The organism is Sorangium sp. So ce124 (assembly GCF_051525235.1).
Taxonomy (GTDB): Bacteria; Myxococcota_A; Polyangia; order Polyangiales; family Polyangiaceae; genus Sorangium; species Sorangium atrum.
Genome location: NZ_CP150312.1, coordinates 10,057,094 through 10,114,764, shown reverse-complemented (window position 1 = coordinate 10,114,764; position 57,671 = coordinate 10,057,094). Strand labels below are relative to the sequence as shown.

32 protein-coding genes (1 of these 32 cut by a window edge) are annotated in these 57,671 nt (G+C 70.0%); 5 read left to right on the top strand and 27 right to left on the bottom strand.

The genetic code is table 11. The features are described from left to right. On the top strand, nt 1-1,106 hold the final stretch of the coding sequence (locus tag WMF19_RS38040) for a heavy metal translocating P-type ATPase (RefSeq protein ID WP_437894850.1). 1,372 nt of this gene lie to the left of the window's left edge; 1,106 of the gene's 2,478 nt are visible here — the last part of the coding sequence; its start codon lies beyond the left edge, outside the window; its stop codon occupies nt 1,104-1,106. Between the two features lie 380 nt (nt 1,107-1,486). Here WMF19_RS38040 and WMF19_RS38035 read toward each other — a convergent pair whose 3' ends face one another. Next, nucleotides 1,487-2,332, bottom strand: a complete 846-nt coding sequence (locus tag WMF19_RS38035) for a hypothetical protein (protein ID WP_437894849.1) — start codon at nt 2,330-2,332, stop codon at nt 1,487-1,489. A gap of 648 nt (nt 2,333-2,980) precedes the next feature. Here WMF19_RS38035 and WMF19_RS38030 point away from each other — a divergent pair. The 4 genes from WMF19_RS38030 (at nt 2,981) to WMF19_RS38015 (ending at nt 7,384) form a co-directional block, all read left to right on the top strand. Next, on the top strand, nt 2,981-4,219 hold the full coding sequence (locus WMF19_RS38030; protein WP_437894848.1) for a YncE family protein: 1,239 nt from the start codon (nt 2,981-2,983) through the stop codon (nt 4,217-4,219). Between the two features lie 212 nt (nt 4,220-4,431). Continuing rightward, nucleotides 4,432-4,710 carry a hypothetical protein gene (locus tag WMF19_RS38025; RefSeq protein WP_437894847.1) on the top strand — a complete coding sequence of 93 codons (279 nt, stop codon included), beginning with the start codon at nt 4,432-4,434 and terminating at the stop codon, nt 4,708-4,710. Further along, nucleotides 4,710-5,003: a hypothetical protein gene (locus WMF19_RS38020; RefSeq protein ID WP_437795261.1), complete on the top strand. Its 294-nt coding sequence runs from the start codon at nt 4,710-4,712 to the stop codon at nt 5,001-5,003. The genes WMF19_RS38025 and WMF19_RS38020 overlap by 1 nt, the downstream gene beginning before the upstream one ends. An 80-nt stretch (nt 5,004-5,083) precedes the next feature. Then, on the top strand, nt 5,084-7,384 hold the full coding sequence (locus WMF19_RS38015) for a heavy metal translocating P-type ATPase (protein WP_437894846.1): 2,301 nt from the start codon (nt 5,084-5,086) through the stop codon (nt 7,382-7,384). A 765-nt stretch (nt 7,385-8,149) separates the two neighbouring features. Here the strand turns inward: WMF19_RS38015 and WMF19_RS38010 are convergent. The 26 genes from WMF19_RS38010 to WMF19_RS37885 all read right to left on the bottom strand — a co-directional run bounded on the left by WMF19_RS38010 (nt 8,150) and on the right by WMF19_RS37885 (nt 57,507). Next, nucleotides 8,150-8,977 carry a hypothetical protein gene (locus tag WMF19_RS38010; protein ID WP_437894845.1) on the bottom strand — a complete coding sequence of 276 codons (828 nt, stop codon included), beginning with the start codon at nt 8,975-8,977 and terminating at the stop codon, nt 8,150-8,152. A 195-nt stretch (nt 8,978-9,172) separates the two neighbouring features. Beyond that, nucleotides 9,173-9,334: a hypothetical protein gene (locus tag WMF19_RS38005; protein WP_437894844.1), complete on the bottom strand. Its 162-nt coding sequence runs from the start codon at nt 9,332-9,334 to the stop codon at nt 9,173-9,175. After that, nucleotides 9,327-12,569: an efflux RND transporter permease subunit gene (locus tag WMF19_RS38000; RefSeq protein WP_437894843.1), complete on the bottom strand. Its 3,243-nt coding sequence runs from the start codon at nt 12,567-12,569 to the stop codon at nt 9,327-9,329. Before WMF19_RS38000 ends, WMF19_RS38005 begins: the two co-directional genes overlap by 8 nt. Nucleotides 12,570-12,579: 10 nt before the next feature. Beyond that, nucleotides 12,580-13,881 carry an efflux RND transporter periplasmic adaptor subunit gene (locus WMF19_RS37995; protein WP_437894842.1) on the bottom strand — a complete coding sequence of 434 codons (1,302 nt, stop codon included), beginning with the start codon at nt 13,879-13,881 and terminating at the stop codon, nt 12,580-12,582. Continuing rightward, nucleotides 13,878-15,113 carry a TolC family protein gene (locus WMF19_RS37990; RefSeq protein ID WP_437894841.1) on the bottom strand — a complete coding sequence of 412 codons (1,236 nt, stop codon included), beginning with the start codon at nt 15,111-15,113 and terminating at the stop codon, nt 13,878-13,880. Before WMF19_RS37990 ends, WMF19_RS37995 begins: the two co-directional genes overlap by 4 nt. Nucleotides 15,114-15,274: 161 nt before the next feature. Then, on the bottom strand, nt 15,275-15,604 hold the full coding sequence (locus tag WMF19_RS37985) for a hypothetical protein (RefSeq protein WP_272102588.1): 330 nt from the start codon (nt 15,602-15,604) through the stop codon (nt 15,275-15,277). 188 nt (nt 15,605-15,792) lie between these two features. Further along, nucleotides 15,793-16,569 carry a thioesterase II family protein gene (locus tag WMF19_RS37980; RefSeq protein ID WP_437894840.1) on the bottom strand — a complete coding sequence of 259 codons (777 nt, stop codon included), beginning with the start codon at nt 16,567-16,569 and terminating at the stop codon, nt 15,793-15,795. A 99-nt stretch (nt 16,570-16,668) separates the two neighbouring features. Beyond that, nucleotides 16,669-18,285 carry a (2,3-dihydroxybenzoyl)adenylate synthase gene (locus WMF19_RS37975; RefSeq protein ID WP_437894839.1) on the bottom strand — a complete coding sequence of 539 codons (1,617 nt, stop codon included), beginning with the start codon at nt 18,283-18,285 and terminating at the stop codon, nt 16,669-16,671. Nucleotides 18,286-18,321: 36 nt separating this feature from the next. Continuing rightward, the gene (locus tag WMF19_RS37970; RefSeq protein WP_437894838.1) at nt 18,322-19,053 is read right to left on the bottom strand and encodes a VOC family protein; all 732 of its coding nucleotides are present in this window, start codon (nt 19,051-19,053) and stop codon (nt 18,322-18,324) included. A gap of 30 nt (nt 19,054-19,083) precedes the next feature. Beyond that, a complete protein-coding gene (locus WMF19_RS37965; RefSeq protein ID WP_437894837.1) occupies nt 19,084-20,229 on the bottom strand; it encodes a Gfo/Idh/MocA family oxidoreductase in 1,146 nt (381 codons plus the stop codon). Next, nucleotides 20,226-21,416 (bottom strand): cytochrome P450, encoded by a 1,191-nt coding sequence (locus tag WMF19_RS37960; protein ID WP_437894835.1) that lies wholly within the window; start codon nt 21,414-21,416, stop codon nt 20,226-20,228. The genes WMF19_RS37965 and WMF19_RS37960 overlap by 4 nt, the downstream gene beginning before the upstream one ends. Then, on the bottom strand, nt 21,413-23,725 hold the full coding sequence (locus WMF19_RS37955) for a methyltransferase (RefSeq protein ID WP_437894834.1): 2,313 nt from the start codon (nt 23,723-23,725) through the stop codon (nt 21,413-21,415). The genes WMF19_RS37960 and WMF19_RS37955 overlap by 4 nt, the downstream gene beginning before the upstream one ends. 20 nt (nt 23,726-23,745) lie before the next feature. Continuing rightward, a complete protein-coding gene (locus tag WMF19_RS37950; protein WP_437894833.1) occupies nt 23,746-25,908 on the bottom strand; it encodes a methyltransferase in 2,163 nt (720 codons plus the stop codon). Then, nucleotides 25,905-27,014, bottom strand: a complete 1,110-nt coding sequence (locus WMF19_RS37945; protein ID WP_437894832.1) for a saccharopine dehydrogenase NADP-binding domain-containing protein — start codon at nt 27,012-27,014, stop codon at nt 25,905-25,907. Before WMF19_RS37945 ends, WMF19_RS37950 begins: the two co-directional genes overlap by 4 nt. Then, entirely contained in the window at nt 27,011-28,750 is a 1,740-nt protein-coding gene (locus WMF19_RS37940; RefSeq protein WP_437894831.1) for an ABC transporter ATP-binding protein, read from the bottom strand. The genes WMF19_RS37945 and WMF19_RS37940 overlap by 4 nt, the downstream gene beginning before the upstream one ends. Then, nucleotides 28,747-30,519 carry an ABC transporter ATP-binding protein gene (locus tag WMF19_RS37935; protein WP_437894830.1) on the bottom strand — a complete coding sequence of 591 codons (1,773 nt, stop codon included), beginning with the start codon at nt 30,517-30,519 and terminating at the stop codon, nt 28,747-28,749. The genes WMF19_RS37940 and WMF19_RS37935 overlap by 4 nt, the downstream gene beginning before the upstream one ends. After that, nucleotides 30,516-36,041 (bottom strand): amino acid adenylation domain-containing protein, encoded by a 5,526-nt coding sequence (locus WMF19_RS37930; protein WP_437894829.1) that lies wholly within the window; start codon nt 36,039-36,041, stop codon nt 30,516-30,518. The genes WMF19_RS37935 and WMF19_RS37930 overlap by 4 nt, the downstream gene beginning before the upstream one ends. Nucleotides 36,042-36,192: 151 nt before the next feature. Next, nucleotides 36,193-42,798 (bottom strand): amino acid adenylation domain-containing protein, encoded by a 6,606-nt coding sequence (locus WMF19_RS37925; protein ID WP_437894828.1) that lies wholly within the window; start codon nt 42,796-42,798, stop codon nt 36,193-36,195. Nucleotides 42,799-42,871: 73 nt separating this feature from the next. Further along, nucleotides 42,872-44,260 carry a salicylate synthase gene (locus tag WMF19_RS37920; protein WP_437894826.1) on the bottom strand — a complete coding sequence of 463 codons (1,389 nt, stop codon included), beginning with the start codon at nt 44,258-44,260 and terminating at the stop codon, nt 42,872-42,874. A gap of 4,321 nt (nt 44,261-48,581) precedes the next feature. Then, on the bottom strand, nt 48,582-49,469 hold the full coding sequence (locus WMF19_RS37915) for an ABC transporter ATP-binding protein (protein WP_437894825.1): 888 nt from the start codon (nt 49,467-49,469) through the stop codon (nt 48,582-48,584). A 20-nt stretch (nt 49,470-49,489) separates the two neighbouring features. After that, the gene (locus WMF19_RS37910) at nt 49,490-50,809 is read right to left on the bottom strand and encodes a hypothetical protein (protein WP_437894824.1); all 1,320 of its coding nucleotides are present in this window, start codon (nt 50,807-50,809) and stop codon (nt 49,490-49,492) included. A gap of 30 nt (nt 50,810-50,839) precedes the next feature. Beyond that, nucleotides 50,840-51,778, bottom strand: a complete 939-nt coding sequence (locus WMF19_RS37905) for an energy transducer TonB (protein ID WP_437894823.1) — start codon at nt 51,776-51,778, stop codon at nt 50,840-50,842. Further along, nucleotides 51,775-52,227 (bottom strand): ExbD/TolR family protein, encoded by a 453-nt coding sequence (locus WMF19_RS37900; RefSeq protein WP_437325315.1) that lies wholly within the window; start codon nt 52,225-52,227, stop codon nt 51,775-51,777. The genes WMF19_RS37905 and WMF19_RS37900 overlap by 4 nt, the downstream gene beginning before the upstream one ends. Nucleotides 52,228-52,229: 2 nt before the next feature. Next, a complete protein-coding gene (locus WMF19_RS37895; protein WP_272102570.1) occupies nt 52,230-52,985 on the bottom strand; it encodes a MotA/TolQ/ExbB proton channel family protein in 756 nt (251 codons plus the stop codon). Between the two features lie 88 nt (nt 52,986-53,073). After that, complete coding sequence (gene mxcH, locus WMF19_RS37890; RefSeq protein WP_437894822.1) at nt 53,074-55,878, bottom strand: TonB-dependent siderophore myxochelin receptor MxcH; 2,805 nt, start codon at nt 55,876-55,878, stop codon at nt 53,074-53,076. Between the two features lie 237 nt (nt 55,879-56,115). Further along, nucleotides 56,116-57,507 (bottom strand): MATE family efflux transporter, encoded by a 1,392-nt coding sequence (locus tag WMF19_RS37885; protein ID WP_437894821.1) that lies wholly within the window; start codon nt 57,505-57,507, stop codon nt 56,116-56,118. Nucleotides 57,508-57,671: the final 164 nt, after the last annotated feature.

The following is a 57,671-nucleotide window of genomic DNA, read 5'->3' as shown; positions in this document are numbered from 1 at the left end:
CGCTCGTCAACGCGGTGGCTGTGCTCATCATCGCCTGCCCGTGCGCGCTCGGCCTCGCCACACCGATATCGATCATGGTCGGGACGGGGCGCGGCGCGACGGCCGGTATCCTGATCAAGAACGCCGAGGCGCTCGAGACCTTCGAGAAGGTCGACACCCTCGTCGTCGACAAGACCGGCACCCTCACCGAGGGCAAGCCGAAGCTCGCCTCGGTCGCGACGCTTGGCGACCTCCCGACGAACGAGATCCTCAGGCTCGCGGCGAGCGTCGAGCGCGGGAGCGAGCACCCGCTCGCGAGCGCGATCGTCGCGGGGGCCCTCGAGCAGGAGCTCGAGCTCCTGCCGGCAGAAGGGTTCCGGTCGATCACGGGCAAGGGCGTGGTGGGCACGGTGGCCGGGCGCTCGGTCGCGCTCGGCAACCTCACGCTCTTCGAGGAGCTCGGTATCCCGCCGGATGATCTCCCGCGCCGAGCCGAGGAGCGCCGACAAGAAGGCCAGACGGCGATGCTCGTGGCGGTGGACGGCAAGGCGGCGGGCATCGTCGGCGTGGCCGACCCGGTGCGTGCGTCGACGGGCGAGGCCGTCCGCCTCCTCCGCGAGGAGGGCATCCACCTGATCATGCTCACCGGCGACAGCCGCACGACCGCGGAGGCGGTCGCCAGGAAGCTCGGCATCGAGCACGTCGAGGCCGAGGTGCTGCCCGATCAGAAGGCCGCCGTTGTGAAGCGCCTCCAGGCCGAAGGCCGCATCGTGGCGATGACGGGCGACGGCATCAACGACGCGCCCGCGCTCGCCCAGGCGCACGTCGGCGTCGCCATGGGCACCGGGACCGACGTCGCCATCGAGAGCGCCGGGATCACGCTCGTGCGCGGTGACCTCCGCGGCCTCCTGCGCGCCCGGAGGCTCAGCCGGGCGACGATGCGCAACATCCGGCAGAACCTGTTCTTTGCGTTCGTCTATAACGCGCTCGGCGTGCCGGTCGCGGCGGGCGTCCTCTATCCCGTCCTCGGGCTGCTCCTTAGCCCCATGATCGCCAGCGCCGCGATGAGCCTGAGCTCGGTGTCGGTCATCGGCAATGCCCTCCGGCTGCGCCGGGTCGAGCTCTGATCGAACCGCCGACGTCAGCGCTCCGGCACCTCACAGAACCCGGCGTCGGCCGAGCCCTCTCGATCTGTCATCTGGCGCCGGGACCCTCGATCCACCCGCCCGTGGGGTTCGCTGCGTTCATCAAGCGCGCCCAGGAATTCGGCATCCCCCTCCGGGAAGCCAACGAGCTGCTGAGTCTGTGCGGCGCCGGGCCTCTCAGCGCCCTGTAATGCCCACCCACCGGCGACATCTTCACGTACGAGATGCCGGCCGCGATTCGCCCCCCCGAGAGAGGCAGCGACTGCACGGTGGGAGAGTACGCGTGCAATAATTACATCCTTCGCACCGCGGACGGCGCGACGTGGAGACCGGCCGCGAGCGGTCACCCGCCGCGAAGGAGCTCATCGAGGCTCGCCATACAGCTTCGCCGCCCCTGCCTCGTCGAGCCAGGTCAGCACGTAGTCTCCCTCGTTGGTGCCCTCGCACCGGCTCTCCGCGTTGTAGTGCATCACCGACCCCGGATCATAAGGCGTGAGCGCCCGCCAACCGGGGCGTTCTCTGCAGGCGCCGTTGCCCTCCGGCCGGGCGTGCTCGTGCCGGAAGCCGAGGACGTGCCCGAGCTCGTGCCGGAGGACCCCGGTCAGGGTCTTCGAGGCGGCCCGCGTGATGTTCTCTAGATCGATGAAGACCTGGTGATACCCCCGCGCGACCATGCTCGGAAGGAAAGCTCGCCCGTTGTACGTGGTGCCGCTGGCGGGGACGACTTCGAACAGCGCGGGATGCTCCTCGTATTCGCAGGCCTCGTCCTGGTCGGGCTCGTAGACGAAGCGCACGGCGGCGGCGCTCGCCCAGGCGGACCCAGCCGCCCCCGCCGCGGCGACCACCGCGTCGTAATCGTCGCCGAAGCGCGGAGAGACGCAATACGTCAGGTTCATCTTCTGCTCGTCGCTCCAGCGGTCATCGCTCCCGTCGTCGCGCGTGTTGACGATGAGCGCCCCCGGCTGCTGGTACTGGGCGGAGAGCTCCTTCAGGGTCACGTCGTCGTGAACGCCGATGTCGCCGTCGACGAGATAAGCGCCGTCGTTCGGATCGCGCGGGAGGCTGGCCTTCCATTCATCGAAGCTCTCGTAAGTATCACCGACGGGCTCGCCCGCATCGGACGACGGGTCAGCGACGCAGCCCGCCGCCCCGAGGACGGAGGCGTACAAAAGGAGGAGAGAACGGTGAATAGATGGAGGGATGAACATGGTGAGCTCCTTGCTCGGGCCGATCCGGGCCAACTACCCATTACTGCGCAAGCGCCATGCCAGGGCTCCAAGGCCGCCGGTAGCACGAAAATCCCATTGCCAGGTTCGATGGCCCCGGCGGAGGAACGAAGCGACCGCCTCGTTGTGCCTTCCACGGTCACAGACGATCCTGATGCGGTATCAGTTCTCGTCCATCGAAGCGCGGCTCGGTGCTCCTGACTTCTGACCGGCGCGGTCACGGCGCGGTGACCGTAGGGGTCACCGGGGTGGCCGCAGCGCGTACCCCGGCGAACGCCGAGGCTGGTCATCCCGGATCTCCGGGCGAACCTCGGAGGTCGGCAATGTGGGAATGACCGATTGTCTGATGGAGACGCACGAGATCTTCACGGTTCACGGCAGCGGGCTCGCGGAGATCGACCGCGCGCGGTCAACCGCTGGTTCGCCCCTCCTCATCACCGACGAGCTTGCTCGGTAAGAACCGCGGGCCACGGGCGCAGCAGGCACCACCGGAAGGTCCATCGGGTACAGCTGTCAATTTGGAATTTTCTGCCTCCGGCCGACGCCTAATCGATTCATCGCCTCGCCCAGCGCGGGCGGATGCTAGGATGCGGCGTCCCCCGGCAGGCGACGCTCGTCTCGAGGTCATCCATGGTCATTGCGCGATTCCTGGGTTGCGCGCTCGCGGCGGCGATGCTGGCGAGCTGCAGCGATCCCGATACCCTCATCGAATACCGCTACAGTGCTTACGAGGGCGACCCCTATCCGAACCGACTTCCGGAGATCGTGATTCCGGAAGGCGGCATGGGCGTGGTGACCGATAGCCTCTCCGATACGATCTCCCTCATCGCGCTCGAGACCGGTGAGCGGTTCGGCGCCCGCCCCGTGGGCCGCGATCCCGTGACGATCGATGGGCCCCACCGCGCGGCCGTGGACGCCGCGGGCGGCGCGCTCTACATCACGCTGTCGTACCCTGCCACCGCGGGCGCGATCGGCTCGCATTCGGTCCACGGCGGGAGCTCGGTGGCCGGCTATGTCCAGAAGCTCGCGCTCGACGACCTGCGCCTCCTCGGGCAGGTGCGCGTCGAGCCCAACCCGGCCGACATCGTGATCTCGGAGGACGGCAGGCGCGTGGTCGTATCTCATTTCGATCTCAAGCGCGCGCTCGACAACCCGAAGGACCCCGAGGCGGCGCGCTCATCGCTCGCGGTCGTGGATCCCGACGCGGTCTTGCTTCGGGGCTCGGCCACGCCGAGGCTCATCCCGGTCTGCAAAGCCGCGCACGGGATCGCCCTCTCGCGGCCGGACGGCGCCCGGGCCTACGTCGCCTGTTATGGCGATGACGCGCTCGCGATCGTCGACCTGACGGACCCGGACGCCGAGGTAAAGCTCGTCCCCGTCGGCCCGCCCCTGGCGCCCGACGCCCACTCCGCGGGCTACGGGCCCTACACCGCCGTCATGTCGCCTGACGGGAAGACCATCGCCGTGAGCAATACGGCGAGCCGGGACGTGCGCTTCTTCGATGTCGAGTCGGAGACGTTCGACGAGTCCAAGACGATCCTCACGATCGGCGCGCCCTACTTCGCCGCGTGGACCCCTGACGGGAGCGCCGTCTACGTGCCGACGCAGGTGCCCGACATGATCGCGCGGATCGGCATGAACCCGGACGACAACGGCGCCATCTCCCAGAACATCAGGGATGAATGCATGAGGCCGCACCTCGCGGAGCTCGACGAGGAGCACGGGCTCTTCGTCGTCTGCGAGGGCGACCAGACCGTGACGCCGGGCAAGGTGCTCCGGCTCGATCCCGAGACGCTGGAGATGCGCAGCGAGGCCGAGGTGGGCCTCTATCCCGACGCGTTCGCGCGCGTCGCAGCGGGGGCGCCATGAGGGCGCGAGCGGGTCACGGCCGCGCTCGCCTGCGCGGCGCTGCGCTCGGGAAAGTCATCGAGCACCGGATCGCGGATCGCAGGATCCTGCGGCTCATCCAGACGTAGCTTCGCCTGGCTGCTCACCCTTCGTCCGACGTGCGGCCGAGCCCGACAGGCGCGCTCTGTCGGAGACGCCAGCTGGGCGCCGCGCGCTGCGCGAAATGGGAGTGTTTGGATGGACATCCGCGCTTCCAGGTGCGCTCCGAAGCTCAGCTCATATGCTCTGTCACCCGCTCATGTGTGATTCCCGCGGCCGCGTCGCTCTCCTCCCATCGACGCGTCGAAGCGCTGGAAACGCGGCTCAATCAGGATGGTCTCAAGGACGACGAAGATGGGGAATATATCTTCGGTGAACGGCTTGCAGAGCGAGCGGCGACGACTATTGCTCAGCTCAAGCCGAACGGCGGTGTTCTGGTGAACCGCTGCCTGCCGAGTGAAAGGCACCCCTGATGTCGCTGCAATTGGCTCAATCGAAGCTGATCGTCGCCCTCTCAGCCCTCGCCGCCGGTGCCCTCTTCGCCCCTCTCGTGGGGCGCGCTGTGCGCCCCCTGGCGCTCCTCGCCGTCAAGGGCGGCATTGTCGCGCAACGGGAGCTCGTGGGCATCGTGGAGGGGCTCCGCGAGGAGCTGCAGGACATCGTCGCCGAGGCAAAGGCTCAGCTTGGCGATCTGTCCGAGCCGGCCTCGGGCGACGACGGGCATGCTCATGACCATGCCCACGCACATCAGCGGGCAGGCGCGTGAGCCTTGCTGGAGCGAGCTCACATCCTCCCAGCACGAAACGGGACGCTCGCTTGCGTCTGCGCTCTGTCGTCGGGGGGAGGATGAGGTGGGAGGCGCGAGGCCTCAAGAACAATCCCCGCTATGCCGCCGCCGTCGAGTCCGCGCTGCAGGAAGAAGCGGGCATCGAGGAGGTCCAGGCCAATCCCGTCACGGGGCGCCTGCTGCTGCGCTGCGATCCCGGGCTCACCCCGGCCGCTGTCCAGGCGAAGCTTCGCGCCGCCCTCTTGTCTCCCCCGCTGGAGCACGACGTGTACCGGCAGTGGTGTGAGCAGCGGGCGGCCACACGCGAGGCGCGCCAGGGATGCGGGCATGACCAGCACGAGGACCACGAGCACGGGGATCCGGACGTCCAGGTGCGTAACCTCGTCCTTGGCGGCTCGGTCCTTCTCGGCCTAGGCATCAAGAGGCTTGCGTTCGGCGCCGGCGCGCTGGCGTCGAATCCGATCATCGGCGGCATCAACGTCGCCGCCACGTTGATCTCGGGATACTCCTTTTTGAAGGGGTGGTGGCGCTCGATCTCCGGCCAGACGGGCATGAACACCGACACGCTCGTCGGGTCGGCCACGATCGCCAGCCTCCTCCTGCGCGAGAACGTCACGGCGCTGACCGTGCTGTGGCTCCTCAACCTGGGCGAGTACCTTCAGGCGTTGACCCTGCGTCGCACGGAGCGCGCAATCCGCGATCTCCTCGATGTGCCGGACGAGGAGATCTGGCAGGTCATGGGGGAGCAGGAGGTGCGCCGCCCCGTAGCAGAGCTCCAGCCAGGAGACCTGATCGCGGTCTACGCGGGCAAGCGCATCCCCATCGACGGCGTCATCGTGGAGGGCCAGGGCACGATCAACGAGGCTCCCATCACCGGCGAGAGCGTGCCCGTGATGAAGGTGAGCGGAGATACCGTCTACGCTGGCACCGTGCTCCTCTCCGGCGGCCTGCGCGCGCGTGTGGAGCGGGTCGGCAGCGATACGGCCGTCGGGCGCCTCATCCAGCGCGTGGAGCAGGCGCGCGAGCTGCAAGCCCCTATCCACACCGTGGGGGAGCGGTTCTCCAGGCGGTTCGTTCCTGCCTCGTTCGCCTTGTCGATCGCGGTCCTCGCCTTGACGGGCGACGCGACCAGGGCGCTGACCATGCTGCTGATCGCATGCCCGTGCGCGGCGGGTCTCGCGACGCCCACCGCGGTGAGCGCGGCGATCGGGAACGGTGCGCGCCGCGGTGTGCTCATCAAGGGCGGCACCCACCTCGAGGCCGCGGCGAAGCTGGATGTGATCGTCTTCGATAAAACGGGGACACTGACGCAGGGAGTTCCCTCCGTGCAGCGGGTGATCTCGCTCGTGGACGACTACACCGCCGAGCAGGTCCTCTCGCTCGCGGCGACCGGCGAGCTGCACTCCCAGCACCCGCTGGCGCTGGCGGTGGTGGGCCACGCGGCGGAGCGTGAGATCACGGTCCAGCCCCACGACGCATGCGAGATCCTTGTCGGGCGGGGGATGCGCGCGGACTGGCAGAACAACATCGTGCTGGTGGGCAACCGCCGGCTCATGCAGCAGTTCGACATCGCTGTGTCTGCCGAGGCCGAGGCCCTTTACGCGGAGCACGCGGCCGAGGGCGAGACCGAGATGTACGTGGCCCACCAGGGTCGCCTCGTCGGGCTCATCGGCGTGCGCGACAAGCTCCGTCCGGACGTGGCGTCGTCGCTGGCGCAGCTCCGCCGGGAAGGCGTGCAGCGGATCGCCATGTTGACTGGTGATATCGAGGAGTCAGCCCGCGCGGTCGCCGGGGCGGTGGGGCTCACGGAGTGGCGTGCCCAGCTGCTGCCCGAGCAGAAGTACGAGTGGATCCGCGACCTGAAGGCGGCGGGGTTCCACGTCGCGATGGTCGGCGATGGCATCAATGACGCGCCGGCGCTCGCGCTGGCCGACGTCGGTATCGCCATGGGCACGGCCGGCTCCGATGTCGCCATCGAAGCGGCGGACATCGCGCTGGCGGCCGACAACATCGCCGGCGTCGTCACGACGCTGCGGCTCAGCCGCCAGGCGCTCGACGTCATCCGCCAGAACTACGGCATCGCGCTGGGCGTCAACGCAGGGGGCCTGGTGGTCGGGGCGATGGGGGCGCTCAACCCGTTCATCGCGGCGGTGCTCCACAACCTGAGCACGCTCCTCGTCGTGTTCAACTCGGCGCGCCTCATCGGTTACGATCCGACGCTCCCCGCTGGCGCGAGCGCGGCCACCGCGCGACCGAGGCGCGCGTCGCGGAGGAGCGCGAGGCCCGCGCCCGGTCCGCCGGACGCCGAGCGCGGCGCCCCGTGCGTGCCTCGCAGCGCGCCGGCCACCGCAGGGTCCTGAGCGCCGGTCGCGTGGCTGCGGCCCGCGTGCTGGGGGCGTGCTGCTCAGGCCCGCACCGCGGCGACGGACATCGGGCCGGATCGGCCACTACCCGGCGGCTCTGCCGGCTCGATATCCTCTATCTCGCCGCGCATCTCCCGATCCGTACGGTTTTGGTCTTCCTGTGTGGGCCTTTTGCGGCAACACATGCACACAGGCCTACGGCACACGCTTCGCTCTCGATGCAGGGCTGGATCGCGCTGGGAACCAAGACCACTCCAGGGCGACAGAGGAGAAGTCGATGAGCAAGTGGATCATGGGAGCTGCAACGATGATGGCTGCCCTGGCAACGGGGTGCGCCGTCGAAGCCGGGGATGCGGACGATGGTGACGCGGACCAGGCCGGTCTCGAGGCGTCGGGACCGACGTCGGAGCAGTACGGTGGGGAGAGGGACGGAAGCGGGTTGACCGCGACGAGCGCGGCGCGCAGCTGGTACGGGCGTCCAGGCGGAGGCTGCAGGCCGAGCTACCCCGGTCGCCGGCCCTGGGGAAACGGCTACAACGCCCCTTGGGGCTGGGGCGGTGGTCACTGGGGTGGCGGTGGCCGCCCGCCCTTCGGTGGTTACTATGGCGGCCGCGCGCCGTATGGGTGTCAAGGCGGGAATCCGTGGCGATGGTGACAGCGTGATCTCCACGCGGGCATTGCCGGATCGACGCTCCTGAGACATGCCTGTCCCGGGCCCATGTGAAGCCAAGCGCGCCCCTGAAGTTCACGCGCCGCCGGCGCTCAGAGGCGAGGCTGCGCGGCGCGCCGGGGGCCGTAGCTGCGCAGCAGCACGAGCGCCGCCAGCAGGACCAGCCCGGCGACACTGAATCCGGACGGCAAGCGTCGCACCCAGGCCTCCTCGTCGATGCCTAGCACCCCGAGCGCCAGGCCGAGCAGTCCTCCTGCGGCCTCGGCGGCGCGGCTCGCGGGCGTCACCGCGCGGCTCGCGATCGCCTCATGAGACACCGCGTGGACGAGGAGCCCTGCGATCGTGGCGAGCACCCAGGGTTCAGCGCTCTCGAAGCGATGCTGGCCGATGAGCCGCGGCGTCAAGGCACCGAGGACGGTGGCGAGCGCAATGCCTGTGAGCGCCGCGCACGTGACGCGTACGCCATCGGCCCCCGCTCTGGCCTCGCGCGTCAGCAGGGAGACCACCATGGCGAGCGGCACCGTGTGCGCCGCGAGGGCCAGCACGACCGGCGTGGACAGCAGCCCGGCCCTGGCGAGCAATGTGACGGCCGCGCCATCGCCAAACTGGTGCACGAGCACCGCCGCGTAGCCCAGCGCGAGCGTCATCCTCGGCGCATGACGGGCACAGTCCTCCCCGACGATGAGGCGCTCCATCACCATCGGCGCCAGCAATCCGGCCGCAGCCGGTAGCAGCGCGCGCCAGCCCAGCTCGCCGAGCGCCTCGGGCAGAAGGTGGAGAAGCGCGATCGACGCCGCGGCGACGACCGCGAATGTCCGTATCGCAGGCATGGCGCTGCTGTCCCAGCCGCGAAGCACCGCCAGGAGCCCGCCCAGTGCGACCGCGAGCACGAGGAGAACGATACCGAGTGTGAGCGACATGGGTGCCCCCCCAGCGCCGATTCATTGTGCATCGCAGCCGGGATGGGAAGCGCGGGACGAGCGCTGATGGCGCCGTGTCAGGAGAGCGCCGTCCGAGGCGTAGACGAGCCGCCCTCGATGGCGGTTGAGCCGGCCTGGTGCCGGTCGGGGCGGAGGAGTACAGGCGCTTGTTCTGGACGGGTCATGAGCAACGATTCAGTGGTCGTGGCCATCGCCCTCCCTGTGATCGTGGCCATCGCCCTCCTCGCATTCCTCGCCCTCATGGCAGTTGTCGCCGCCGCAGCTGGCGGCGCTGGCGGCCGATGCCATGCCGACGAGCGCTGCCAGCACGAAAGAATAACGATGTCGCTCAAGCATGGGGATCTCCTCTCTCGATGATGCGTTCGGCCAGGGGAGACGCCAGCGCGGCAGTCGCCTCTCTCGCATGAAACAAGCGGTAGAGGGTCGGCAGGATCAGAAGCGTGAGGGCCGTCGACGAGAGGATGCCCCCGATCACGACCGTCGCGAGCGGCCGCTGCACCTCGGAGCCGGTGCCGGTCGCGAGCGCCATCGGGACGAAGCCGAGGGCCGCGACGAGCGCCGTCATGAGCACGGGGCGGAGCCGCGCGATCGAGCCGTGGAAGACGGCATCGTCGAGCGACTCGCCCTGATGGCGCATGTTCTCGATGAAGGTCACCATCACCAGCCCGTTGAGCACGGCGACGCCCGAGAGGGCGATGAACCCTATCGCCGCGGAGATCGAGACGGGCAGCCCGCGGATCCAGAGCGCGAAGATGCCTCCGGTCAGCGCGAGCGGGACACCGGTGAAGATCAACAAGGCGTTCTTCAGCGTCCCGAAGGACAGGAAGAGCAACCCGAAGATGAGCCCGAGCGCGACCGGCACGACCAGGGCGAGCCGCTGGCGTGCAGCGATGAGGTTCTCGAACTGCCCGCCCCACGCGGTCCAGTAGCCGGCCGGGAGCTTCACCTCCGCGTCGATCCGCTGCTGCGCCTCGGCCACGAAGCTCCCGAGATCCCGCCCGCGCACGTTCGCCTGCACCACGACCCGGCGTTTGCCGTTCTCCCGGCTCACCTGGTTGGGCCCCTCCTCGACGGCGATCTTCGCCACCGAGCCGAGCGGAACGAACGCCGCGTGCTGCTCCGGCCGGTCCGTCGCCGAGGCGGTTCGCGTGGCGGCTTCCGGGCGGTCCGCTTCCGGGAGCGGAACGGGCAGGTTCTGGAGCGCGCGGATGTCGCCGCGGATCGCGTCGGGGAGGCGGATGACGAGGTCGAAGCGCTTGTCTCCCTCGAACACCTCGCCTGCGCTGATGCCCCCGACCGCTGCCTCGATCACCGCGTGCACGTCGGCGATGTTGAGCCCGTAGCGGGCGGCGGCGTCCCGGTCGACGTCGATCGTGAGCACCGGTAGCCCCGTGACCTGCTCGACCTTGACGTCGGCGGCGCCCGGCGTCTTTCCGAGGATGCCGCCGATCTTCTGCGCCTGCTTGAGCATGACGTCGAGGTCGTCGCCGAAGACCTTGACGGCGACGTCGCTCCTCACGCCCGAGATGAGCTCGTTGAACCGGAGCTCGATGGGCTGACTGAACTCGTAGTTCTGCCCGGGAAGGTCCTTGATCACCTCCTCGATCGCCTCCGCGAGCTCCTCCTGCGTCTTCGCCTTCTTCCACTCTCTCCGCGGCTTCAGCATCAGGTAGGTGTCGGAGACGTTCGGGCCCATCGGATCTGTCGCGACCTCGGCCGTCCCGGTCCTGGCGAAGATGTGCTCAATTTCGTCGGGGAACCGCTCCTTGAGCACGCGCTCGAGCTGCATCTGCATCTCGACGCTCGTGGTGATCCCGATGGACGGGATCCTCGCCGGCTGGAGCGCGAGGGCGCCCTCGCTCAGCTTGGGCGCGAACTCGCTGCCGAGCCGCGTCGCGACGAGCCCCGAGACCGCGAGCAGGGCGAGCGCGCCAATCACCACCGCGCTGCGGTGGGCGAGGGCCCAGCCGATGATCCGCTCGTAGCCGCGCTTCGCGTGCCGGAAGAGGAAGTTGTCCTTCTCGGACACCTTGCCGGTCAGGAGGAGCGCCACGAGCGCGGGGATGAACGTCATCGACAGGATCGTGGCGCCGGCGAGCGCGAGGACCACCGTCTCCGCCATCGGCCGGAACATCTTCCCCTCGATGCCCGTGAGCGTCAGGATCGGCAGATAGACGATGGCGATGATGATCTCGCCGAAGATCGTCGCCTTCCGGACCTCCTGCGACGCCTCGTACGCCAGCTCGATCCGCTCCTCGCGGGTGAGCACCCGCCCGAGCCGGTGCTGCTCCTCGGCGAAGCGCCGGACGCAGTTCTCGACGATGATCACCGAGCCATCGACGATGAGGCCGAAGTCGATCGCCCCGAGGCTCATCAGGTTGCCGCTGATCTTGCCCTCGACCATTCCGGTGATGGCGATGAGCATCGAGAAGGGAATGGCGAGCGCGGCGATCAGCGCGGCGCGGACGTTGCCGAGCAGGAGGAACAGGACGACGACGACCAGCGCCGCGCCCTCGAGCAGGCTCCTCTGCACGGTGCTCAAGGTCGCCTCGACCAGGTAGGTGCGGTCATAGACGGTCTTGGCCGTGACCCCTTCGGGGAGCGACTTGTTGACCGACTGCATCCGCTCGCTCACGCGCTGCGAGACGGACCGGCTGTTCTCGCCGACGAGCATGATGGCGGTGCCGATGACGACCTCGCGCCCGTCCTCGGTCGCCGCGCCGGTCCGGAGCTCACGGCCCACGCCCACCTCGGCGACGTCCCCGACGCGGATCGGGACCCCGTCGTGATGGCCGACGAGGATGCGACGGATGTCGTCCTCGCCTTGAACGAGCCCTGTCGCCCGGATCAGGTACTGCTCACCCTTGTGCTCGATGTAGCCGCCGCCTGCGTTGGCGTTGTTGCGCGCGACGGCCTCCAGCACGTCGCGGAACGACAGGCCGTAGCCGACGAGCTTCGCCGGATCGGGCGAGACCTGATAGAGCTGTTCATAACCACCGATCGAGTTGATCTCCGTGACGCCCGGCACCGTGCGGAGCTGCGGGCGAACGATCCAGTCCTGGATGGTGCGCAGATCGGTGAGCTCGTAGGGTTTGCCGTCGGGCCGCCGGGCCTCGGGCGAGGCCTCGAGCGTCCACATGTAGATCTCGCCGAGCCCGGTCGCGATCGGGCCCATCTGCGGCTCGCCGAGGCCCGGCGGCAGGCTCTCCTTGGCCGCCGCGAGGCGCTCGCCCACGAGCTGGCGCGCCCAGAAGATGTCGGTGCCGTCCTTGAAGATGACGGTCACCTGCGACAGGCCGTAACGCGAGAGCGACCGGACCTGTTCGACGCTGGGGATGCCGCCCATCGCCCACTCGATGGGGAAGGTGACGCGCCGCTCGACCTCGACGGGCGACAGCGCCTTGACCGAGGTGTTGATCTGCACCTGGACGTTGGTGATGTCGGGCACCGCGTCGATCGGCAGACGGTTGAAGTTGTAGACGCCGAGCGCCCCGACCGCGAGCGTGAGGACCACCACGAGCCAGCGATGGCGGACGGAGAACGCGAGGATCTTCGCGAGGAGGGTGAGCATCGTTTCCTCCTCAGTGCGCGTGGTCGTGGCCTGCCTCGGATTTCCCGAGCTCGGCCTTGAGGATGAAGCTGTTCTTGCCGACGTAGCGCTCCCCCGCGGCGATGCCGTCCAGCACCTCCACGAGCTCGGCGCCCTGCGCGCCTGGAGCCTTGCCCTGGCGGCCAGGCTTGATGGCGCGGGCCTCGAACGCGTCGCCCTCCTGGACGAACACCACGTCTTTCCCCTCGACCCTTTGCACGCCCTCGTACGAGACGACGACCGGCGCGTCGACCCGATCGACGGCCACGTCGGCGGTCACGAACAAGCCGGGCCGCCATGCCGCGCCAGGGTTCTTCAGCACGACGCGCGCCGTCGCCGAGCGCGTCTTCTCGCCGACGACAGGGCCGACATACGTGATCTCGCCGTCCGCGGGCTCCTCGATGCCCTCCGCCCGCACGCGGGCGGTCTGGCCGGCGCAGACGCGGGCGAGATCCTTCGCGTACACAGTGACGTTGACCCAGATCGTCGAGAGATCGGCGACGACGAACGTCTGCGTGTCGTCCTTGAGCACCTCGCCGACGTTGATGTGCTTCTCGATGATCGTGCCGTCCATCGGCGCGATGAGCGCGTACGCGCCCCCCTTGGCCCCGGAGCCCGCGCCGGACGACGCCTGGAGCTTCTGGGCGGCGCTGCGGTGCTCGATCTTCGCCTCGGCGAGCGCCTGCTTCGCGGCGAGGAACTCTTTCTCGGCGGCGATCTTCTCCTTCCAGAGCGCCTCTTCGCGGTTGAAGTTGGCCTCCGCGAGCTCGAGCCGCTCCTTCGCGGTCAGGAGCTCCCGCTGGAGCTCCGCGAACTCGCGGCTATCGAGGATCGCGAGCACGTCGCCCTTCTTCACGGTGTCGCCGAGCTGCTTCCTCACCTCGCGCGCCGTGCCGGAGACCCGAGGCGTGACGTGGGCGAGGGCCTCGGCGTTGAGCGCCACCTCTCCAGGGAGCGACACGGTCTCCGCGACCTGGCCCGGGCCGGCCGAGAGGATCTCGAGCCGCGCGTTGTCGAGCGCCTCGGGCGACAGCTTGATCTTGCCCTCCTCGTGCTCGCCCTCTTCGTGCTCTCCGTGGCCGTGCTCGCCGTGGTCGTGTTCGCCATGGCCATGGGCCGCCGCTGCCGGCTCGCCGTGGTCGTGTCCCTCGTGCTCGTCGGCGCCGTGGTCGTGAACCGCGTGGTCGATGAGCAGCGCCCCCTTCACCGCTGCGGCGAGGAGCAGCAGAAGTCCCCCTGCGAGCGCCGCGATCTTCGCGCGCGTCAGCTCGATTTTCACCTTGGCGGCGCTCATTGCGGAGACCTCCCCGCCGCGACCAGGAGCTCGATCTTGGCGTTCGCGTGGGCGTGTTCGGCGTCGAGCAGCCCCGCCTGGGCATCGAGCGCCTCGCGGCGCACGAGCAGGACGCTCGCGAGGTCGTTCTCCCCGAGCTCGTACCCCCTCGTCGACAGCGCCACGGCCTGCGTCGAGAGACCCGCGGCGGGCGCGAGGTGGGCGAGCGCGCTCCTCGTAGCCTCGTAGCGCGCGTAGAGCCCCTGGATCTCCCCCGCCGCGCTGGCCCGGCTCGCTGCGAGGCGGGCGGTCGCGGCGTCGACCTCGGCCGCGGCCGTCGCCACCCCTGCCCGGTTCGCGTTCAGGATCGGCACCGGCAAGGCGAGGCCGATCATCCCGATGTTCGCCTGGTCGTCCCGCTCGTACTGGGCGAGCACGTTGACGGTCGGCCATCGTCCGGCCTGCTCTCGATCCGATTTGCCCCTGGCCGCCTCCACCGTGGCCAGGGCGGCGCGCACGTCGGCCCGCTGATCGGCCTCGCGGAGCAGCGTCGCGAGCGGCGGCGGGGCCTCCTCGGGCACCAGCGCGCCCGTGACCGCGCCGTCCTTCGACGCCTGGCCCAGCATCGACCGGAGCCCCAGCAGGTCGGCCTCGCGCGTTCCCCGGGCGGTCGCCTCGGCGGCGGCGTCGCGCCCCTCCTGGAGGCGCGCGAGCGCCACGTCGATCTCCGGCACCTCCCCCGCCCTCTTGCGCTTCTCCGACGCGGCGACGAGCCGCTGGGCGAGCGCGCGGCGCTCGGCCGCGAGGGCGACCTGCGCCTCGTCGCGCAGCACGAGCGCGTGCTGGAGGAGCGCGGCCAGCAGGAGGCGCCGCTGCGCCTCGTCGGCGGTGGCCAGCGCGGCGCGCTGCTCGGCCTTCGCGGCCTCGACGCGCGCGCCGCGCCGGCCGCCCAGCTCCAGCGGCCACGACAGCGAGGCCACGGCGGCGGCCGGCCTGCCCCCATCGGGGTTGAATCGGATCCCGCCCATCCCGGACAGGACCGGATTTTCGAGCGAGATGACCCCGGCGGCGGTGACGGCGGCGCCGGCGACCGCAGCCTCGGAAGCGGCGGCGCGCGCGGCCGGCGCAGCGCGTACGAGCTCGGCGATCCGAGCGCGCGTGAGCGGGGCCTCGGCGGCCGCCGCCTTCGGCATCAAGAGGTGGAGAGCAGTCGAGGAAATGACCAGGAGACGACGTAAATGCGTACGGAACATGGACGGCAGCCCTCGAGCGCTTCGAGCGCTCGCGCGAAGAACCGCGGTTCTGCCCGGTCAGGATCGCGCGAGGGGGCCGAGCCACGCCCGCGCGGCGCAGAGGCGCTCACGCGCGCCTGCGCTGCGGCCGTGCTCGTGGATGCGAACCTGACGCGGGCGCCTCAAGCGCGCGGGCGTCGGGGTGGCCGTTCGAGGCGGTGGGTGAGGGATCGCCCTGGCATCTCCGGCGGCGTCGATGCGACGATCTCGAAGGCTTCGAGGAGCACGTAGGGCAGCACCTCGGCCAGGGGCAGGGTCATCGGGATGCGCCCGCAAGCGCAGTCGTGGCAGCTCGGCGGACACTCGCGGTGCGGGCGGTCCGGCGCCTCGTCGTGACTCTCTTCCGCCGAGGACGACGCGAGCATCGGGTGCTCGCAGGCGATCGCAATGCCGAGCGCCTGGAGGGTGTGGCCCTGCGCGATGAGGCCGACGACCAAGAACACCGGGAGCACGGCGCAGATCCAGCGAAGGATCGCGCTGCGTGGACGGTGCGGTCGCCGGGCGCGGGACATCTGCTGCGAGATTGGAGGAAAGCGGGGCAACCGTCAAGGAAGCCCTTGCTTCGCCGAGGAGATGCGAGGCGGCGCGGTTCAACGGTTTATCCACGGTTGACCCACGTCGCCACCGGCCTGGAGAGATCTCAGGGGAAATAGCTCCAGGGCATCTGCGCCTGTCCGAAGGGCGCCGTCGACCTGGAAGGGAGCCGGAACATGCGCAGCACCTCCGCGACGAACGCCCGTGGATCCTGCGTGATGTAGAAGTGATCGCCAGCCAGCGCGCGCAGCTCGACCCGACCCTCCAGCCAGTGCTTCCACGCCTCCACCTCGTCCTGACGAGCTTCATCGTCGGCGGATCCGTGGAGCAAGAGAGTCGGCGTCCGGAGACGCCTGGTACAGCGATCCAGCGCGAGGCGGTAGCTCTCCGAGGCAAGGAAGTCGCCGCGCAGCATCGGCATGAACACCTCTCTGAGCTGCGCGTCGGTGCGGAATTCCGCGGGACATCCTCCCAGGCGGATCAGCTCCTCGACGAACCCTTCGTCATCGAGCGGGCTGAGCATGCGGCGTGGGATCAGATGGGGAGCGTGGCAAGCGGACAGGACGAGGCCGGCGGGCGCCCGGCCCCACTGCTCGAGCAAGCGGCATGCTTCGAACGCGATCTGCGCCCCCACGCTGTGGCCTATCAGAAGCCACTGGCCGCTCGGGGGCTCCGCGCACAGCTCGTGCGCCAGCTCGGACGCGCTGTGCTGAACGCTCTTCATGCCGGGCTCGTGCAGGCGATGGTCGCGCCCCGGGTAGGTCACGAGGGACGCCGAGACGTCCACGTGCGACAGCGCCTTCCAGCTGCGGAAGGCCGTTTGGCTCGCACCACCAAAGGGGCACAGGATCAGGTGCGGGCTGGACTGCGCAGACGCGCTCAAGATGCGGCGCAAACTTCGGGTAGATCTGTTCATGGTCACTCGGGTCGGTGTTGATGTCTCGAGGAACGATCGGCATCTGAACCGAGGCAAAGCCGTCCACTAGGTGGATATGGCGGGCGAGGCGCCACAGACCTGATTGGCCAGGGCCCGCTTGTTGACCTTGCCCACGCTCGTCTGCGGAAAGCTCTCCAGGACCTTCAAACGATCGGGAAGCTTGAACGCGGCCACCCCCAGACGGCTGAGATAGGCGTTCACCTCGGCGAGCGTGGGCGCCTCACCGCGCGCGATGATGCAGGCACACGTGCGCTCCCCCAGGGTAGCGTCGGGGACGCCGACGATGGCGACGTCACGGATCGCCGGGTGAGCCATGAGGTAGTTCTCGAGCTCCTCGACCGGGACCTTCTCCCCTCCCCGGTTGATCACGTCCTTGCTCCGGCCTTCCACCACCAGATGTCCGCTGGCGAGCCGCCGCACCAGATCCCCGCTCCGATAGAAGCCGTCGGCGGTGAACGCCCGACGATTGTACTCCTCCGCGCGATAATATCCTCGGATTGTATAAGGACCGCGGACCTGCAGCTCACCGACCTCGCCGTCCGCCACCTCGACATCCGAGGCGTCGACGATCCTCACCTCGTCGTCCTCGGCGAGCGGCCGGCCTTGCGTGTCGATCACGGCGGACTCGCCGTCGTCGAGCCGCGTGAAGTTGAGCAGCCCTTCTGCCATGCCGTAGACCTGCTGCAGCCCGCAGCCGAGGACGGGTCGTACGCGCGCGGCCGTCTCGGCCTTGAGGCGAGCGCCCCCCGCCTGGATCCACTTCAAGCTGCTCAGATCGGCCTGCACCCACTCCGCCGCCTCGAGCCACAGCAGGACGAGCGGCGGGATGAGGGCGGTCACCGTGATCTTCTCCTGCTCGATCAATCGAAAAGCCGCCTCGGGGCTCGGGTCCTTGCAGAACACCACGGTACCGCCGGCGTACAGGGTGCCGAGGGCGCCTGGGCACCCCAGGGCGAAGTTGTGCGCGATGGGGAGGCTCACCAGATACCGGGTGCTCGCGTCGAGGGCTGTCACATCGGCGCTGAGGCGGACATTGCAGACATAGTCGTCGTGGGTGCGCGGGATCAGCTTGGGAGCGCCGGTCGTGCCTCCCGACAGCAAGAGCAGGGCCACATCGCGCGCGTCCGGCCCGGCCATGATCTCCGCCGGCGCGTCCATCTCGGAGAGCGGCACGAACTCCTCCGCATCGCCCACCACGAGGACATGCCGGAGGCTCGCCACCCGCTTGCATACCGAACGGGCGAGCGCCCGGTAATCGAAGCCGACGTGCATGTCGGCGATCACGTACGCGACCGCCTGGGAGAGCTCTGCCAGATGCACGATCTCCGTCTCTCGATGCGCCGGCAGCGCCAGCACCGGGATGGCCCCGATCCGGAAAAGCGCGAAGCACAGGGGCAGAAACTCGGCGATGTTGGGCAGCTGAACCAGGACGCGCTGCTCCGCCGCGATACCGAGCCGGCGCAGCCCCGCGGCCATGCGATCCGCGCGCTCGTCGAGCTCATGGTAGGTCCAGCGACGCGCTCCGTCGACGACGGCCACGCGCGCCGGCGTCGCTCGGGCCCGCGTGCGCAGCATCTCTCCGAGGCGCTCGCCTCGCCAGTACCCCGCTCCCCGATAACGATCCACGAATTCAGCAGGCCAATCGACACATCCAGTCAACATAGGAGCTCCCTCGCTTCCACCGACGTTCGTCGGCGCTCACTGTCCTGCGCTTCGGTGCGCGCGGCTCGGGTCAGCGCTCGGGCGGGCGGGCAGCACGGCCGCGCCGTGCAGGAGGGTCGGGTCGAGATCGGCGGTCAGGCCGGCGATCTCGATGGCGCGGACCCCCGTCACCTCGGCGGGATCGAGCGCGAACGTCGGGTCGTCACCGACGATCCTGCGCACCGCCTCTCGATGCTCCGCGCGGACACCCATGCGCACCCGGCTGAGCCTTCTGGCCCCGTTCGGATGGCGGTTCTCCCTTGGATGTTGAGGCGGGTCGTACGGGGTCACGATGAACGGGAGACGATCGTTCGCCGGATAGGCAAACTTGAAGCGGATCTCCTGGCCATCGGGCTTCGTCCGTCGCCACCCGATGGCTCTGCCGACGGGGACCCCTGCTCCCCGCAGCGCGGCGAGCTCGCGGTCGAGAGCGTGCGTGTCCACCACGACCGCCACATCGCAGAAGCCCTCGCCGCCCTCGGACCAGCGGATCATCCGCCGGCCCGAGCCGCGCCCCGCCATCAGCTCGATCGGCCATTTGAACCACCTCGCGCTGCGCGGCGTCGTGAGCAGCTCGATGATGGGGCCTTCCGTGAACCAGATGTGCGCGTGCTGGGCCTTCCTCTCGGGCGTCGCGTAGTCCACCTTGAACCCGAGCTCTCTGTAGTCGCGCACGGCTTGATGAATGTCGCGCACCCATACCAGTACGTGGCTGCAAGAAGTCGCCATGTTCAGTTCTCCCGAGCGCCAGGCGCTCGTTCAATGCGCGCCGCTCGCTGCCGCATCGAATGCGGCAGCGCGCGCCGCCGCACGCAGCTCGTCGACAGGGAGCGGCTCCGGGGTCTCCGGACGGATGAGCTCGGGCATCCCGATCCGCTCCGTCAGATCACGCCACGCGAGCGTCACGCCCAGGGCCCACTGGCCGCTGCGGACACGGCGGGCCGGGTCGGCGATGTCGCCGCACAGGTCGTGCAAGGCGACGACCACCGCGTCGGGCCACGTCCGCGCGAACACGTCGTGATAGCTGCGCGTGCGCTGGTCGCCCAGGATCGACGTGCTCTCCACGGCGAGGCGGTCGGTGCCGGGGCCGCTCATGATCAGGCGCCCGGTCGGGTCGCGCGGCGAGTGCATGCGCGGATTCCAGAGGACGGGGCCGTGGGTGTCGGCCAGGGTCAGCACGCCGGCGTCGCATCCGAGCGAGATCCGGTGCATGAGCAGGGAGTGATTGTCTGGGTCCTCGGGGTGGACCTGGTTCTGCACGCGAAGCGTCACGGGCACGCCGCCGATGGTCGCGTTCAGGCTCTGGAACGGCTGGCCTGCGGCCGGCGAGGGCCTGTCGCCCCGCGGCCCGCATTCCGAGAACGACCATGGGCGCAAATCGCCTGCAGCGCGGCCGATCACGTCGAGCAACGGATAGGCGACCTGGCTGTTGCAAGCGGCGTCGATGAACTGGATGCGCTGGCGCTTCCTGATGTACTCGGCCGCCGCAAGGAACTGCCGGATCGGACGCACGTTCGGGTACAGCGTGTTGACCGCGTACGCCGCGCCTCCCCGCTTTGCGGCCTTCAGGCACGCGGTGATCTCCGCGGCGTGCACAGGGTGTTCCTGCAGCACGTGGATCCCGCGCTCGAGCAGCGACTTGGCCAGATCGGAGCCTGGGCCGCCGGTCGCCCCCGAGCGAACCACGACACAGACGATGTCGATGTCGCCGGGGATGTCCTCCACCCGGGTGTAGAGCGGCGCGCCGTAGCGCTCGGCGCACTTCCTGGAGAACTCGCTGCCGCGCCCGAGCACGCCGGCGAGCGTGAACGAGTCCCGCGCCGACGCGACCGCATCGAGGTAGATGCGCCCGAAGGCGGTGCCGGCGACGACGACGCGCTTCTTCTTGCCGCCGCCGGCGCTCACCAGGTCACCTGCATCGTGAGCGGCCCGCGGAAGAACGTCGCGGTCTTCCACTGGACGTCGGCGTGGAGGCGGAGATCCGGCAAGCGGGTCACGAGCGCTCTCAGCGCTTCCTGGAGCTCGACCCGCGCCAGCGATGCGCCGATGCAATAATGCATCCCAGAGCCAAACGCGAAGTGCGCCCGCGCGTCTCGATCGAAGTCGAGCCGGTGTGGATCGGAGAACTTGCGGGGGTCGTGGTTGGCCGCGCCGACCGACGCAAACACGGGCTCTCCCGCGCGCACCAGCGTCTCGCCCACCTGGACGTCCTCGGTGGCGTAGTGCGGAAACATCGCGGCGGACGCGACCGGCACGAAACGGAGCAGCTCCTCGACCGCCGGCGCCACGAGGCCAGGATCCGATTTGAGGCGCGCGAACTGCTCCTGATGGGTCAGGAGCGTGTAGATGAAGTTCGGGATCTGCGAGGAGGTTGCCTCGTACCCCGCGATCAGGATGGCGATGCAGAGCTGGACCAGCTCGCGCTCGTTCAGGCGGTCGTCCACATCGTGGGCTTCGATGAGCGCGCTCATCAGGTCGTCGCCCGGCTCGGTTCGGCGCAGGCGGACCAGCCCCATGATGTACTGGGACAGCTCGCCGAGGTTCCGCTGCGTCTGCTCGGCGGTCTGCGTGTTGGTCGAGAGCAGGGAGTCGTTCCACTCCTTGAACTTGGACTGATCCGCCACCGGAACGCCCAGGAGCTCGCAGATCACGGACATCGGGATCGGCAGCGCGTAGTCCCGCACGAGATCCGCAGGGGGACCATTGGCCACCATCCTGTCGATCAGCTCGTTGGCGAGATCGCGGACGTGCGGGCGCAGCTGCTCCACGCGCCGGTTGGTGAACGCCTGGGTGACCAGGTTGCGGATGCGGGTCAGCTCGGGCGGGTCCATCATGACGATCCCGCCGGCGATGCGCGGGAGCGCCCTCGGAGCGTCCGCGCGCTTCGTGGCCTCCTCGCGGCTGAACCTCCGGTCGGACAGCACGAAGCGGACGTCCTCGTAGCGGGTCGCGAGCCACGCCGGCTCGCCGTAAGGCAGCTTGACCTTGAGCAGCCCCGGCGTTTGCTGAGCTCGGGAGTACGCGGAGGCGAGCGCGATGCCGTCGAAGAGGTTGAACGGATACTGGATGGGGGGATTCGTCGCGGTAGTCATTGCGTTCGTCCTTGTGATGCCGCCGCGGGAAGCGGGCGGGAATCGAAGCGCCGGCGGCGCGCGGCCCAGTCCCGCAGCCGCTCGCGGTCGAGCGCGCCGCCTGCGGCGAGCGGCAGTTCATCCACGATCTCGATCCTGGCGGCGGCTCCCAGGCTCTCGCCGAGATGCTCGGAGAGGCGCTCCGAGGTCAGCAGCGTCCGATCCATCTTGGTCCGGGCTGCGAACACACGATGGCCGAGCCGCTCCAGCGGGTGGCCGTCCCGGGGCAGCCCGAGGACGCGCTGCAGGCCAGCGCCGTCCAGCGCTGCGTTCCACTGAGGCAGCGAGAGGAAGGTCGACTCCGTCTCGGCCCTTCCGTCGCTGGCGTCGTCCAGCATGAAGGCCTGGGACGCCATCACCCAGAACTCTTCGACCGTAGGCTCGGTCAGGACGAGCCAGCCGCCGGGGCCGAGCAGCTCGTTGAGCCAGCGGAGGGAGGCGTCCGTGTTCCGCGCGGCGTTGAGAACGCCCCCGCCGATGATCACGTCGAACGAGTTCGGGACGAAGCCCTGGTCTCTCGGCGCGACGTTGATGTCGTAGAGGCCGAAGCGCACGCACCGGTGCCCGGCGAGCCGCGGGGCAGCCTGATCAAGGAAGTACCTGGAGACGTCGGTGTAGAGGTAGTCGACCTCGGCGCCCGAGAGCTCCGGCAAGAGCGACTCGGAGGTCGCCCCCGTGCCGGCGCCGACCTCGAGCAGCCGGACCGGCCGCTGCCCGGGCCATTCCCTGGCAATCCTGCTCACGAGGAGGCTGACGGCGCGGTGCTGGTACCGGGCCGCGATGCTCTCGCGGTACAAGGCCCTGGCGAGGTCGGTGCGCCCTTCCGGGAACAAGAGGTGGACGGCCCGCACCGCGCCGGAGATCAGGTCAGGCAAACGGTCGGAATTGCGGACCGCATAGTCGATCGTGCCGGTCGCGCCGACCGTGGCCAGCCACTCGCCCTTGAGCTCGTCCCATGCGCGCGCCAGCGCGGCGTCCGAGTGGTCGCCGATCGGGCCCACGGCGCTCAGCAGGTCTCCGTCCCGGCGCAGCAGCTTCTGCTCCGTGAGCACCCTGAGCCAGCGGCGGATGAGCGGCCGATGCGCGGCGGCGACCCGCGCCCGCGCGAGCACCTCGTCCACGGTGTGCGCGGCGGCCGTGTCGGTAAAAAGGCCGCTGCGGCCCAGCGCGTTGAGCATCGACAGCAGCGCTGTTCGTCCGAGGCGCTCCACGGCCGCGATCGCCCGGTTGACGTCGGTCCCGGCGAGCTCGGCGTCCAGCGCGGCGGTCACGTTGGCGATCAGGCGCTGTCCGCTCGCGTCCCCGTCGGCGTCGTCGCGGGCACGCCTCGCGGGGACGGCAAAGATCGCCCAGCCGTCGCCGTCGGAGGGGATCACCGCCGCCGCCGCCGCGCTCGGATGGCTCATCACGAGCTCCGCGATGCGCGCCGCTTCTTGCTCGGCTCTGCGCAGCTCGCGCTCCACCGGTACGAGCCCGGCTTCACCGGCGATCCTGTCCACCAGCTCTGCGCCGAAGACGCGCCGCACGGCCGCAGACGACTCGGCGGACAGCGCTCCACCGGCGCCTGCGCCGGCGTCGTACACGACGCGCCGCAGCGCCCCGAGATCGGCGAGCGCGGCCGCCGGGTGAGCCAGGAGGCTGCGCAGCAGCGCCGCTGACACGATCGCGCAGTCCGGGGCCGCTCGCTCGAGGAACGAAAGGGCCTTGGCCGGGCTCGCGGCGCTCGCGGCGCTCGCGTCCACCACGTGATGGTGGACGGCGGCGCCGGCGCTCCAGCTCGCGAACACCGCATCCCCGCCGAACCCGGCCAACGGCGAGAGCACCGCCGTGCGCGCAGGCGAAGGGCCGAGCGCGTCGCGCAGGGCAGCCACCGACTCGCAGAACACGGCCCTCGACCACACGAACGATCCGCGAACCACGGAGAACGGCGCGTCGTCCGCCAGGCGGGGCTCGCAGGCGCTCGCCCCGTCGAGCGCGGGCAGGTCGGCGTCGGTGATCCTCAGGACATCGCCGCCGTCGTCCGCTGCCTGCTCGGCGGAGAACCGCGCGCCGAGCAGCATCGCGGCCAGCCGGACGGGCAGGGCCTGCGGCGCGTCTCCGGCGCTCCAGCTCAACGTGCGGCCCGCGACGGCTCCGCGCTGGCGCAGCGCCGTGACGGCGCGGTACGTGCGGTCGAGGACCTCTGCTCCGGTCCACGCTCGCCCGCTCGACACCAGCGCCGCTCGGCTCCCGAGGCGCTCCAGCCCATCGATGATCTGTCCCACTGTCATGGCACCTCGTCCGGTGGTCGTCAGCCAGCGGTAGCGAAGAACAGGCGCTGGCCTGCCACGGCCAGCGGTGATTCGAGCGAAGGAAGGATGAACCGCGGCACGAAGGCTGCGGCCAGGAGCTCCTCATTCCAGCCAGGCGCGTCGACGAACACCTGATCGGTCCCGGCGCGCCGGTCCTCGCTGCCCAGCAGCGGCGAGCCGGCCGGGGGAGACAGCAGGAATTGCATCGCCGTGAGGATCGCGCAGTTCTCTCGTGTGGAGTCCGTGAAGATGAGCCATCCGCCGGGGGCGAGCGCGCGCCGGATGCGGCGCAGCGTCCGGCCCGTATGCGCGGCGTTGTGGAGGACATTGCCCGCGAGCACGACGTCCGCCGCGTGCGGCTCCACCCCCTGCGCCGTGAAATCGACGTTGATGTCGAGCACGGCAGTGCGCACCCCGCGATGGCGGCCGAACCGCTCCTGCGCCGCGGCCGTGAACGCGCGCGCGATGTCGGTGAACAGATAGTCGACCGGCGCGCCGTCGAGGGCCCGCAGCGCGGCTGTCGTGGTGAGGCCGGCGCCTCCGCCGAGCTCGAGCACGCGCAGCGGCCGGTGCCGCAGCTCCGCGCAGCGGCGCACGAGGTGAGCGCCGGCGGCGCTCAGGTAAGCGGTGAAGACGTTGTCCTGGTAGGCGGCAATGGTGGAGAGGTCCTGCCGCTCGCGAAACAGGAGCTGCTGAATCGAGAGCTCGTCGCGCACGAGCGCGTTCAGGCGGAGCAGAGCAGCCTGGTGGACTTCCGCCATCGCCGGCGGGAAGCCGAGCGAGGCATACGCATCGGGCAGGTCCGCGGCCGCGCCGGCGTCCCGCAGGGCCCGTCGCCACACGTACCTATCCCCCACGTTGCCGAGCACACCGTGGTCGCACAGCGCGGCGAGCCACCGCCGGACGAGCCATGCGTGTCGCGGCGCCGCGCCCAGCGCGCAGACGATCTCCTCCGCGGTGCGCGCTTCACCTCCCGGATGCACGGCGCCGCTCGCCACGAGCAGCTCCCCCAGGGCCCGCAGGCAGATCGCCTCGAGTCGCTGCATCGCCCCCGGGAGGTGCGCCAGGGGATCTCTCCCCGGCGCTGGTTCCAGCATCCGAGTGAGCCTCAGCCCAGCCTCGTGTGTCTCATCGCCCGTCGGCACGCGGGGAGCCTCACCGTCCGCGTCATCGGCGGCGGCCTCCACCGCCGCAGCGGCCAGATCCGCGGCGGGGACGACCTCCGCGTCAGGGCGCGCCGTGGCCGAGCCGAGCGCGGCGAGGATGTCGTGCCGGAGGCGGCACAACGTGAGCTGAACCTGAGCCTCGCTGACGGCTGCGCCCGGGCTCTCCACCGCGTTGGCGAACGCCGCCAGCTCACCGCGGGTCGCGCGCAGCCAGCTCACGGTCTCACGCTCGGCCGGCGCGTCCGTTCCGCCGAGCAGCACGCCAGACCCCGCGGAGCGCGCGGTCCAGAGGACGTCCCCGTGAACCCCGGTCAGCCTCAGCTCGCCGGCGTCGCTGCCCATGGCGAGCTCGATGACCATCTGCGCCTCTGACGACACCTCGTTGCGCACGCGCAGGACGATGGGAACACCCGCGAGGCTGCCTCCGAGCACGACAAGCCCGCTCCCGAGAGGCGTCGGCTCACGGACCTGCCAGGGGCGCAGGGCGCCGAGCGCGTCTCCCAGGAGGCGGAGCAGCGCCTGGATCGACGCTCTCGTGCAGGTCGCAGCGACGTACTTGATCGGCGTGCGCGCGCGCAACGCCTGCGCTGCGCCGAGGAACCGCCGGGACGCCGGCGTGGCGGAGGCGACCGCCGCCACCCGGAAGGCGGCTCGGCCAAGGCGCGCTTGCCGCAGGCACGCGGCGAGCTCATCGTGCTCGAGTAGCGCTTCCGCCAGCACGGCGCTGCCGCGCCCCAGGAGGTCGACCGCGCGCTCCGCCACCGGCACGCCGTGCCCGGTCGCCGATACCCAGCAGCTCACGCCGGCGCCGAGGGGCGCCTGATCCGGCCGGGCCCAGAGCGCTATCCTGGCCTGATCGGCGAACCTCCGTGCGCCGTCGCTGTCGTCGGCGAGCTGGCCAAGGAGACGAAAGCGCCCGTTCAAACGCTGGAGCGCGGCCAGGTGCAGAGGACCGAACCCGGCGCCGCACAGCACGAGAGGGATGCCGGCGGTCACAGGGAGCCCTCCTCGGTAGCGCCGAGCGCGTCGATCGATGAATCCAGCAGATCGAGCGCGATCACCGCGCCGCTCTCGCGAAGGCGACCGACCGTCGACAGGGGTTCGAGCGCCGCCGCGGCGAAGTCGCGCCCAGCGGGCACCTGGCCCTGGTCCACCGCCAGCGTGGCGAGCGCGGCCATGGTCCCTGTGAGCTCGGCGTTGCGCCGTCCGCGCACGACCAGCGTGCGCGTGACCGGGGCGCCGTCTCGCAGTCCGTCGAGCTGCGCGACGAGAAGAACGTGGGGCTCCCGTCCAGCGAGGTCGAGCAAGCTGGCCCGGCATAACGCCGCGACCGCCTCGCGGCGTTCGAGGCTGCGCGCGCGATCGAAGGCCGTGAGGATGTGCTGGCCGGTGATGACGGTATACCAGTCTCCTCGAACGAGCCGGAGCGACGCCGCGAGCCGCTCCGCTTCGGTGTTGAGGTAAGGCAACAAGGTCGCCGGGCCGGGGAAGAACGGGACTTCCACGTTGCGCGTCCGGGTCAGCACCCCGGAGCGACGCCCCTCTCGCCATGCCGCGAGCGGCTCGCTCACCCCGTCCGTGGCCGCCTGGAGATAGTCGTCCGCTGCGACCTCGGTGAAGCGGTCCAGCACGCCGAAGTGGCTGCGCAGGCCATGAACCTGGCTGAAAGCCCGCTGCGCCGCCCATCGCGGCAAGAGCGCGGTGAGGCCAGGCTGCAGCCCCGCCGAGAGCACGGCCACGCGCCGGCGGGTGCGGTACTCCTCGTCGTCCAGGAGCGCGTACAGCGCATCGTCGCCGGCGGCGTCCACGTAGTCGGCGCCTGCGTCCAGGGCTGCCCTCGCCGCGCGGTCCGCGATGGCGTGGGATGGACCGGCGCAGTTGAGCACGATCCGACAACCACCGACAAAGCGACGCAACGAGGCGTCGTCCCGAAAATCGACCGCCTGGTGCTCGACCGCTCCCGCGGACAGCTCACTCGCGAAGCGGCGGGCCGCTTCGAGGCTTCGCCCGCCGATCCGCAGCGGCCCGAGGCCGAGCGACAGGAGCCGCCGGGCCGCTTGCGCGCCGACGTCGCCATAACCTCCCAAGATGCCGATCGTCATCCTGCAGCCTCCATCAGCCGCCATCCGTGAGCGCGGCGGCGCTCATTCCAGAACGCCGTGTAGCGCCCGTTGCGCGCCAGGAGCTCCTGATGCGTCCCCGCTTCGACGATGCGGCCGCCGTCGAGCACGAGGATCTGATCCGCGGACACGATGGTCGGCAGCCGGTGCGCGATGACCAGCAGGGTCGACCGGCGCATCAGTGTCCGCATCGCGCTCTGGACGTAGCGCTCGTTCTCCGGGTCGAGCGCCGCCGTCGCCTCGTCCAGCAGCACGATCGGAGCGTTCTTGAGCACGGCTCGGGCGACCGACACCCGCTGGCGCTCCCCGCCGGACAGCGACGCTCCGCCCTCGCCGACGCGGGTCTTCAGGCCCTGCGGGAGGCGCTCGACGATCTCGTCCACGCCAGCCAGGCGGGCGGCCTCGCGCACCTCCGCGTCCGTGGCGTCCAGCCGGCCCACCCGGATGTTCGCCTCCAGCGTGTCATCGAACAGGTAGACGTCCTGCATGACCAGCGACAGCTGCGCCATCAGGTCTTCCGTGGAGAGCTCGCGGACATCCACGCCGCCCACCCGCACCGAGCCCGCGTCGACGTCGAAGAACCGCGCGATCAGCCGTGTTATCGTGGTCTTCCCGGAGCCGGATGCGCCGATGATCGCCGTCATCGTCCTCGGCGCTATCCGGAAAGACACATCACGGAGCACTGGAGCGCCCGGCTGATAGCCGAACAGGGCATCGGAGAACTCGATCTCCCCCGGCGCCGCGACGGGCCTCGACCGCTCGGGCTCGGGGAGCGGCGCCTCATCGAAGATCGCGGACAGCCGCTCCAGATCGTTGCCTGCCATCCGCAAGAGCCCGCTCCGCCCCGCGGCCTCGGCCAGCGGCCCCACGAACCTGGCGGCCAGCGCCAGCAGCGCGATGAGCTCGATCGGATCGATCGACCGATCGAGCGCGCACACCACGCCGACGGCGATCAGCGCGGCGAACGCGAGCTGCACCGACAGCCCGCCCGCGAGCAACCTGGGGAAGGTCTGGCGCAGCATCGACCCGCCCGCGGCGCGCTGCGCATCGATCGCCGCCTCCAGCGGCGCATAACCCCCCGTGGCCCGACCGAAGGCGCGCAGCACCTGCTGGTTGCGCGCGAACTCGACGACCCGGTTGCTGGCGAGCGCCCCCGCGGCGTCGACCTGCTCCTCGGTGCGGCCGATCCACGCCGACGACCAGCGGTGCGTCAGGTAGATCAGCGGCGTGCAGGCGATGGCCGTCAGGCCGAGCTGCCAGTCGAAGAACAGCATGGCGACGGCGATCGTCGCGGGCGTCAGGATGCCGCTCACCACCGGGGTCAGGAGGTGGGCAAACACGTTGGTGACCATCATGGTGCCGCCCGTCGCGCTCCGTGAGAGACGGCCGACCTTCTCCGAGGAGAACCAGCCGATCGGCAGGCGGGCGACGTGGTTGCCGAGCCGGTCGTGCAGCGTGGTCAGGACGACCAGCGCGAGCGCAAAGCCCTTCATCGTCTGCTGGTAACGGGCGACGCACGTCACCGCGACGACCGCGGCCAGGAGGAGCAGCCAGCGCAGCGCCTCGCCCAGGTCCGCGCTGAGAAGCGCCTTGAGGACCGGGACGAGGAACGCCATCGCCACCCCCTGAACGACGGAGTAGACGACGAGCCAGCCGAAGTAGACGTGCAGCGCCCTTGCGTGCTGCGGTCCCAGGATCTTGGTCAGTTGCCGGATCATGAGGCTTCACCCACCGCTGCGCCGGCAGCCGCCATGTCGCTCTCGGCGTAAGCACGCCACATCCTGGCGTAGAGCCCGTCCGCGGCGAGCAGCGCGGAATGCGTGCCGCGCTCGCGCACGCGGCCCTCGTCGAGCACGACGATCTGGTCGACGCCGGTGATCGTCGCCAGCCGGTGCGCGATGACGATCACGGTGCGCCCGCGCGCGACAGCGGACAGCGCGTCCTGGATCTGCGCTTCCGACTCCGGATCCGCGTGCGCCGTCGCCTCGTCCAGGATCAGCACCGCGGTGTCCGCGAGCAGCGTGCGCGCAATGGACAGCCGCTGCGCCTCGCCGCCGGACAGGATGGCGTCCTCGCCGATCACGGACCGATATCCCCTGGGGAGCGCGACGATCCGGTCGTGGATCTGCGCGGCGCGCGCGGCCGCGACGACCTCTGCGTCGCTGGCCTCGGGCCGGCCGAGGCGCAGGTTGTCTGCGACCGTTCCATGCACCAGCTGGACGTCCTGCAGAACGAAGCCGACGTTCCGGTACAGCACGTCCGGCGCGATGTTCCGGATATCCACGCCGCCGAGCAGGACAGCGCCGCCTGTCACGTCGTAAAACCGGGGCACCAGCTTTGCCAGCGTGGACTTCCCCGCGCCCGAGGTCCCGACAAGCGCGGTCACCGTGCCAGGCCTGCAAGCGAAGCTCACGTCGGAGAGCACGCTCCTCGAGCCGTCGTAGCTGAACGAGACGTGATCGAACTGCACCAACGCCCCGCGCGGCGCCTGCGGCGTCGTCGTGATGGGCAATGACGGCTCGTCGAGCAGCGAGGCGACGCGCTCCGCCGCCGCCACGGCCTTGCGCTGGGCCGTGAGCCCCTGGTTCAGCGTGAGCACCGTTTGCGGGATGACCACGGCGACAAGGGTCTCGGCGAGCAGGTCGATGGGGCTCACCCAGCCCTCTCGGATGAACCAGGCGCCGACCGTCAGGCTCACCAGCATGATCACAGGCACAGAGAGGGCCATCGAGGTCAGCGCCTCGAGCCGGAGCAGCGGCCGCACCCAGCCGGCGTATCGGTCGCTGAAGTCGCTGACGGCGCGCTGATAGCTCTGGTGAGCGCGGCCCGTCTGGCCAAACGCCTTCACGACCGCGATGCCGTGTACGAACTCGACGATCGCGGCGCTCACCCTGCCGAAGCTCGCGTCGAGCTGCATCATCTTCTCGGCGAAGCCCCGCATCATCCATGCGTAAGCGGCCACGTAGATCGGCAGGGTGGCGATCGCGAGCAACGCCAGCCGAAAATCCAGCCAGAGCAGGTACAGGAGGCCGCCGAGCGGAAGGACGATCGCCGAGACGAGCTCGACATCGTGGTGCGCGACGAGGTGATGCAAGTCGTCGAGGTCGTCCTGGACCGCTTTGCGGACCACCCCTGACGTCTTGTCGGAATACCACCCCAGCGGCACCTCGCCCAGCTTGCGCACCAGCGCGCGCCGCAGGATGGCCTGAAGCCGATGGTCGGCCAGGTGAGTCACCCACAGCGCCGTTCCGGTGCAGGTCCATCCGACGCCGAGCCCGACCACAATGATCAGCGCGACCCCGGCCACCTTCGCGCTGTCGATCGGGCCTGAGGCGACGAGGATCCGCGCGAGCTCGGCGATCCCGATGAACGGGACGAGCGTCGTCAGCGCCCCGACGCCGCCCAGCAAGATCCCGAGTCGCGTGAGCCCTGCTATCGGGCGGCGCAGCTCGCGGAGCGCCGCGTCCTTCTGCTGATTCTCTCTCATGTGTTGCGCAACGATGCCGCGAGGTGCTCGGCCACGACATTCACATGCGGTGGCTCGATGACGCTGAAATGGTTGCCGGGAACGTCGATCAGCTTGAACTCGCCGAGGCAGACGCCTTCCCAGAACGGCGCCGTCAAATGCCCGACGCCTGCGGTGATGCCGAACGATTGCTCCTCGTCGCACCGCAGGAACGTCATATCGCCGACGTAGGGCTCGGGATCGAAGCGCGCGGCGCGCATGCTGTGCCTGCAGGTCCGGAACAGCGCCGGGATGAGCTCGGGTCCGACGGGCACCCCGGCCTGAGCGGCCGCCGCCTTCGCATAGCTGGCCAGACGCTCGTCCTGAGTGCGCGCGGACTGCCTGCGCACCGCGGCGGCGACCGATTCCAGCCCGGGGTCGCCGCCGAGCCTCGCCATTGCGCCTGCCGGTATCTTGCGATCGTACTCGGTCATCAATTTCTCGATGGCCCGGTACACGTCGGCGCTGTCGACGTCGTCGCCGAAGACGGCCTTCACCGGATCCAGGTTCAAATTCGGCGCGAAGATCGCCTCGAACGCGAGCTCCTCGTCGGTCTCGATGAACATCGGAATGCTGTCGACGAGCGCCAGGTCCACCGACATGCCGCGCTCGAGCAGCCGCCGGGCCACCTCGGTGGCGAGCAGCCCGCCGAGGCAGTAGCCGATGAGCTGAAACCGCGTGAAGCCCTCGTCGATGAGCCGCTGCGCGTAATCGTCGGACACGCGCGCGACGAGCTCCTTCGGGGGGATCGCGAGGTACAGCTCGGGGTCGGCGACGGCGAAGCCCAGGACAGGCCCCAGATTCTGCGCGGCGAGCGCCCGCCCGAGGTGCTGGAAGTAATCCATGGTGCCCAGCGCCGCGTGGAACATCACACGCGCCGGCCCGTCCCCGCCGCCGAACGAGAGGATCAACGAGTTGCTGCCCTCCCGGCGCTGCGCGATCTGCGCGGTCTTACCTCCGCTGGCGGACGCCTCCGCGCTCGGCGCGTGCGCTGCGCCGTCTTGCCTGCGCAACGCGCGCGCGAGCGCGTCGACCGTCGGCTCGTTGAGCATCTGCCGCAGGAGCGTGTCGTAGGCGAACGGCGCCGCTTCCGGCACCTCCTCGCGCAGTCGACCTGCCACCCTGGCGAGGATCAGCGAGTCGGCGCCTCGATCGTAGAAATTCTCGTCCTTGCCGATCCGCGCGATTCCGAGCGCGCTCGCCCAGAGCGCACACAGCCGGCCCTCCAGCTCGTCCAGCGTCGCGTCGGCCTCCTTCCCGGCGCTGTCGATGAACGCCGCGGGCCGCAGCGCGGCGAGCGCCTTGCGGTTGACCTTGCCGTTCGCCGTGAGCGGCAGCCGGTCGACGACCTGCAGATGAGCAGGCACCATGTGCGCTGGCAGCCGCTGCCCGAGGAAGCTCGTGAGCTCGTCGGTCCTGACCCGGGCCCGGTCGGTCTTGAAGCGCGCAGCGAACATGTGCATGCCATACGCCGCCATCGGATGGTCGTCGTCCGGCAGGCAGAGCACCAGCTCACCGCCGCTCTTCGCGATCAGGCCTTGCCATTGCTGGGTGGACAGGAACTTGGTGGCGCCGCGTTCCCGGTCTGCGCCCGCGGGGTCCATCATGAAGCCCTGGGTGAGCAGGACGTGCGGGTGATCGGCGGTAGGCTCGGTGAACACGAGCCACCCCGATGGCCCGAGCAGCTCTGCCGCGGCCGCCACCGCAGCTTCGACGTTGCGGGTGCTGTTCAGCATTCCGGCGCACAGCACGACGTCCACGGAGTTCGGCAGCAGGCCCTGGGCGCGGTAGTCCTCGTTCAGGTCGAGCTGTCCGAATCGGACCCAGGGGCGCTCCCGGAACCGCTCGCGCGCATCGGCCAGGAAGAAGGCTGTCAGGTCCGTGAACAGGTAGTCGACGTCATGGCCGTCGAGCATCGGGATCACCACGCCGCTGGTCGCGCCCGTGCCGGCGCCGATCTCGAGCACCCGCAGGGGGGCGCCGTCCGTATGCGCGGCGGCGATCCGGTACAGGAGCGCCGCGACCGCGTGGTTGTTGTAACGCGCGATCGCGTCATCGCGGTACACCGAGAGCGCCACGTCGTGCTTCCCTTGCGGAAACAGCAGCTCGAACGGGTTCTGCTGGTTCTCGAGCAAGGCGTGCAGCCGCTCCACGTGCGCTCTGTGGTACTGAACGAACTCGGGCGTACACAGCCCCGACGACGACGCCAGCTCCTCGAACCGCCGCCAGGCGTCGTGGACCGCCGTCGCATCGGCGGCCCTGCGCTGCGCATAACGACGGCTCTCCTCGTTGTACGTGAGCCATCCCGCCTCCGCCAGGAGCCCCAGCCAGCGGCGAACGAGCCAGTGATGGCGGTCGTGAACGCGCGCCTCGCGCAGGATCTCCTCGGCCGAGTGCGCGTCGCGCGGACCGGCGAAGAGCCCGCGCTCGGCAAGCGCGTTCATCATGGACGCGAACGAGGCGTCGTGAAGCGCTCGAATCGCCTCGGTCACCTGGGCCGCGGTCACGCCGCTGACCTCCTTGTCGGCGAACTGCCGAGCCGCAGACGCCAGACGGGCCTGGTACGTCGCCAGATCATCGTCCGTGGGCGCGCCGCGCCGCGCGAGCTCGACGAAGCCGAGCAGCGCGCGATCCGTGAGGTCCTTGCCGGCCACCACGGCCGCCGCGGCGCCTACCGCCGGATGCGCGAGCAGCGCGGCCTCGATCTCGCCGAGCTCGATCCGGTGCCCGCGAATCTTGACCTGGCTGTCCTCGCGGCCGAGGAACTCGATGGATCCGCCCGGGAGATAGCGCCCGAGATCTCCGGTCCTGTAGAGGCGCTGGCCATCGACGGGGTGGTTGAAGAAGCGCGCCGCCGTGAGCTCCGGATCGCCCAGGTACCCCGCTGCGAGGCCGTGCCCGGTGATGTACAGCTCTCCAGCGACCCACACCGGCGCGTCGCGGAGCGACTCGTCGAGGACGCGGAAGCCCTGGTTGGCGAGCGGCACCCCGTAGGGGATGCTCGTCCACGCCGGATCGACCCGCTCGATGCGATGGTAATTCGACCAGATGGCCGCCTCGGTCGCGCCCCCGAGCCCGATGAGCGTCAGCTCAGGAATGAACCGGCGGATCTGGTCGGGCAGCGTGACGGGGATCCAGTCGCCGGACAGCAGCGCCATGCGCAACGAGCGAATCGCGACAGGCTCTGTCTGCAGGTAGCTCGCCAGCATCTGAAGCTGCGCAGGCACGGAGTTCCACAGGGTCACCTCGTGCTTCACGACGAGGTCCGCCCAGTGGGAGGGATCGGCGCCACGGTCGGGATCCGGGAGCACGAGCGTCCCGCCGAGGGCGAGGGTTCCGAAGATGTCGTACACGGACAGGTCGAAGCCAAGCTGCGCGAGGCCCAGCACCCGGTCCGAACCGGTCACCCCGAAGCGACGGTTGATGTCGTCGATCGTGTTCAGCGCCGCTCGGTGGGTGATCATGACCCCCTTCGGGTCACCCGTGGAGCCGGACGTGTAGATCACGTACGCCAGCGCGTCGGGGTCGCCCGTCGGAGCTTCCGGGAAGCTCTGCGCAGGCGCCTGCGTGTCCACGTCGATCACGCGCAGGCCGTCCGGCAGCTTGGGCGCCGCGGAGATCCACGACTGGGTCAGGACCTGTCGCACCGCCGCGTTCGACAGCACCTTCTCGATGCGCAGCCGTGGCTGCGTGGCGTCCAGCGGCAGATAGGTCCCGCCGGCGAGCAGCACGCCCAGCACCGCCACGACCTGCTCGATCCCCTTGTTCATGACGACGGCGACCCGGTCGCCCGCGGTACAGCCGCCGTCTCGCAGCGCCTGCGCGACCGACGCCGCCCTCATCGCGAGGTCACGGTACGTCAAGCTGCCCGCATGGCCGATCACCGCCACCGCTCCGGGGTCGCGGGCGGCCTGCTCCAGGAACCCTCGGTGCAAGAGGGAGTCCGGCAGCGGACAGCTGGTCTGATTGACGCGCTCGCGCTCCTGCGCCTGCCATCCGGGCAACGCGACAGGCTCGACGGCCTCCCACGCCTCGGAGCGCTCCGCGAGATCTTCCAGCAGTTGCTGCAGCGCGCCGAACATGTCGTCGATGAGGCCGTCCGGGAAGATTCCCTGACGCACGTCCCAGTTGACCTCGAGCCCGTCCGCGTCATCCATGACCTGGCAATCGAGGTAGACCTGCGGGGTTTGCGTGACGCCATTACCGAAGCGCCGCCCGCTGCTGGGCCGTCGCCGTGAGCCGAGGCCGATGGCGCTGGTGAAGACGACCGGCATCAGCGCGGCCTCCCGCCCGCGCCGGCGGGTCATCTCGCGCAGCACCTCGACCCCCGTGAACAGCCGGTGATCGAGATCGGCGAACATCTGATCGCCGAGCCGCGCAGCCCATTCCTTGAAGCTGCGCCCGGACGCCGCCTGCACGTCCATGAGGCTGACCGACGTGAAGTCTCCGACGATCCGGTCGACGTGCGGGTGCAGCGGCAGACGGTTGAGCAGCGTGAGGTTGAGGCTGAACCGTTGGCGACGGCTCCAGCGCTGGAGCACCGCCGCATAGGCGCCCAGCACGGCGATGGAGGCCGTGAGCCCTCGCTCGCCGGCCCGCTGCCGGAGGCGCTCCCAGCGCTCGGCGGACAGGCGGCTGTGGTAGCGGCGGAAGCGCACGGGTCCAGCTTCCGCGGCCGATGGAAGCATCGGCAGCTCGGGCGCGGCGGGCAGGTCGTTGACGCGCGCGAGCCAGTACTGGCGGTCACGCTGGTAACGCCCGGTCTCGCGCAGCCGCCGCTCCGCGAAGATGTAATCGCGAAAGCGGAGGTCCAGCGGTCGCAGCTCGTCGCTCCGACCGGCGAGGATGAGATCGAGCTCCTCGAAGAAGATCCCGGCGCTCGCCCAGTCGGCGATCAGCGAGTCCAGCGAGAAGTGCACGACGTCGCCGCCGCTGGTGCGGGTATGCCGCAGCTCGAACAGGGGCCATACGGTGGTCTCGTACATCCGGTGGTCCATCTCGGCGCGGATGCCGCTCAACGCGCGCTCCACCTCGGCGGCGGACGCGCCGCGGAGGTCCGTCGACTGGATGTGGTACCGAGGTACCGTGGGCAGGACGCGCTGGTAGCCGTCCTGCTCGATCACGGCGCGCAGCATCTCATGCCGCTCGATCAGCAGGTTCCACGCGTCGGAGAGGCGCGCGGGGTCGAGCTCTGGATACGTCACCTCCAGGTACCCGTGGCAGGCGACGCCGCCGTAACCGAAGGAGCTCTGGCGCCCCAGCAGGTAGGCCGTCTGCACGTCGGTGAGCGGGAACGGCTCATGACGCGCCTGCTCGTCCGCGGCGACGACCACCCCCTGGTTCGCCGCAAGGAAATCGATGATCTGCGCCTTGTGCGTGCGCAGCACCGTCATCCTGTCTTCCGTGAGCAAACCTTTGGGCGCACGGAACCGGAGCTGCCCCGATTCCGTCCACAGATCGACACCCAGCGTCTTCAGCTCTTCGATGATCCCGGCAACGGGCATGGATAGTTGCTCCTGTAGCTTGTTGAGGACAAGCGTCACATCAGACGATGAACTCACCGGCGAAGCGCTCTCCCGCGCGCGGCTCCGGCGTCCGCTCCTGCGGCGCGCCGTCGCCCGATCTCGCGGCGGGGCGCCGCCGTCGCGAACGCCGCTAGAGCACGCCCTCCTCGATCTCCTGGCGGGCCTCCTGCTCGGCGGCGAGCGCCGCTGCGACCTCGCGCAGCGTCGGTCCGTTGAACAGGCGCCTCAGAGGCAACATGATGGCGTAGCGCCGATTCACCGCTTCGATGAAGCGCGTCGCGAGCAGGCTGTCGCCGCCCAGCTGGAAGAAGCTCTGATGGCGGCCGACGTTGGCGACGGCCAGGAGCTCGCTCCAGAGCGCCGCGACGGCATGCTCCCATTCACCCTGCGGGGGCTCGACCTCCCGGGCGTCGGGTTCGGCTTCGGCCGAGATCCTCCTGATGATCTCGGCATGGTCGACCTTGCCGTTCGCGCTGAGCGGCAGCTCGGCCATCACGAGGATCCTCTCTGGCACCATGTGAAGCGGGAGGGTCATGGTGACATGGTCGCGCAGCTGCTCCGCGCTGAGCTCCGCCGCGGCGCCCGCGCGGCGGCCATTCAGGCCATCGACCGTCGCGCCTCGCGCTTCCTCCACGGCAGCAGGGACCACCGCGGCGGCGAGGCGTCCGGAGGCCGCCACGGCCACCGCATCCCGCACGCCGGGGTGCGATCGCAGAGCGGCTTCCACCTCGCCGAGCTCGATGCGATGCCCGCGGATCTTGACCTGAGTGTCGGTGCGGCCGAGGAACTCCAGCGCGCCGTCGGGCCAGTAACGCCCGACGTCGCCGGTGCGATACCACCGCGCGCCCTCTCCGACGAACTTGCGAGCCGTCAGGTCCGGTGCGGCGCAGTAACCGCGCGCCACCCCGAGACCGCCGATCCACAGCTCGCCCGGCACCCAGTCCGGACAGTCGCGGCCATGCGCGTCCACCACGCGGAAGAGCTGGTTGCGCAAGGGATAGCCGTAGGGGATCGAGCGCCACGACGGCTGGACCACGTCCACCTCGAAGAAGTTGGACCAGATGGAGGCCTCGGTGGCGCCGCCGAGCGCGATGAACCGACACCCGGGCCGCTGCGCGGCGAGCCGCCCGGGCAGATCCGTCCTGATCCAGTCGCCCGAGACGAGCGCCAGGCGGATGGCGCCCGGCGGCTCCGCCTCGCTGCCGACGATGAGCAGCATGTCGAGCAAGGTCGGAACGCTGTTCCAGATCGTCACCTCGTGTCGACACACCAGCTCATGCCAGCGCCTCGCGTCGCGCCGCGATTCCTCCTCGATCAAGACCAGCGAGCCGCCGGCTGACAGCAGACCGAAGATATCGTAGACGGACAGATCGAAATCGAGCGCGGACACGGCCAGGACGCGGTCTTCCGCGCCGACGCCGAAGCGTTGATTGATGTCCAGCACCGTGTTCAGCGCGGCGCGATGGGTGATTTCAACGCCCTTCGGCTCGCCGGTCGATCCGGAGGTGAAGATGATGTAAGCGAGCTGCTCTGCGTCGGTCGCTGCCGGGCTCGGCGCGGGCGCGGACGCCATCGCCTGTCCAAACACGCACGGACGAACGCCCTCCGGCCAGCACCTCGGCTCCGAGCCGGTGACGACGACGCGGACCCCTGCCTGACCCAGCATCCGATCGCGGCGCGCATCGGGTTGATCCACCCCGACAGGCAGGTAGGCGGCTCCGGCCGCCAGCACCCCCAGCACCGCGGCGATCTGATCGGGCCCCTTGGGCAGGTTCACGGCGACGACATCGCCTGTCGCCACGCCGTGCTGTTCCAGCGCGGCCGAGAGGCGCAGCGCGCGCGACGCGAGCTCGCCGTAGCTCATCACGTCGGCCTCGCCCCAGCGCAATGCGATCCGTTTCGGCTGCTCGCGCGCCAGGTCGAAGAACGCGCGGTGCAGGCTCCGCCGTGGGCTCTCTCCGGAGGTCGCGTTGACGAGCGCGCGCACGCGCCGCTGCGGCTCGGGCATGAGATCGGGCACAGGCAGGTGCCATTCGGCGCTGCTCAGCCAGCTCAGCTCGCGCAGGTACGCATCGAACATCGTGGCGATCAGGCCCGCCGGGAACAGGTCCTCGACCACATCCCAGTTCAGGGCGATGCCGCCCTCGGCCTCTATCACCTGATGGTCGAGCCACACCTGCGGGGTCTGCGTCACGCCCCACACCTGCTTCCTGAAGGGGCCGCTGGCCGGCGCAGCGGTGCCCCCGGGGACGCCGAGGGCGCTCGTGAACACCACTGGCATGGTCAGGCTCGGCGCGCCGCTCAACCTGCCCAGCTCGCGAACGAGCGAGATGCTCGAGACGTCGCGATGGTCCAGCGCGTCGCCCAGCTCCTTCTGGACACGCCGGGCTCGCGTCACCCAGCTCTCGCCGGCGGCGGGCCGGTATCCGATCAACGTGAGCGACGTGAAATCGCCCATGACCGTGTGGATGTCGGGATGCACCTCGCGGCGATCGAACAGCGTCAGATTGAGCGTGAGGTCGGGGCGGCTGCACCAGCGGCTGAGCACCTCGGCGAACGCCGTGAGCAGGACCGTGGACGGCGTGACGCCGTGCTCGCCTGCGCGTTCGACGATGCGGCGCCATCGGCTCGCGTCGATGCTGCCCTCGTGGCGCGTGAAGCGCGGGCGCCCCACCTCGGCCGGGTCTCTGGCGAGCGGCAGCTGCGGCGCCGGCGGCAGCTCTGGCAGCTTCTTCGCCCAGTACGCCCGCGCGGCGGCGAGCGCCTCCGATCCCGGCGAGCACGTCAGCACATAGTCGCGGAAGGACAGCCCGATCGGCGGCAAAGCAGCGTCCGGCGCCTCGTAAAGCGCGGTGAGCTCCGAGTAGAAGGTCAGGATGCTGAGCGCGTCGAGGATGAGGTTGTCGAGGCTGATGCCGAGGCGCGTCCGGTCGCCCGACCGCACCGCCCGCATGCCGAACAGCGGCCATCGCATGGGGTCGAAGACCCGGTGCGAGCAGTCGCGCCGCAGCTCCTCGTACGCCTGAGCCGGGTCTTCGCCGCCGTCGACGACCTCTATCGTGAACCGCGGCACGTCCGCGAGGATGCGTTGCTGGCCCTGCTCATCGAAGACGGCGCGCAACATCTCGTGCCGCCGCACCAGGACGTTGACGGCCGCCTCCAGCCGCGGCACGTCGAGGTCGACGGCGTCGTACTCGCGGTAGAACTGGCAGGCGACGCCCCCGAGCGTGAAGCTCTCGTCACGACCCAGCCAGTAGGCCCGCTGCACCTCGGTCGGCGGGAAGGGCTGGTGACGGTTCTCCGGATCGGCGACCAGCGTCGGCAGCGCCGGAGCGCCCGCGCCGAGCGACAACGTGGCAGCGAACTCGGCCAGCGTCGGATGGGCGAACAGATCAACCAGCTTGACGCCGTCGAGGCCGACCTCGCGCAGCCGGCGCACCAGGCGTGTCGCCAGGAGGGAGTCGCCGCCCGCGGCGAAGAAGTTGTCCTCGCGGCCCACCTCCGGCACCTTGAGCAGCCCGGCCCAGACCTCGGCGACCCGGCGCTCCACCTCGCCCACCGGCGCGGTCACGGTCGCCTTGGCCTGAAGGGCCATGGTGTTCACCGTTCGCTGCAAGGCTTTGCGATCGATCTTGCCATTGGGCGTGAGCGGCAAGCTCCTGCAGCGCCACAGGTGATCCGGCACCATCACGGCGGGCAGGCGGCTCACGAGGAACTCACGTAAATCTGCGAGCTCCGGCGGCGGTTGCCGCAGATCGATGATCTCGCCTGCCTCGGGCACATCGATCCTCGGATCGTCCGAGGTGATGGCCACATAGAGCCCACGTTCACCCAGCACCGCGACGGCCTGGCTGACGCCGGGATAACCTCCGACCGCGGCCTCGATCTCGCCGAGCTCGATGCGGTGCCCCCGCAGCTTCACCTGGAAGTCGGCGCGCCCGAGGAACTCCACGCTGCCGTCGGCCCAGTAACGGGCGCGGTCGCCGGTGCGGTACCAGCGCGTCCCGTCCACCTGGAGAAACTTGTTCGCCGTCTTCTCTCGGTCGCCACGGTAGCCGCGGGCCACGCCGGCGCCGCCGATCCACAGCTCGCCCGGGACGAAGTCGGGACAGTCGCGCCCCAGAGGATCGACGACGCGCAGCTGCACGTTGCCAAGGGGCTTTCCATACGGCACCGACTTCCAGTGCGAAGGCACCTCGGTGACCTCGCAGATCGTGGAGTGGATCGCGGTCTCGGTGGTGCCGCCCAGCGCGATGAAGCGGCAGCGCGGAGCGCGCTGCGCAAGGCGCCCCGGCAGATCGAGGGTCACCCAGTCGCCGCCCAGGAGCACCGCACGGAGCGCCAGCGGACCGGGACCGTCGCCGGCGGCCGCGAGCGTCACATCGAGCAGGGCCGGCACGCAGTTGAGGACGGTCACGCGATGGCTGCGCAGCAATTCGACCCAGACCGCTGCGTCGCGACGCGCCCACTCCTCGACGCAGACCACGGCGCCGCCGACCGACAGCGGCGCGAAGATGTCGTACACCGACAGATCGAACTCGAGCGCGGACAGCGCGAGCGTCCGGTCGGCCACGCCCAGCGACAGGCGCTGGTTCAGATCATCGATGGTGTTCATCGCTGCGGCGTGGGTGATCTCCACGCCTTTCGGCTCGCCCGTCGAACCCGAGGTGAACAGGATGTACGCGAGATCCGAGTCCTCTCCGGCCAGCGGCTCCGCCAGCGACGCCTGCCCCTCCGGGACGTTATCGAGCACGAGGGCGGCGCCAGCAGCGTCGAGGATGCGCTGACGGCGCAGCGCGGGTTGATCCACGCTGATCGGAAGGTACGTGGCGCCGGCGGCCAGCACGCCCAGCACGGCGACGATCTGGCTCGGCCCCTTGGGCAGCTGGATCGCCACCACGTCGCCTGCGCTCACGCCGCGCTCGCGCAGGTGGCCCGCCACGCGCAGCGCGCGCTGCCGGAGCTCCCCGTACGAGATCTTGCCGTCGGCTCCCCACAAGAGAGCAGGCGCCTCTGGCTGTCGCTTCGCGAGCTCGAAGAAGCCGTCGTGAAGGCGCTTGCCCGAGACGGCCGTCCTGGTGGCGTTCGCGGCGACGCGCACCTTCAGCTGCTCTCCCGGGAGCAGCGCGGGCACAGGCTGCCGCCAGGCTTCCTCGTACGTCAGCAGGCGCTCCAGGAGGCGGCCGTGCGCGTCGAACATCGCGTCCAGCACGCCTGGCGCAAACGCATCTTCACGCGCATCCAGGTTGACCAGCAAACCGCCGTCGAGCTCCGTGACCTGCGCGTCCAGCCACACCTGCGGCCCCTGGGAGATGATCCAGGACGCCCTTCCGAAGAGCTGCTTCACCACCTCCGGAAACAGCTCGCCCAGGCCGAGCGCGCTCGTGTACACGACAGGCGCCAGCACCTGCTCGCCTCGCAGCCGAGAGAGGTCGCGCAGCACCTCGACGCCCGAATACCCCACGTGCTCGGCGTCTGCATGGAACTGGGCCTGCAGGCGCTGCGCGCGTTCAGCGAAGGTGCCGGGCGCCGCGCCGTCCCAGGCCAGGAGCACCGAGGAGGTGAAGTCGCCCACCAGCATCCCGACGTCGGGGTGCAAGGGCTCGCGGTCGAACATCGGCAGGTTCATCAAGAACCGCGGCTCCGCGCTCCAGGCGGTCAGCGTCTCCGCGAACACCGCCGCCATCGCCATGGCCGGCGTGAGGCCGTGGCGCGCCGCCAGCGACGTGAAGGCGCGCACCTGCTCCGGAGCGAGCCAGCGATGACGCCGCACCACCGTCGTGGCGCCCACGTTCGCGTGGTAGGGCGCGGCGGGCAGCTCCGGCGCAGCGGGTAGGTCGCTCAGGCGAGCTTGCCAGTACGCTCGGTCGGCGTTCCGCGACCGCTGGCCCTTGACGCTCGCGCGGCTGGCCTCGCGCTCCGCCAGGTAGCGCGGATAGCTGGTGTTGATCGGAGGCAGCGGCTGCGATCCGGCATAGAGGTGCGCCAGGTCGGCCAGCAGCACCCGCAGGCTGAGCGCGTCGGCGGCCACCATGTCCAGGTTCACATGCAGGCGCGTCCCGCCCGCGCGGATCGCGTCCGGCAGGAGCGAGATCTGGAGTTCGAACACCTCGCCGGCAGCCAGGTCCAGCGTCCGATGCGACAGCGTCCGGCGCAGCTCGGCGAGCGCCTCTTGCGCCGCCTCGGCCGACAGGGCGCGCAGATCGTGGACCTTCAGCCCACGCCCGCGGCTGTCGGGCAGGATCTGCTGCCGGCCATCGCTCAGGATCTGCACGCGCAACATGCCGTGCCGCCCGAGCAGCGCTCGCACGGCGGATTCCAGCCGCGCGGGGTCGACCCCCTCGCCGTCGAACTCGTTGTAGAAGTGCGCGGCGACGCCGCCCAGCTGCTGGCCTTGCTCGCGTCCGACCCAGTACGCGTGCTGCATCAGCGCGAGCTCGAAGGGCGCCGCCTCGTCGATGGTGGTCGCGGCGGGCGAACGCTCGTCGCGTTCGCCCTTGGTACAGCTTCGCTCTCCTATCAGCGCCTTCCAGGCGGACACCCGCGGGTTCGCCGCGAGCTCGGCGAAGTCGACCTCGATGCCTTGCCGCCGCCACCTGCCGGCGAGGCGCATCATCGTGATCGAGTCCATCCCGAGCTCGATCAGGTTGCTGTCTTCACGGACCGTCTCGGCCACCACGCCGAGCACGCTCGCGACCGTATCCCTCAGATCCGAAGAGGCGACTTCGTCGTGCATTCGCTGTGTCTGTTCGTGCATTGGCTGACTCGTGAGAAGGAAAGCTCAAGTCCGGAACACCATGTCCCCTGCGTCACACCGGCTCGCTGGCGAGCTCCGGAGGCACCAGGTGGCGCGCCACGCTCTGGAGCTTCTCGCAGGTCTCCTCCAGCTCTCGCTCGGGCGTCGACTCCGCGACGATCCCGGCGCCCGCGCGCAGCCAGACGCTGCTCCCCCTCTGGAAGATCGTCCGCAGCACCAGCGCCGCATCCATCGCTCCGTCGTGATCCAGCGTCAGGACCGCGCCGGAGTAGAGGCCCCGGCTCTCCGCTTCGTGCCTCCGGATCCAGTCGACCGCCTCCCTCTTGGGGATCCCCGACGCGGTGATGGCGGGGAAGAGCACCTGGAACGCCGTCCAGGCCGTGTTGCCCGCCTCGAGCATGCCCGAGAGCCGTGAGGCGAGGTGCTGAACGGTCCCGCGGCGGGATATCGCCATGAACTCGTTCACGGTCACGCTCCCCTGCTTGCAGACGCGGCTGAGCTCCTCGAACGCCAGCTTCACCGACATCGCGTGCTCGGCCAGCTCCTTCGAATTGCTGAGCAGCTCGGCCCGCAGGCGCGCGTTCTCATCGTCGTCCGAGACGAGCGCCCGGGTCCCGGCGAGCGGCTGCGTCATCACCTGCCCTTCGGCGGTCACCTCGAGCACGGTCTCCGGGCTGAATCCGGCGAACTTCAGGTCGCGGCAGTTGACCACGAACGATCGGGCCGGGGTGTTCTGCCGCCGCCCGGCGACGTACGTCGCGATCAAGTCGACGGGCGCGGCGACCGGGACGACGCGCGACGCGATGACCTTGTGGAGCTTGCGCGCCGCGATCTCGTTGGTCGCCGCGGCCACCAGCTCCTTGTACTTCGCTGCGCCGGTCGTCTCGAGCAGCCTCGCGGGGAGCACCTCCGGCGACGGGACGGGGGGGAGAGCGGCGACGTCGGTCATCCCGCGCGCATGGCGGCGGTTCGAGGAGGCGAGGACGTCCACCATCCGCTCGAGCTCGCCCGAGGTCAGCGCCCGAACCAGCGCCGTGCCGCGCTGGAGGCGGATCTCGACCTCTGGAATGGTCAGGTGAAGCAGGGGCTCTGTGCCGAGGTTCGCCTCGATGCCGTGCAGCAGGTACGCGAACTCGAACGAAGCCGTGCCGTACGCGCGCCAGCCACGGACCGGGATCGACGCGAGCGCCGCCTCGACCGCGGCGAGGCAGTCCCCGCCGGGACAGCTCTGCTTTCCTGTCGCATCGATGCGGTGCACGCCGTGTACGTCTGCAGCGAGCTCGAAGGCCGCGCCGAGGGCGACGCTCCATTCGCCGTCGCGCTCGTACACGAAGTACGTCGTGTGCGAGCCCGACCTGGCGAGCGCCGCCGCGAGGTCGATGGGGTCTGCGCTGATCGAGACGCGGCGCTCGAGGTAGTGCCGTTGATGAGACGTGTTCATGCTCGCCCCGCACGTGAGTGATGCGATCCCGGGCTCCCTGCGCCTCGATTTCTTCGAGGAGAGCCGAAGATGGCACATCCGCTCTGTCGCCCCGCATCGCCCCTGTTGTTTTTACATAACCGTTGCTTTTGCAACATAGTTAACCCCTGGTACGAGAGGCCGCACAAGAGACGTCAGTCGCAGGAGGAGCACGTGAGCTCTTCAGCCCACGCCCCACTCGCTACACGCAGCACTCAAGGCGCGAGCCACGGCAGCGTTCGCGCCCCCGATTCGCGCTCGGGTGGCGAGCCTTCGAATCGGAAGCAGGCGTCACGGTAAACACGTCGACCGAGCGGCAGATGGTCGAAGCGTTCTCTTCGCGCGCCTTCCAGCATCGACCCGCAGGTCCTGCGAGGGTTCGCAGGCCCAGGCGATCGCACCCCATCCAGACGAGCTTCTCGTCACAACATGACAATACGGCAGCGCCCGCCCCCGCGATCTGCGGGTCGGAGCTCACGCCGACCTGTCATTGACAGCTATCGCAAATGTACCCCTCCCGCCTCGCGACACCATGCCCGTGGAGCGTGGCCTCGCGAGCGCCGAGCGACACGACGATGAATCGCCCACATATTGAAGCTGCGTACATCTTGCATATACATACGAATTGCATCAGCGTCAAGCCGGGCGGACGGCGAATTCGTGCGACGGACACGATCGCGCTCCGGAGGCGCTTCCGCGCTGAATTTGAGCGGATCTGAAGGAATTCGACCGCTCAGATCAGAATCGAAAGTCTAACGAAATGAGTCGATGATGCGCTCGTCAGGCGCCTCCCTACGCAGCGCTCGCCAGCGCGGCCAACGAGTCCTCCATGCGCAGCAAAACATGTTCGTTACACAGCCCTCATCCTCGTGACGCGCAGAGATGCGCAGGCGCGGCGCGGGCTCGCGCCATCAATGCGGGCCTGCCTTCCACGCGTTGTCCCGCGGCGAGCGTTCGAAGGAGGGCCACGCGTCGAAGACGACGAACCGGGCATCGCTCTCCAATCGTGCCGGCACGCGGGTCACCCGCGCCGGCGTCTCCTCATCGTAGAAGCGTTGAACGATCTCGAACGTGCTGGAGACGGGCTGCCAGCCGCCCTTCTCCCACTGCGAGCGCTCGCCGCGAACCTCCAGCGCGCCGCCGTCGGCCATCGCGACGGTCACGTCGGAGGCGGAAGGGGGGCCCAGGAGGCGGTCGGACATGCTCTGGCCTGCTGCTCGCGCGAGCGCGCCTCGGACCGGTTCTCCGGAGCGCACCAACTCGGCGACCCGCGTCGCTGCGTGCAACGCCTCGGCGTCTCCGGCGGCCTGCGCCCATGCGAGGGTCTCCAGCGGGGCGTATGCCATGACCCATTGGGCCGCGCCGTCATCGGCCAGACCCGACACGGGCGCGTCGAGGGCGCCGAGCGCATCCGCGACATCATCGCTGCGGCGATCCAGGAGCGCGAGCCACGCGTCACCGCCATCGGACCGCCGCACGCATTCGAGCCCGATCCACCCTGCAACGCCGTTGATGAGCCACCGCGCCCCGGGCTCTGCGCGCAGATCGGCGCGGTCCGCGAGCGAGCGCGCGGCGAGCGCCTCGGCCACCGCAGCCCGTCGCTTCAGGCGGCCGACGCCGGACGCGGCCACGTCCCAGCCGTCCCCTTCCGGCAGCCATAGGACCGCGCCATGCGCCCGGATCTCGCCGAGGTCGCGAGGCGCCTGCACGACCGTCGTCACCTCCGGGATGGACCCGAGCCGCGCGTGAACACACTCGCCCATCGCCTGGACGTCCTCCAGGACCTCACGCGCCGTATCGGCGTGAGACGGGCCATGCCACGCCGTGATGCCCTCCTGCCGCAGCTGCCTCAGCTCCGCCCCCCTGGGCAGCCACGCCACGGCGAAGTCGAGGCCTTGTGTCGTGCTCCCCTCGACAGGCGTGCTCACGCCTTGCTCGGAGAACGACACCGACCAGCGCCAAAGGCCCGCCGGCGCCACCGCGAGGGCGGGTACCAATGCATTCCTGTCGAGCGCGCCGGGGCGCGCCGCGAGCCCCAGCTCGCGGCGTGTGGACGGAGATCGCAGCGCTCGCTCTCCGTCGTGTCCGAGCCGCGGGACGAGATCGGCTGCGCGCGCCCACACGCCAGAGCCGTCCAGCCACGGCGCCTCCCCCTCGGCAAACCAGCGAGGCGAGGCGATCGAGATCTCGAGCTCGACGTCACACCCGCTTTGCGCGCAGCTGCCCAGGTCGACCATGAAGTGCTCGTTCGCCGTGACGACCTCACGAGGGGCGCCGTCGACGCGTACGCTGCCGACGTCCATCCCGGTGCGCAGGCTCCCGTGCAGCTTCGCCGCGCTGGCCCGTACTCCCCGCAGCTTCCAGCGGACGTGGGCGGAGCGCGCGGACGGCGCGATCTTCGCCTCGACCTCGCCGCCCTCCACGGAGAACGCCGACGCTTCCGGCCAGAAACGGGCTTCCCAGGCCGCGTCGGCGGCGTTCTCCTCGCTCTTCGACGCGAAGCCGCTCTGCACCACGATCTGCTCGTGCAAGATCGTCGCTGAGCAAGCGATCACAAAGAGGCTGAGAGCCGCCAGGGCTCCCGCGCCCTGGGTGAGCTGCCGCGCTGCCCCGCGCCATCGTTCGATCCTCCTGAGGGCCGTGCCGCGCGGGTAGGCGAGCCACGCCAGGGCGACGGCGAGGCCGACGCAGCCGAGCTTGAGCACGCCCATCTCGAGCACGGGCACGATCCACGGCGACCACCCCGAAAGCTCGGAGAGGGCAACATGCACCGGGATCCCTACCTGCGCGGGTGGATACGAGACGATGTCGATCTCGTGATTCACGAGCGCGATGAACGCAGCCAGCATCGATGCGGCGTAACCCGTACCGGGCGAACGCACGAGCGCGTGGACGAGGAACGTGATCGCGCCGAGCTCCAGCAGGGCGGGCGCGGCGATCAGCGCGTTCACGAGCAGCGCATTCCACGGCTCGAAGCTGCCAGGTACGGTGAGAGCCGTCACGATCCACGCCGACAGCGTCGGCGCCAGGGCCATGACGGTCGTCAACAGGAGGGCGGCGAGGGCGCGGCCGACCACGCGTGTGCCGAGCGGCGCCAGCGTCGCGTCGATCATCTCGTCGAACCCGGATTGCTGATCTCGACGAGCGAGCGCCCCCACGAACCCCGCCACGGCGAACACGGAGAACACGTAGCAAAGGCGGATGAGGAACGGCGCGAGCAGCGCAGGCCGTGGGACGAGCGGCCCCTCGGCGTGCCCGATCACATGGTAGAAGGCCCCTGCCACGTTCATGAGGGTCCAGAGCGCGATCGCGGTACGGAACGCCCACCCTCGGGTCGTCAGCGAGAGGTGCCAGCGAGCCTCGGACAGCGTCGCGCGGAGCCACGATGGCGCCGTGACCGGCGGCAGCGCCGCGGCGGCGGGCGCGGCGGCACGATAGGTCGCCTCGCCGTTCGGCGACGGCTTGCCGGCGCGCCCGTTCAAGAGCGCCTCGCGCCCTTGCCGCACGAGCGCGTACGCCAGGATCGCGAGGGGGACCAGACCCCAGAAGAGCCGATTGATGAGGAGCGGCGCGGTCATGGCCAGCTGCGCCGTCGCCTTTTCGTGCGGCGTCCAGCGCTTCGTCTGCGCCTCCGCCTCCCCGAAGCCGCTCACATCGACAACGGTCGCGATGTCCGTGTGCAGGTCACCGCCCCGCAGGACGATCATGGCCACCATCCAGATCAAGATGACCACCGCCGCCACGGCGAACGGCCCGGCCGAGCTCCGGGTCCGGAGCGCCGCGGTGAGGTAGAGCGCCCCGAGGCCGATGGCCGACGGCACCACGAAGAGCGCCCATGACGACGCGATCGCCAGGATCGGCGTCGACCCCACCGCCTCTTTGGGGAACACCCCGAGCCCGGCGAGCGCGGGGACGAGCAGAAAGCCGAGCGAGCTCGCCGAGCCCAGGATGCAAGCGAGCCCGACCGCGCCGACGTAGCGCGAGATCAGCAGCCCGCGAAGCGACACGGGCGCGGAGAGGACCAGCTCGTGGAGCCCCGCCGCGCGATCCCGCGTGACGACCTGCGCGAAGATCCACGCCCACGCGAAGATGAGCCAGAACGATTGCCCGGAGGTCATCAGGAAGACCACATGCGGGCTGTTGCGCGCGACGTCCGCCCCGCCCATGTCGCGCAGGTACTCCGCGCTCGAGAGCATGATGAACAGATAGCCGACGAGGCCGACAAACATGAGCGGGACGAGCGAGGTACGCAGCCCCGCCCGCAGCTCGTGCCACGCCTCGACGGCGTAGATGCGGGTCGAGCTCATGCGGCCTCCGCCTGTCGCGATCCGGCCAGCAGGTAATGATAGGCGTCGTCGAGCTTGGGCGCGTGAGCGACGAAGCCGTCGCCGGGCGTCACGTCGCGCACCACGACGGCGCGGGTACCGCTCGGCGTGGGCGAGACGTTCAGCGCGTCGTCGGGGATCGGCTCGCCCCGCGCGTACGTCCGGGTCCACAGGCGGCCGGCGAGCGGCGCGGTCAGCTCTGCCGGCGCTCCTTCGGCGACCACGCGCCCCCGGTTGACGATGGACAGCCGCCCGCAGAGGTTCTCCACGTCATCCACGATGTGCGTCGAGAGCAGCACCACGGCCTCCGCGGCGACCTCCGCGAGCACGCGATGAAAGTGGTTGCGCTCGGCCGGATCGAGGCCGGCGGTCGGCTCGTCCACGATGAGGAGCTGCGGAGATCCCACGAGCGCGAGCGCGATGCCGAACCGCCGCAGCATCCCCCCGGAGTAGGTCGCGACCTCGCGGTGGCCGACGTCGCTCAGGTTGACGCGCGCGAGCAGCGTCGAGATCTCCGCGTCGCGCTCGCGCCGGTCCGTGCGCCCCTTCAGCCAGGCAAACCGCTCGAGCAGCGACCGCCCCGTCACCCCCGGGTACGCGCCGATCTGCTGCGGTAGGTACCCGAGGCGGCGACGGAGGCGGTCAGGAGATGCAATGACGTCGATCCCGTTGAACGTGATCGTCCCCGCGTCCGGCGTCTGGAGCGTGGCGAGGGTGCGCATCAGCGTGCTCTTGCCCGCGCCGTTTGGACCCAGGAGCCCGTAGAGCCCCGGTCCGACGTTCAAGTGGACGCCGTTCAGCGCTCGAACGCCGTTGGCGTACGTCTTCGTCAACCCCTTCACGATCAGCCCGTTCGAGTTTGACATTGGATCCCTCCGCATCTGGTTCAGCGCACGCGCAAGACACCCCACGTGGCGCCAGGCATCGTCAGCGCGCGCGCGGGCGCGCCCTCCCCGGTCGTCCGCATCAGCGTGGTCGAGCCGAAGCCTGCCGTTGACTCGTTCACGTAAGCTTGATCGTCCACCTCGAACACCTTGATGCCGCCGGCGAGCGGAGGACGATCGAGGGGCTCGGCCGAGCCTGGATCGTCGAGCTCGATGCGCCACGTCTGCCAGCCCTGCGCCGAGAAAGCCTCGAGGTGGGTGGCGTCAGCGCTGGGCGAGTAGAGGCCGCTGTCCAGCACGCGAAGGTACGCCACGCCGTCGGAGCCAGGGACCAGGCCGCCGGTCGGGCCGCCGGTCACGTCGTTGAGCGCCACGACGCTGGTATCGAGCTCGTCCTGGCCTGCCGCCATGCGCGCCATGCACGGCGCAGGAGCTCTCTCCGGGTCGAGCATGAAGATCGAGGCGACATAAGGATCGGACGCAAAATGGATGTCTCCGCTCGGCGACTTCACCGTGTAGTAGAGGCCTCCGCAAGGGGCGCCCTTCACCTCGATCGAGCCGTCGGTCGGATCGACGAAGAGGACCTTCGACTCGCTGGCCACGCGATCGAACGCCGCGCTCGTGCCGTACAGCGGAGCGACGAGCCGGCCGCCGTGCTCACGAAAGCCGGGCTCCCCGATGAACGTGTAGTCCGCGGCGTCGATCCGCGCGTCAGACACGTCGATGCTCCGGGTGATCTCCATGGCAGCGAGATCGAGCTCGAGCGCCTGCCCCGAGACGAGATCGAAGAGGAACCCTCGGTCCGGGCCGTCGAACACCATCCTCTCCCCGAGGAGGAACGAGATCCCGGCTGCGCCCAGCCCGAGCCGAGCTTCGAGCTCCGGTTTGCCGCCGGCCACGCCGTATTTCGAGACGGTGAGCTCCTCCGAGCTCACGACATAGAAAGCCTCGGTCCGCGGGACTCCCCAGATAGAGCCTCTGCCGGGAAGCTCGGTGGCCTCGCCCAGGCTGACGGATCCTCCGCTCAGGTCGTCCACCACCCAGACGAACATGGTGCTGTTCGTGAAGTCATTGTCCTCGATGCGGCTGGCGACGGCATAGCGGGGACCTCCGTCGTCCGGCTCGCCGGCGCCGCTCTCCCCGGGGTCGCTGCCGCAGCCAGCCATGAGCGGCAGGCACACGAGGCACGACGTCGCGAGCGTCCATCGAGCGCCCCACTTCACGCATCGTTCATCGAGCGGCCGCCCTTCATCGCCGCGCCAGGCGCTCGGGCGTACGGCGGCCTCGACATCGAGGAGCCTGGTGGTACCTGAAGAGTTCATCTCTTGCTTCCTTTCTCGCGTCGGGCTTCGCTAGGGCGCGCCTGTGGATCGCGGATGTCGCGTGAACCTCACGCGGATGGGCGGCGACGTCGCCGTGATGGGCTGACCCCCCTCGTCGGCGGCCGGCAGGAATCGCTGCTTGCGGGCGCACGCGAGCGACATCTGGCCAAAGCCGTATCCCGGGTCCGAGAGGAGCTCCGCCGAGGCGACGGTGCCGTCCGAACGAACGACCGTGCGAATGACCACCGTTTGCTCGTCCACCGAGAGCGCATCCGCTTCGCGCGGCCAGAGGCAATTCCACTCCCGCGCGGGCTGCCCGACGGGCCTTGCGCGCGAGGTGCCTCCCTGGCGGCGCTCCGGAGGAGCGCTCGGGTCTACACGCGCGGCGTTCACCGCCTGCGCGCTCGTCCCCGCAGAGGAGGTAACACCCCCGGCATAACGCCCTCCGCGGCCAACGGCGATGTCGAATCCGGTGAAATCGAGAGGCGCAGCAGCGTTTTCCGCCAGGGCGACCTGCCCTGCCTGCGCGGGCGGAGGAGGCGCGGCGGTAGCGGCAGGCGCCCGAGCTGCCGCAGGAGCGGCCGCGCGCGCGAGCGAGCGCTCGGCGGCCCTGGGCGCCGGAGCTTCCTCTCGCGGCGAGGGGCTCGGTGGCGGCGGAGGTGGGGCCAGATCGACCACGTGCTCCACCTGCAGCGGCGGGCGCGCCTCGCGCTGGCTCGCCGTCGTGCCGTCCGGTCCCAGGCGGAGCGCGATGATCCCGACCGTGCCTTGCATGACGGCTGCCGGCATGAGCGCGAGCACGAGCGCTCTGGCCGAATGTTCCTTGACGGCCCCAAGGACGATCCCGGCGGTGCTGTCGGCCGCGAACGCGCGGGCTCGTCCCCTCGCGCGCCGGGGCTGAGCGTGGGCGCGCGCCGCGTCGAGGACGATACCGGCGACGCTCTCGGGGTGGAATTCCGATCGAATCATGGGTGTCCGGTCCTCTCCACCGCATGGGCCTCGGCCTCCGGGCGGACAGCGCCGAAGGCGACGCGCGCGATCCCCGCGGCTTTCAGCGTGTCGAGCACCGTCATCACGCGGCCGTGCGAGACGGCGCGGTCGGCCTGGATCACGGCCCGGAGCTGCGGATCGCGCGACAGGGCCGCCCGCGCGCGTTCGCGGAGCGCCGCATCGTCGATCGCAGCTCCGTCGACCTGCACCGGCCCCTCCGCGGGCAGCACCACGCTCAGCACCGCCTGGACCTCTTCGCTCTGCGACGCGTGCGGCAGATCCAGCGGGACGGCGGGCGCGACGACGATCTTGGCGGTGACGATGAAGATGATCAAGAGGACCAGCGTGATGTCGACGAGCGGCGTCACGTTGATCCCTTCGATGATCCCGCCGCGGCGGGATCTCGCGCTCTGCCCGGCGCTCGCCATGGCTAGGCCGCCTCCGGGCGGGACGCCTCGCCATTCATCGGCTTGTCGATCGAAACGCCGCCGTGGACCGCACGCGCGGAGTCGACACGAGAGGACTGCGCGGCCTCTCCGGTCGCCAGGTAGGCGAGCACCAGGTTCGAGAGCGTCTCGGCGTCGTCGAGCATCGCGGCGACCCGACGCTGCAGGTAGTTGTAAGCGGCCACGGCCGGCAGCGCGACGCCGATGCCCACGGCCGTCGCCACGAGCGCTTCCGCGATCGCCGCCATGACCGCGGCGGAGGCGACCTGGCTCGCGGCCCCGCCGCCCGCCGCCCCCGTGGCCTGGCCGAGCTGCTCGAACGCCAGGATCACGCCGATGACGGTGCCAAAGAGGCCGACGAAGGGCGCGTTGTTGCCGAGGGTCCCGAGGTACGCGAGCCGCGTCTCGAGCGCCTTCCGCTCGGCGGACATCGCGCTCTGCATCCCCTTGTCCGCCGCGGCCGACCCGCGCGGCGCGAGCCTCAGACCCGCGCGGGCGACGATCGCCCCGACCGATCGCATCGGCCGGAGCGCGTCGAGCGCCGCGGCGACCGAGCCGTTCGACAGGTGGGCGTCGAGCTCGGCGGCGAGCGCTCGCACGTCGTCGTCCTTCGAGCGGAAGTAGAGCCAGCGCTCGATCGCGATGGCGATGCTGCCCCCCGAGAGCGCGAACAGGAGCCACAGGACCCAGGACGCGCCGGACTGAACGAGCAGGTTCTTGACGGCTACAACGGTGTGCATCTCATCTCCTCGGGTTCGTGTGCTGCGCGAGCCGCAGGGTCTGTTGATTCGTCGTTGGGCCGTTCATCCCATCACCTGCCTCTCGAGCTCAGAGCTCCGCCGTGGTCTTGACGTAAAAGCTCCTTCCCGGGCGCGGCGTGCCGAAAAAGTCGAACACACGCTCATCCGTGAGGTTCTGCATCTCGAGCGCCGTGCTCAGGCTCGCGCGGCCGCGCCGGACGACGTACCCGAGCCCGGCCGAGTGCACGAGCTGCGAGGGGATCACCTGCTTGGACTCACGCCGGCCGAGGCTCTCCCACGTGCGGAAGTACTCGTGTACGTAGCGGCTGTTCCACGTGAGCGCGACCTCGTCTTCCGCGGCAAAGACGCGGCGAAACAGGAGGCGCGCTGAGCCGTTGGCGAAGAGGTACGGGCGGTTCGGGATGCGATCTCCCTCGAAGGCGCCGAACGCCCCCTCACTCGATGTGTTGCGGAAATCGAGGTAGGTGACGTTGCCGTCGAGCGCGAGGTGCTCCCCGGGCGAGGTCCATCCGACGGAGCCTTCGACGCCGAGCGACCGCGCGCCGTGGACGTTCTCGTAGCTCTGGTCCCGATCGTTGCCGAGGAGCACGATCAGCCGGTCCGCTGCGCGCAGGGAGCCGTTGCCCGTCGCGCGAAAGGCGCCCGCCGGCGTCCCGCGGGCGTCGAGGGTGAGCCCGAGGTTGACGTTGTGGCTGATCTCGGGATCGAGCCCGAGGTTGGCCGCGATGAACGTGTTGTCGCCGAACACCTCGTCTGGGCTGGGCAGCCGCGTCGCCCACTCGTAGGAGGCCTTCCCGTAGAGCCAGGGCGTGAGCCTGTACCGGAGCGCGTCGCCGACACCGAAGCGGTGGGTGCTCCGGTCGCGGTCGCGCGCAGGATCACCGGCGACCGGGCTCTCGCTCGCGACGCGCTGCACGTACTGCTTGACGAAAAGAAGGTTGTCGAGCCGGTCCTCGAACAGGTCGAGGTCGTACTCCAGGCCGTTCACCAGCGCGAGCACGCTGCGGCGGTCGGCGAGCGGATCGGGGCTATCCGGGTCGCTTTGCCGGCGCTCATCGCCCGTCCGCGTCACGTAGGTGGGCGCGCTGGCCAGGCGGACGGCGTGCGACGGCTGGATGCGCCATTCCACGTTGAGGCGCGCGAAGGCGGAATGGTCCCAGAAGACCTGGTCGTGGGGGACGACGTCCGTCTCGCCAGGCTCGGCGCCCTCCGGGTCGCAGCGTCCCATCCAGTCGTAGTCGCAGCGCGCGACGTCGAGGAAGCGCCCTCGGACGTAGGCATAGCCGCCCACCGCGTCGAGCGACACGCCGCGCCCCAGCGGCTGTTCGTAACGAAGGTTCACGCCTGCCGAGGTCTCCCCGTACGTCACGCCGCCGTACGGGACCCGCATGACGAGCTTGTGCTGATACTCCTTGTCGTAATCGGTCACAAAGGCGCGCAGTCGCAAGCGCCGCGCCCACGGCCGATCGACGACCCCGAGCTCCACGTGGCCTCCCGCGCTGCGGTAGGCGTCGTGAAAGCGGTAGACGCGCGCCGGCGAGAAGCGCCCGCGCTCGTCCTCGACCTCGGTGTCGACGGGGTAGTCGTTCTTCGCAAAGTCGAAGAAGCCGCTCGCGCGAGCGAACAGGCCGCTCGGCCCGTGCAGATGGCTGCCGGCGAGCGCCGCTCGGTGGGTGTCGAACGAGCCCACCTCGTAGGACGCGCCCGCGCGCGACGCGCAGAGGTCCTGATCGGTGATCAGGTCGACCGCCCCGCCGAGGGCGTCGGCGCCGAGGCGCACGGGGACCACGCCGCTGTAGATCTCGACGCGCTCGACAAGGCCAACCGGCACGTTCGAGACGCCGAAGGGATAGCCGGCCAGCTCGAGCGGCACGCCGTCGAGGAAGAACCGCACCTGATCGCCCGTCAGCCCGTTCAGCGAAAAGCGCGCGGCCGAGCCGAGGCCTCCCTCGCGGCGCACGCCGACCCCCTGCGTGCGCGCGAGCACCTCGCCCATGTCCGAGGTCTCCCGCTTGACGCGGTCCGTCTCGACGACCGTCACGGCCTCGGCCGATTGCCGGCGCCGCTCGGCTTCCGACGGCCCGCGCACGGTCACCTCGATCGGGGCCTCCTCGCCGGATTGCACGAGCCGCACGGCGATCTCGGCGACGTGCGCTCCGGCGATCTCGGTCTCGACCTCGGCCCGGCCCACGCCGCTCGCCTCGGCGATCACGACGCACGGCCCAGGCGCGAGGCCCTCTAGCTGGAAGCGGCCCTCGCCGTCGGTGCGCGTTCGCTCGGCACTGCCATCCTGGTGCCGCACGAGCACCTCGGCGCCGGCGACACCGAGCGCGCTCGCGCCGGGCAAGAGCACGCGCCCGCGGAGCGCGCCGCTCGCAGGCGCCTTCGGGAGGTGAAACTCATAAGCGTAGAGGATCCGGGAGGCGACCGGGGTGTCCCCCCGTCGAGCCGGCGAGAACAGGAAGCGCCGCGCTGCGGCCTGCGCCGCCTCGTCGAAGCCGTGCCCCGCGGCCTGCGCCACGTCCGCCGCCGACACCCGCCCATCCGCCTCGATGCTGAGCCTCAGCACGACGGTCCCCTGGAGGCCCTGCGCGAGGGCGGCGCCCGGGTAATCGGCCTCGACGAACGAATGGAGGACCGGCGGGTGATTCTCCGGCGCCTCTCGGGATTCATCGGCGGCGGCCCGAGGCGCTCCGCCGTCCGGCGCGGCGTCCCCGGGCGGCTCCGCCGGCGAAGCCGCGCCCGCGTCCTGCGCGCGCGCGGCCCCGCCCGCGAGCAGAGCCCCTGCCGCGACGAGGGCGGCGGCACCGGCGCTCCTTCGCGCCCGGGACGGGCGCGCTGCGCCTCGACGCGCTGGAGCCTCGGTGTTCATGCGGCGACATCTATAGCAACCTGGAACCTGTTGCAACAATTTTGCATGTGTACTCAGGATGCGGTTCATGGCCGCGCGCGCGGCGATCCGCGCGGGCTCTCTGGGCGGGCAAGGGAGAAGGGGACATCGCGCGCCGGGAGGGCGCCGCGCGCGTGCGTCGGCCGGTGCGTGCTGCTTCCTGGCGATCACCGGGTGATCGCCAGGGGCCGGCGGGAGCTCTCGGAGGCCGGGCCGGGCTCAGCCGGCGGGCGCTTCCCGGAGCGCGGCGCTCGTCTCGACGTCGCGCCCGTCGAGCCTGCGAAACTCTCGATTCACCATGACGAGCACGAGGAGGGACATCGCCACGTCGATCGCCGTCGTCCCCCAGTAGACCCCGCTCACCCCGACGAGCCTCGGGAGGAGCCACATCAAGGGAACGAAGAGCACCACCTGTCTCAGGAGGGCGACCACGCTCGCGAGCTTCGCCCTCTCCAAACAGGGGAACAGCACCAGCGCGTTGAAGACATACGGCAGGAGGGGCAGCACGACGATGTAGATCCGGAAATCGAGCAGCTGCTGCGCGGTGAACTCGGACCCCGGCAGCAGGAAGCCGAGGACCGCGTTCGGGGCGAGCATCATCGCGAGCCAGAACGGCAGGACGAACGCGACCCCGGCGAGCCCGAAGAGGCTGAAGGCCCGCTTCACCCTGGCGTAGCGCTGCGCCCCGTAGTTGATCCCTTCCACCGGCTGCAAGGCGCGCATCAGCCCGAGCATGGGGGTCAGCATGAACAGGAAGATGCGGTTGCAGGCGGCGTAGAAGGCGACGTCGTTCTCCGTTCCCTGCCCCGAGACCGCGTTGTAGACGACGACGTTCTGGGCGATGCCCATGATGGTCAAGATCATGCCCGGCATGCCCAGGGAGACGATCTGCTTCCGGATGGCCGGATCGATGCGGATCGTGCGCCAGGCCGTGTCGAAGGAGGCGCGCCCCCTCGCGAAATACAGGAGCCCCACGGCCGAGTACACGAACATCGCCGCGTTGGTGGCCCAGGCCGCGCCTTGCACGCCCCAGCCGAACGTGTCGATGAACAGGGGCTTCAGGATGACATCCACCAGCAAGCCGAGGGAGATCATCCACGCCGCGGTCTTCATCTTGCCTTCGCCGCGCACCGTCATGTTCACGGCCAGACCGTGCACCCAGAACACCGAGCCGAGCGCCGTCACCTTGAAGTACTCGGTGCCGTACGCAAGGATCTCCCCTGTGCCGCCCATCATGCGCACCAGCGGCTCTGCGAACACGTAGGCGAGCACGGTGTAAGGCAAGCTGAGGAGCAGCGACAGCCCGTTCACGCTGCCCAGCAGGCTGTGGAGCTTGCTCTTGTCGCCGGCGCCCAGGTAGATGCTGAGCGCCGTGCCCGCGCCGGTCCCGACCAGGCTGCCGAGGCCGAGCGTCATCTGGGACAAGGGATAGGCGATGCCGACGCCGGCCAGGGCGCTCTTGTTCATCAGCTGCCCCACGAACACGGCGTCCAGGAAGGCGTTGAGCCCGTAGAGCACCATGGCCAGCACCGCCGGCCAAGAGAGCTCCCACATCACTCTCGTCAGCTTCCCCTCGAGGATGAACTGCTTCTGCGTATCTCTATCGTTCATGGCACAGATCTCCGTCGATTCGGTCTCATCGACTCCACACGGCTGACACCGCGCCGCCCTCCACGCGCGCAACTGCAACGCAGCTGGAAGAAATCTGCTTTCATGACGTCCCCACATCGAGAGCGCAGACGTGAGCGTCCGCAGGCGCCAGGGTGCCCACGAAG

Coding starts and splice junctions, on each gene's coding strand:
- mxcH (WP_437894822.1), bottom strand. CDS start 55,878: ATGAACACCGAGGCTCCAGCGCGTCGAGGCGCAGCGCGCCCGTCCCGG.
- WMF19_RS37910 (WP_437894824.1), bottom strand. CDS start 50,809: ATGAACTCTTCAGGTACCACCAGGCTCCTCGATGTCGAGGCCGCCGTA.
- WMF19_RS37900 (WP_437325315.1), bottom strand. CDS start 52,227: ATGGCGAGCGCCGGGCAGAGCGCGAGATCCCGCCGCGGCGGGATCATC.
- WMF19_RS37960 (WP_437894835.1), bottom strand. CDS start 21,416: ATGACTACCGCGACGAATCCCCCCATCCAGTATCCGTTCAACCTCTTC.
- WMF19_RS38000 (WP_437894843.1), bottom strand. CDS start 12,569: ATGCTCACCCTCCTCGCGAAGATCCTCGCGTTCTCCGTCCGCCATCGC.
- WMF19_RS37945 (WP_437894832.1), bottom strand. CDS start 27,014: ATGACGATCGGCATCTTGGGAGGTTATGGCGACGTCGGCGCGCAAGCG.
- WMF19_RS37905 (WP_437894823.1), bottom strand. CDS start 51,778: ATGATTCGATCGGAATTCCACCCCGAGAGCGTCGCCGGTATCGTCCTC.
- WMF19_RS37915 (WP_437894825.1), bottom strand. CDS start 49,469: ATGTCAAACTCGAACGGGCTGATCGTGAAGGGGTTGACGAAGACGTAC.
- WMF19_RS37925 (WP_437894828.1), bottom strand. CDS start 42,798: ATGCACGACGAAGTCGCCTCTTCGGATCTGAGGGATACGGTCGCGAGC.
- WMF19_RS38015 (WP_437894846.1), top strand. CDS start 5,084: ATGAGGTGGGAGGCGCGAGGCCTCAAGAACAATCCCCGCTATGCCGCC.
- WMF19_RS37920 (WP_437894826.1), bottom strand. CDS start 44,260: ATGAACACGTCTCATCAACGGCACTACCTCGAGCGCCGCGTCTCGATC.
- WMF19_RS37885 (WP_437894821.1), bottom strand. CDS start 57,507: ATGAACGATAGAGATACGCAGAAGCAGTTCATCCTCGAGGGGAAGCTG.
- WMF19_RS37955 (WP_437894834.1), bottom strand. CDS start 23,725: ATGACAGTGGGACAGATCATCGATGGGCTGGAGCGCCTCGGGAGCCGA.
- WMF19_RS37895 (WP_272102570.1), bottom strand. CDS start 52,985: ATGCACACCGTTGTAGCCGTCAAGAACCTGCTCGTTCAGTCCGGCGCG.
- WMF19_RS37940 (WP_437894831.1), bottom strand. CDS start 28,750: ATGATCCGGCAACTGACCAAGATCCTGGGACCGCAGCACGCAAGGGCG.
- WMF19_RS37970 (WP_437894838.1), bottom strand. CDS start 19,053: ATGGCGACTTCTTGCAGCCACGTACTGGTATGGGTGCGCGACATTCAT.
- WMF19_RS38020 (WP_437795261.1), top strand. CDS start 4,710: ATGTCGCTGCAATTGGCTCAATCGAAGCTGATCGTCGCCCTCTCAGCC.
- WMF19_RS37935 (WP_437894830.1), bottom strand. CDS start 30,519: ATGAGAGAGAATCAGCAGAAGGACGCGGCGCTCCGCGAGCTGCGCCGC.
- WMF19_RS37975 (WP_437894839.1), bottom strand. CDS start 18,285: ATGTTGACTGGATGTGTCGATTGGCCTGCTGAATTCGTGGATCGTTAT.
- WMF19_RS38010 (WP_437894845.1), bottom strand. CDS start 8,977: ATGTCGCTCACACTCGGTATCGTTCTCCTCGTGCTCGCGGTCGCACTG.
- WMF19_RS38035 (WP_437894849.1), bottom strand. CDS start 2,332: ATGTTCATCCCTCCATCTATTCACCGTTCTCTCCTCCTTTTGTACGCC.
- WMF19_RS37990 (WP_437894841.1), bottom strand. CDS start 15,113: ATGTTCCGTACGCATTTACGTCGTCTCCTGGTCATTTCCTCGACTGCT.
- WMF19_RS38005 (WP_437894844.1), bottom strand. CDS start 9,334: ATGCTTGAGCGACATCGTTATTCTTTCGTGCTGGCAGCGCTCGTCGGC.
- WMF19_RS37995 (WP_437894842.1), bottom strand. CDS start 13,881: ATGAGCGCCGCCAAGGTGAAAATCGAGCTGACGCGCGCGAAGATCGCG.
- WMF19_RS37930 (WP_437894829.1), bottom strand. CDS start 36,041: ATGCCCGTTGCCGGGATCATCGAAGAGCTGAAGACGCTGGGTGTCGAT.
- WMF19_RS38030 (WP_437894848.1), top strand. CDS start 2,981: ATGGTCATTGCGCGATTCCTGGGTTGCGCGCTCGCGGCGGCGATGCTG.